This window comes from Flavobacterium sp. DSR2-3-3, assembly GCF_049896585.1.
Lineage (GTDB): Bacteria > Bacteroidota > Bacteroidia > Flavobacteriales > Flavobacteriaceae > Flavobacterium.
The window spans coordinates 1-57,671 of sequence record NZ_JAFCUP010000014.1; the positions used below are offsets into that span (position 1 = coordinate 1).

44 protein-coding genes and 3 pseudogenes (1 of these 47 running past the window's edge) are annotated in these 57,671 nt (G+C 32.9%); 33 read left to right on the top strand and 14 right to left on the bottom strand.

Translation table 11 applies throughout. The features are described from left to right. Positions 1-174: 174 nt before the first annotated feature. The 5 genes and pseudogenes from ACP7AQ_RS14605 to ACP7AQ_RS14625 all read left to right on the top strand — a co-directional run bounded on the left by ACP7AQ_RS14605 (position 175) and on the right by ACP7AQ_RS14625 (position 4,476). Positions 175-771: a hypothetical protein gene (locus tag ACP7AQ_RS14605; RefSeq protein WP_426095978.1), complete on the top strand. Its 597-nt coding sequence runs from the start codon at positions 175-177 to the stop codon at positions 769-771. 233 nt (positions 772-1,004) lie between these two features. After that, complete coding sequence (locus ACP7AQ_RS14610; RefSeq protein WP_426065393.1) at positions 1,005-1,352, top strand: type II toxin-antitoxin system RelE/ParE family toxin; 348 nt, start codon at positions 1,005-1,007, stop codon at positions 1,350-1,352. Continuing rightward, entirely contained in the window at positions 1,342-1,641 is a 300-nt protein-coding gene (locus tag ACP7AQ_RS14615; RefSeq protein WP_426065394.1) for a helix-turn-helix domain-containing protein, read from the top strand. The genes ACP7AQ_RS14610 and ACP7AQ_RS14615 overlap by 11 nt, the downstream gene beginning before the upstream one ends. Positions 1,642-1,870: 229 nt before the next feature. Next, positions 1,871-3,456, top strand: a pseudogene (locus ACP7AQ_RS14620) (IS1182 family transposase). A gap of 87 nt (positions 3,457-3,543) precedes the next feature. After that, entirely contained in the window at positions 3,544-4,476 is a 933-nt protein-coding gene (locus tag ACP7AQ_RS14625) for a DUF2806 domain-containing protein (RefSeq protein ID WP_426095979.1), read from the top strand. Between the two features lie 223 nt (positions 4,477-4,699). On the opposite strand, the pseudogene ACP7AQ_RS14630 reads toward ACP7AQ_RS14625, so the two are convergent. From ACP7AQ_RS14630 to ACP7AQ_RS14650, 5 genes and pseudogenes are all read right to left on the bottom strand, one after another. Then, positions 4,700-5,794, bottom strand: a pseudogene (locus ACP7AQ_RS14630) (IS91 family transposase); the annotation flags it as partial. Between the two features lie 477 nt (positions 5,795-6,271). Continuing rightward, positions 6,272-6,616 (bottom strand): hypothetical protein, encoded by a 345-nt coding sequence (locus tag ACP7AQ_RS14635; protein WP_426092943.1) that lies wholly within the window; start codon positions 6,614-6,616, stop codon positions 6,272-6,274. Positions 6,617-6,862: 246 nt separating this feature from the next. Continuing rightward, positions 6,863-7,279: a fasciclin domain-containing protein gene (locus ACP7AQ_RS14640; RefSeq protein WP_426095980.1), complete on the bottom strand. Its 417-nt coding sequence runs from the start codon at positions 7,277-7,279 to the stop codon at positions 6,863-6,865. A gap of 277 nt (positions 7,280-7,556) precedes the next feature. Beyond that, positions 7,557-7,751: a hypothetical protein gene (locus tag ACP7AQ_RS14645; protein ID WP_426095981.1), complete on the bottom strand. Its 195-nt coding sequence runs from the start codon at positions 7,749-7,751 to the stop codon at positions 7,557-7,559. Between the two features lie 107 nt (positions 7,752-7,858). Further along, positions 7,859-9,163, bottom strand: coding sequence for a S41 family peptidase (locus tag ACP7AQ_RS14650; protein WP_426095982.1), 1,305 nt, complete (start codon positions 9,161-9,163; stop codon positions 7,859-7,861). Between the two features lie 225 nt (positions 9,164-9,388). Between ACP7AQ_RS14650 and ACP7AQ_RS14655 the strand changes: the two genes are divergently transcribed. The 24 genes and pseudogenes from ACP7AQ_RS14655 to ACP7AQ_RS14770 all read left to right on the top strand — a co-directional run bounded on the left by ACP7AQ_RS14655 (position 9,389) and on the right by ACP7AQ_RS14770 (position 40,108). Then, positions 9,389-10,444 (top strand): sensor histidine kinase, encoded by a 1,056-nt coding sequence (locus ACP7AQ_RS14655; RefSeq protein ID WP_426095983.1) that lies wholly within the window; start codon positions 9,389-9,391, stop codon positions 10,442-10,444. Between the two features lies 1 nt (position 10,445). Continuing rightward, positions 10,446-11,156, top strand: coding sequence for a LytR/AlgR family response regulator transcription factor (locus tag ACP7AQ_RS14660; protein ID WP_426095984.1), 711 nt, complete (start codon positions 10,446-10,448; stop codon positions 11,154-11,156). 604 nt (positions 11,157-11,760) lie between these two features. Continuing rightward, on the top strand, positions 11,761-12,276 hold the full coding sequence (locus ACP7AQ_RS14665; protein WP_426095985.1) for a PEGA domain-containing protein: 516 nt from the start codon (positions 11,761-11,763) through the stop codon (positions 12,274-12,276). An 830-nt stretch (positions 12,277-13,106) separates the two neighbouring features. Next, entirely contained in the window at positions 13,107-14,561 is a 1,455-nt protein-coding gene (locus tag ACP7AQ_RS14670) for a serine hydrolase domain-containing protein (protein ID WP_426095986.1), read from the top strand. A gap of 1,044 nt (positions 14,562-15,605) precedes the next feature. Then, a complete protein-coding gene (locus tag ACP7AQ_RS14675) occupies positions 15,606-16,877 on the top strand; it encodes an NRAMP family divalent metal transporter (RefSeq protein WP_426095987.1) in 1,272 nt (423 codons plus the stop codon). Positions 16,878-17,232: 355 nt separating this feature from the next. Further along, on the top strand, positions 17,233-18,108 hold the full coding sequence (locus ACP7AQ_RS14680) for a CorA family divalent cation transporter (RefSeq protein ID WP_426065069.1): 876 nt from the start codon (positions 17,233-17,235) through the stop codon (positions 18,106-18,108). Between the two features lie 606 nt (positions 18,109-18,714). Next, complete coding sequence (locus ACP7AQ_RS14685; RefSeq protein ID WP_426095988.1) at positions 18,715-19,083, top strand: hypothetical protein; 369 nt, start codon at positions 18,715-18,717, stop codon at positions 19,081-19,083. Positions 19,084-19,740: 657 nt separating this feature from the next. Beyond that, positions 19,741-20,058, top strand: a complete 318-nt coding sequence (locus tag ACP7AQ_RS14690; protein ID WP_426095989.1) for a DUF3347 domain-containing protein — start codon at positions 19,741-19,743, stop codon at positions 20,056-20,058. A 136-nt stretch (positions 20,059-20,194) separates the two neighbouring features. Then, a complete protein-coding gene (locus ACP7AQ_RS14695; protein WP_426095990.1) occupies positions 20,195-20,929 on the top strand; it encodes a DUF3347 domain-containing protein in 735 nt (244 codons plus the stop codon). Between the two features lie 86 nt (positions 20,930-21,015). Next, positions 21,016-21,483 carry a heme-binding domain-containing protein gene (locus ACP7AQ_RS14700; protein ID WP_426095991.1) on the top strand — a complete coding sequence of 156 codons (468 nt, stop codon included), beginning with the start codon at positions 21,016-21,018 and terminating at the stop codon, positions 21,481-21,483. An 8-nt stretch (positions 21,484-21,491) separates the two neighbouring features. Further along, positions 21,492-22,790, top strand: coding sequence for an efflux RND transporter permease subunit (locus tag ACP7AQ_RS14705; protein WP_426095992.1), 1,299 nt, complete (start codon positions 21,492-21,494; stop codon positions 22,788-22,790). Next, on the top strand, positions 22,787-24,724 hold the full coding sequence (locus ACP7AQ_RS14710) for an efflux RND transporter permease subunit (protein ID WP_426095993.1): 1,938 nt from the start codon (positions 22,787-22,789) through the stop codon (positions 24,722-24,724). The genes ACP7AQ_RS14705 and ACP7AQ_RS14710 overlap by 4 nt, the downstream gene beginning before the upstream one ends. Then, positions 24,711-25,964, top strand: a complete 1,254-nt coding sequence (locus ACP7AQ_RS14715; protein ID WP_426095994.1) for a TolC family protein — start codon at positions 24,711-24,713, stop codon at positions 25,962-25,964. Before ACP7AQ_RS14710 ends, ACP7AQ_RS14715 begins: the two co-directional genes overlap by 14 nt. Before the next feature lie 2 nt (positions 25,965-25,966). Further along, on the top strand, positions 25,967-27,220 hold the full coding sequence (locus tag ACP7AQ_RS14720) for an efflux RND transporter periplasmic adaptor subunit (protein WP_426095995.1): 1,254 nt from the start codon (positions 25,967-25,969) through the stop codon (positions 27,218-27,220). Continuing rightward, a complete protein-coding gene (locus ACP7AQ_RS14725; RefSeq protein WP_426095996.1) occupies positions 27,217-28,431 on the top strand; it encodes an efflux RND transporter periplasmic adaptor subunit in 1,215 nt (404 codons plus the stop codon). Before ACP7AQ_RS14720 ends, ACP7AQ_RS14725 begins: the two co-directional genes overlap by 4 nt. Before the next feature lie 374 nt (positions 28,432-28,805). Continuing rightward, a complete protein-coding gene (locus tag ACP7AQ_RS14730) occupies positions 28,806-29,141 on the top strand; it encodes a four-helix bundle copper-binding protein (RefSeq protein WP_426095997.1) in 336 nt (111 codons plus the stop codon). A 332-nt stretch (positions 29,142-29,473) separates the two neighbouring features. After that, the gene (locus ACP7AQ_RS14735) at positions 29,474-29,629 is read left to right on the top strand and encodes a hypothetical protein (protein ID WP_426095998.1); all 156 of its coding nucleotides are present in this window, start codon (positions 29,474-29,476) and stop codon (positions 29,627-29,629) included. Between the two features lie 33 nt (positions 29,630-29,662). After that, positions 29,663-29,761 (top strand): annotated as a pseudogene (locus ACP7AQ_RS14740) (heavy metal-binding domain-containing protein); the annotation flags it as partial. 266 nt (positions 29,762-30,027) lie between these two features. Next, a complete protein-coding gene (locus ACP7AQ_RS14745; RefSeq protein WP_426095999.1) occupies positions 30,028-30,126 on the top strand; it encodes a universal stress protein in 99 nt (32 codons plus the stop codon). A 282-nt stretch (positions 30,127-30,408) separates the two neighbouring features. Then, entirely contained in the window at positions 30,409-30,999 is a 591-nt protein-coding gene (locus ACP7AQ_RS14750; RefSeq protein WP_426065086.1) for a membrane or secreted protein, read from the top strand. 1,671 nt (positions 31,000-32,670) lie between these two features. Then, positions 32,671-33,060 (top strand): hypothetical protein, encoded by a 390-nt coding sequence (locus ACP7AQ_RS14755; RefSeq protein ID WP_426065087.1) that lies wholly within the window; start codon positions 32,671-32,673, stop codon positions 33,058-33,060. Between the two features lie 614 nt (positions 33,061-33,674). After that, positions 33,675-38,015 (top strand): CusA/CzcA family heavy metal efflux RND transporter, encoded by a 4,341-nt coding sequence (locus ACP7AQ_RS14760; protein ID WP_426096000.1) that lies wholly within the window; start codon positions 33,675-33,677, stop codon positions 38,013-38,015. A gap of 211 nt (positions 38,016-38,226) precedes the next feature. Next, entirely contained in the window at positions 38,227-39,354 is a 1,128-nt protein-coding gene (locus ACP7AQ_RS14765) for an efflux RND transporter periplasmic adaptor subunit (RefSeq protein WP_426096001.1), read from the top strand. A 94-nt stretch (positions 39,355-39,448) separates the two neighbouring features. Beyond that, a complete protein-coding gene (locus ACP7AQ_RS14770; protein ID WP_426096002.1) occupies positions 39,449-40,108 on the top strand; it encodes a M15 family metallopeptidase in 660 nt (219 codons plus the stop codon). Between the two features lie 3 nt (positions 40,109-40,111). Here the strand turns inward: ACP7AQ_RS14770 and ACP7AQ_RS14775 are convergent, their stop codons facing one another. The 7 genes from ACP7AQ_RS14775 to tsaD all read right to left on the bottom strand — a co-directional run bounded on the left by ACP7AQ_RS14775 (position 40,112) and on the right by tsaD (position 46,895). Beyond that, entirely contained in the window at positions 40,112-40,678 is a 567-nt protein-coding gene (locus ACP7AQ_RS14775) for a hypothetical protein (RefSeq protein WP_426096003.1), read from the bottom strand. 2 nt (positions 40,679-40,680) lie between these two features. Further along, positions 40,681-41,862, bottom strand: a complete 1,182-nt coding sequence (locus tag ACP7AQ_RS14780; RefSeq protein ID WP_426096004.1) for a THUMP-like domain-containing protein — start codon at positions 41,860-41,862, stop codon at positions 40,681-40,683. A 2-nt stretch (positions 41,863-41,864) separates the two neighbouring features. Next, positions 41,865-42,956, bottom strand: coding sequence for an AI-2E family transporter (locus ACP7AQ_RS14785; protein WP_426065096.1), 1,092 nt, complete (start codon positions 42,954-42,956; stop codon positions 41,865-41,867). A gap of 77 nt (positions 42,957-43,033) precedes the next feature. After that, complete coding sequence (locus ACP7AQ_RS14790) at positions 43,034-43,978, bottom strand: zinc metalloprotease (RefSeq protein ID WP_426096005.1); 945 nt, start codon at positions 43,976-43,978, stop codon at positions 43,034-43,036. Between the two features lie 533 nt (positions 43,979-44,511). Further along, on the bottom strand, positions 44,512-45,150 hold the full coding sequence (locus tag ACP7AQ_RS14795) for a DUF4159 domain-containing protein (protein WP_426065098.1): 639 nt from the start codon (positions 45,148-45,150) through the stop codon (positions 44,512-44,514). A gap of 11 nt (positions 45,151-45,161) precedes the next feature. After that, the gene (locus ACP7AQ_RS14800) at positions 45,162-45,869 is read right to left on the bottom strand and encodes a 16S rRNA (uracil(1498)-N(3))-methyltransferase (RefSeq protein ID WP_426096006.1); all 708 of its coding nucleotides are present in this window, start codon (positions 45,867-45,869) and stop codon (positions 45,162-45,164) included. Between the two features lie 3 nt (positions 45,870-45,872). Continuing rightward, entirely contained in the window at positions 45,873-46,895 is a 1,023-nt protein-coding gene (gene tsaD / locus ACP7AQ_RS14805; RefSeq protein WP_426096007.1) for a tRNA (adenosine(37)-N6)-threonylcarbamoyltransferase complex transferase subunit TsaD, read from the bottom strand. A 226-nt stretch (positions 46,896-47,121) separates the two neighbouring features. Here tsaD and ACP7AQ_RS14810 point away from each other — a divergent pair, with 226 nt between their 5' ends. The 4 genes from ACP7AQ_RS14810 (at position 47,122) to ACP7AQ_RS14825 (ending at position 54,963) form a co-directional block, all read left to right on the top strand. Beyond that, on the top strand, positions 47,122-51,528 hold the full coding sequence (locus ACP7AQ_RS14810) for a translocation/assembly module TamB domain-containing protein (RefSeq protein ID WP_426065124.1): 4,407 nt from the start codon (positions 47,122-47,124) through the stop codon (positions 51,526-51,528). Positions 51,529-51,912: 384 nt separating this feature from the next. Then, positions 51,913-52,899, top strand: coding sequence for a 6-phosphofructokinase (pfkA, locus tag ACP7AQ_RS14815; RefSeq protein WP_426092004.1), 987 nt, complete (start codon positions 51,913-51,915; stop codon positions 52,897-52,899). 75 nt (positions 52,900-52,974) lie between these two features. After that, positions 52,975-53,979: a type I glyceraldehyde-3-phosphate dehydrogenase gene (gap, locus tag ACP7AQ_RS14820; protein WP_426096008.1), complete on the top strand. Its 1,005-nt coding sequence runs from the start codon at positions 52,975-52,977 to the stop codon at positions 53,977-53,979. Between the two features lie 132 nt (positions 53,980-54,111). Further along, entirely contained in the window at positions 54,112-54,963 is an 852-nt protein-coding gene (locus ACP7AQ_RS14825; protein ID WP_426065103.1) for an N-acetylglucosamine kinase, read from the top strand. 123 nt (positions 54,964-55,086) lie between these two features. On the opposite strand, the gene ACP7AQ_RS14830 is transcribed toward ACP7AQ_RS14825, so the two are convergent. Further along, a complete protein-coding gene (locus ACP7AQ_RS14830; RefSeq protein ID WP_426096009.1) occupies positions 55,087-55,467 on the bottom strand; it encodes a RidA family protein in 381 nt (126 codons plus the stop codon). A gap of 61 nt (positions 55,468-55,528) precedes the next feature. Next, a protein-coding gene (locus ACP7AQ_RS14835) for a putative LPS assembly protein LptD (RefSeq protein ID WP_426096010.1) crosses the window boundary here: on the bottom strand, positions 55,529-57,671 show its 3' portion. It continues 608 nt past the right edge of the window; only the last 2,143 of its 2,751 coding nucleotides appear in the window; the start codon falls outside the window, past its right edge; its stop codon occupies positions 55,529-55,531.

The following is a 57,671-nucleotide window of genomic DNA, read 5'->3' on the forward strand; positions in this document are numbered from 1 at the left end:
AAAGCTTTTTACGGACTGTTTTATTTTGATAATCCTAAACCGACTTTTCCCAGAAAGAATTTTAATTGTAGTTTAAATCACATATATTTACTCACTGATTAACAAAATACTGTTCGTTTGAAGGTTTTTAGACGAACTGACGTTACCTTCTATTCTAAAAAAAAAAGCAAACGAATGAGAAACTTCTCTTTTATAATTTTAGTATTCGTTTTTGTTGGTTGTCAAAATAGAGAGCAACAAGACAAATTTGCGTTTTCAAAAGAGACTGAAATAAATTCGATCTTAAAAACAATAATTTATAACGATGGTATTCCTCTTTTTAAACAATCAGATTCGATTTCACTTTGTGCCGAACTAAACAAATTAGAAATATTAGTTGCCAAATATCCCAAACTTGGTGACGTAGTTACAATTTCATTGGAGCAAAACAAAGTCAACATACAGAATTTATTGTTTGACAAAAAGCGATTTTTTGCCGAAAAGGATTCCGTTTTTTTATTGTCTCAGAACAAGGTTTTGAAAAGCTTTACTATTGATGGCAATTTATTTGAGAAAGTAAAAATCATCACTCGTAAAGAAATCGATTCAAGTAAAAAGTATTCGACCAGATATTATGAAATTTCAATTCCTATATTTTCTAAAGATAATACCAAAGCATACGTTGAAGTAAATAAACATATAAAATCTTTTGGAAGTGGATATATTGTTTACCTTGAAAAAATTAATGAAAAATGGAGAATAATTTCAAAACGTAGAACTTGGATCACATAAAAAGAACAGCAGGTAACAGCCATTTTGAGCTAGCTGGAATTTAGTGGAATTACCGTTACGCATCACGTTTTCGTTAAGCCGAAAATGGAGCGGTTACGAATTTCCAGCCATCTCAAAGTGGCATAACGTTATGGGATATGGCACTACCGCACAATAAAAATCAACCTTTAATCTAAAAGATAAAAAATCAGAATAAATGTTGTACTTTTGTACAACATTTGTAATTTTAAGGCGTGGAAGAAAAAAGAAAAACTAGAACAATAATATTTTACAAAGATTACTTTGAAGAATTCTTTGTGAAGCAAAGGGAAAAAGTAAGAGCCAAAATAATTTGGACTTTTGACTTGATAGAAGAAGTTGATAAAGTACCTGAAACATATCTTAAACATATTGAAAGCACGGACGGACTTTATGAAATTAGAATTCAACAATCGAGCGATATTTTTAGAATATTTTGCTTTTTTGACAAAGGAAAAATTGTAGTCTTAGTAAATGGTTTTCAAAAGAAAACGCAAAAGACCCCGAAAAAAGAAATTGAAAAGGCACTTAAAATAATGGAGGAATATAAAAATGAAAAATAACAACATAAAAACGCTATCAGAGTTTAAGGATAAACATTATGGCAAAGTAGGAACTACAGAACGTGACCAATTAGATGCGGGTTACGAACAGTTTAAACTTGGTGCTTTGATACACGAAGCACGACTAGAAAAAGGAATGACACAAGAACAACTCGCGATTAAATGCGGTACAACTAAGTCATATATTTCAAGAATTGAAAACAATGTAAAAGAGGTACGTTTATCAACATTGCAAAAAATCGTTGAACTTGGCTTGGGTGGACATTTGGAACTTTCAATAAAACTTTAAAAAGCCACAGCCCATAACAGCTGTTTTGATATAGTGTGTGCTTTAGTAGAATTACCGTTTCGCATCTACTTTCTGCAAAGCCAAAAATTGAAAGGTTACGAACCACACACCATCTCAAAGCGGCGAAACGTCAAACTGTCTAATAACCTCCTTTCTCCCTGTTAAATAAATTGTATTAAAAATCGTTCAAATAATTTGCATAACTCGTTGGTTTTTATTATATTTAAGGATGAAATTCATCAACGGAATTAACAGAAACCAACTCCCGCTTTTTGCTTCATCGATTGATGATGCCATTGCGCAAGACAATGAAATCAGGCTCATTGACCTTTTTGTAGACAGTCTTAAACTTGCTGATTTTGGATTTACTTTCGATTTTGTCGAAAACGGAAGACCCGCTTATCATCCTTCGGATTTGCTAAAACTCTTTATTTACGGGTACCTCAATCGCATGCGTTCCTCCAGAACTTTGGAGAAAGAGTGCAATCGCAACATTGAACTCATTTGGCTTTTGAAAGGTTTGGTTCCTGACCACAACACCATTGCTAATTTTCGTAAAAACAATCCCAAAGCCATTGCGCGCGTTTTTCGGGCAACGGTAAAACTAGCCTCCCATTTTGAACTCATTGGCGGAAGCCTTGTTGCTGGTGATAGTACCAAACTCAGAGCACAAAACTCCAAGAAAAACAATTTTAATCCCAATAAAATAGAGCGTCACATTGCTTATATCGATGCTAGACTCGAAGAATATAACTTGGCTTTAGCTAAAGAAGATGATGATGTTCTGGAAAAACAAATTATTGAAAAGAAGATAAAAAAACACAGTATTCAAAAGCAAAAATACATCGGGTATCAAAACACAATTGATGCTACAGTGGTTACCCAAATTTCGACTTCGGATCCCGACAGTCGCCAAATCATGACTCGAAATAACATCTCGGAAGTGGCCTATACGGTACAAACTACAGTGGATGCGCTGCATAACATTCCAATTGATTTCAAGGTGACTAATGAAAATGATTCCAAAGCCATGGGAGGAATGTTACGCCGAAGCAAAAACATTTTGGGACACAACAATTTTACCGCCATTTATGATAAAGGCTATCATACAGGGAGTGAGTTCGATTATGCTAATAGACTTGGCATTGATGTGTTGGTAGCTATTCCAGGAGTTTCTGCTCACGCACCTGATTTGGCTTTTGATGTAGAACATTTTAAATACAACATAACCACCGATTCCTATACCTGTCCTGCCAATGAAACCCTAACGACCAACGGAAATTGGTACGCCAAAAAGAACGGCAAATCAATAACCCAGATGAAGCATTACAAAACTAGTGCGTGTTTGACTTGTCAACTTTATAAAAAATGTACCAAAAATGTCAAAGGCAGACTCATTGAACGCTCCCAATACGCTGATTTAATTTATCAAAATAAAGTACGAATCGAAAACAATTATGAAATCTACCGCAGACGCCAAGCCATAGTGGAACATCCCTAGCCTGTCCCGCTCTTTGCGGGAGAGTCATTAAAAGACAATGGGATTTTTATTATATCATGACCAAAAAAACCATCAAACGCGCCTCAGCCGATATAGGATTGATTTTCTGTGCCTACAATCTGCGCCGAATTTTTAACCTGATTGACCACAGTCTATTAAAACAATATTTAAAAGTATTGGCTTTATATTTTGGGACTCTAAGAGCAATTTTTAAAGCTTTTTACAGACTGTTTTGTTTTGATACTCCTAAAGTGACTTTTCCCAGAAAGAATTTTAATTGTAGTTTAAATCACATATATTTACTCACTGATTAACTAAAATGAGTTCGTTTGAAGGTTTTTAGACGAACTGACGTTGGCAGAAATTATCCCGCAGAAAAACGAAAATAAACTACAAAATTTATGGCATTAATTACATTTGAAGGAAAACCAATAGAAAAACTTATTGAGGTAATTAGTCAAGGAATTGGCACATTGTACAAACCAAGAGCAATTAGAAAAGAAGCGGATTCCGAAGCGTATAAAATCGGAGTTATTGAAAGAGCTAAATCAAATGCAATTGCCGAGGGTAAAGTAATTGACTTCGAACTTTATGAAAATATACAACAAAGAATTGTATACCAAGAAACAAGAAAACAGATAAACATAGATAATATTGCTCAAATTGCGGGAACTCAATTGAATCAAGAACAAGAAGTTTCAGGAGAAAAAATTGAAAATGATTGGACGACAAGATTTTTTAATATTGCTGAAGATATTTCCGACGAAGAAATGCAAAATCTTTGGGGAAGAATTCTTGCTGGTGAAATTAAAAAACCCAAATCATTTTCTATAAGAACACTAGAACTTTTAAAAAATTTATCTAAAGAGGAAGCAGAAATTTTCGCAAAATTCTCAAGCCTAAAGATTTTTGCAGGTAATACAGATATGGTCTTTAATCAAGATAATGGTAAATTTTTAGAGGATGAATTTGGCATTAAATTCACAGATAGATTATTACTAACTGAACTTGGTTTAATATCAAGTGAAAATAATTTAGAATTTAGTTTCTATGCAACCGATACAAATAAGATCACTAATTTTATAGAATTTGGAAATCAAGGTATATTTATTGAAAGACCCGAAAACACTCCAAAACAAGCAATATCAGTTTTAGTTTTTACTAAAGTAGGTTCAGAATTATCAAAATTAATTGATCAAGAACCAAACATAAATTATATAAGAAAAATATGCTCGAGTTTTGTGTTACCTAATGTCAAAATTGAATATGGAGATTTAGTTAAATTACCGAATGGACAAGCATTATTATTAAATAAAACTGAATTTAACGAGTAAAATAACTTCTGCCAACAGATAAGGCTTCGTTGCGTGCGCAGCACGAACAATGAAGCCGGTGTTGAACGGAACCGATTACATGCCGTCAACACTTATGGAGTTATCGTAAAGTTTTGAGAGAGAATAACAAGAGGCAAGTGAGCCTCTTTTTTTGTGCAGTTAAATCAAGATGGTTTTCTAGTGTTTTCCTTCACTTTTGGGCGTAAATTCCCTTACCCATAATTTAGCTTTTACAAGGAATGGTGTTTTGGCTACCGCCAAGATACCATGCAGGCGGACCTCGCTGGTCAAAAACCGCTATCCGATGTAAATTGCCCGTTTTACAACACGGACATTTAGGCATAAAGGTCTTTTTCTCTGCTTTTTTTAGCACTTTTACTTTAAGTTTCTCTTGTAAAAGCTTTAGCTTTTTTCGTTTCCAAGTGCTACTCAAAAATCCATAACGCCGTATTTTTACAAAACGTTTGGGTAAAATATGCAACGCAAACCGCCTGATAAATTCCTGATGTGTGAGCGTCATTTGTTTTTTAACGCCCGCTACTCGGTAATCCTTGTAATCAAAAGTTACGTTTTCATTGTCAATGCTTTTAATTCGATTGTTACTAATGGCGATTTTATGAGTGTAACGTCCTAAATATTCCACCACTGATTTAGGACTTCCAATAGGTTTCTTAGCAAATACAATCGATGGTTTCTGCCATAATTCCTGCCGGATTTGTTCGTATAGGATAGGTGATTTTACTTTCAGTTTGGCGCAATATTTAGCCCTAAAAACTTTCGACAAGGCCTTGACTGGAAACAAGAATTTACCATCTGCTCTGCTATTTTTCCACTGTCCGTCTTTGTCCACACCACCGCCAGGAACAATGCAATGCAGGTGCGGATGCAAACTCAATTGCTGTCCCCAAGTGTGCAAAACGGCAATCATTCCCATTTGCATTTCCTTGCCTTTGCCAAAACTTTGAAGCGTTTCCCAAGTCGCTTCAAATATGGTGTCATACACTATTTTAGGCTGGTAAATGGCCAAGGAATTGATACTGTCAGGCAAAGTAAATACTAGGTGAATTTAGCGAAGCGGTATCACGAAATCCTTTTAAAAACAATAAAAAAATTGAGTAAAATAAGGTACAGGCAAGAGTTCCGTTGTTCTGGCTTGTATCCAATCTTCTCGTTTGTTACCCTGACACTTCGGGCAATGCCGATTGCGGCACGAGTTGTAGCTTACAGTGAGATTACCACAAATATAGCAAGCATCGATATGACCACCCAACTCGGCTGTTCTGCATTTTTTAATGGTGTAAAGCGTGCGGAGCCGCCACATGACGGGAATAATTATTGAACGTGCTCTGACTTCGACCTAAAATCGAAACTGTACGCTCAAAACGATTTAATAGTTCCTCAAATCCAGAAACTTCACGCTTGGCTTGGTTAATGATTTTGTTATCTCTTAACGCATCAGGATGCTCTTTTTTGTAGTCATGGTATACGAATTTTAATTATATTCGTAAGGTACAAAATCTCGGTAAGTGCTACAGAAGATTTAGTTCAACAGCTATTACAACGGTTTTGGGCAACTTTATTTAATTAATTGCTCAACTTTGAGGGCACCGATCTCACCGTAGGCTTTAACCGAACTAGAGATGTACATCTCTTCTATCAGCGTTCATCAACACTTTTAATGCAATTTAATTTTAAAAAACATATTGTTGATGCCAACTATTTTATGGAATTTTTATTATCGAAAATTAATAAAGCGTTAGAAAATTAATTATTTTTTTCTAACGCTTTATAAATATTACATAAATTTAGCAACCGTTTTTGATCCGGCAGTTAATGCTTTTCCAAGTGCTTTAATTTTGGTTCCTTCGCTACCTTTTGCCATTTCTGCGGCTTTTGTAGTTTCTTCACCAAGCGTTGCCATTAATGCAACTACTTTTTCAAAATTTTTGTCTTCGTATGCTGTTTTTAATTTTTTTAAATCAGATGCAATTGTTTTTAAGTCTTTGTGATCTTCAAGAGTATCAATCCATTTGTTGATTGTTGAAGTCAAACCTGTTCCAGATTTTTTTTCGACATGTGTAGTAATAGTTTCTACAGTTTTGTCAATTTGTTCCGAGTAATCTTTTTCTTTTGATTCCATTTTTTAGAAATTTTTAAAATTATTAATAACGAGTTAGAAAGTTAAGGATTTTTTAATAAATTTATTTATATAATTTAAGTAAATAGTTATAAAACAACTACTTAAACAATTAAATTACAATTATCTATTAATTTTTTGTTAGTGCTAATTATTGTCATTTTGACTTTTACTATTTGTAATTTATAGAAATACAAAAAAACCTCAAGCATTTTTCACGCTTGAGGGCTTTATAAAAATGCTGTAAACTTACATTTTTGGCATTAAAACTTTATCAATCACATGAACAACTCCGTTTGAAGCAGCAACATCGGCCATGGTTACATGCGCCTCACCAATCATTACCTTATCTCCTTTGATAGCCACTTTTAATTTGCCACCTTGCACTGTGGTGAGCTCTTGACCATCTTTTAAATCGGCTGCCATTGTTTCTCCACTAACAACGTGGTAAGTCAAAATACTAGCGAGTTTTTCCTTGTTTTCTGGTTTCAGAAGTGTATCTACATCTTTTTGAATAGCTTCGAAAGCAGTATCTGTGGGTGCAAAAACAGTAAATGGACCAGCACCTTGAAGTGTTTGTACTAAACCTGCTGCCTTCACTGCTGCAGCTAATGTTTTAGCACTTTCAGAAGCGATAGCAACGATGTCTTTTTTTGAATCAGTCATAACAAAATAATTTATTTTTTTCTGCATCTGGCAGCACAGTGATGATATTTTATCAACTATATAAAAGTACTGTTTTTAATTTAAATAACTCTTTATCAACTACTTAAAAAAATACTATTTCAAGAAAAAATACCTTTGTACAATTATTGAACAAGTTTGTAAAATTCACATATTTAATTATGTTACCTATTTTTTTATAAAAATCTAATAAATGACGATTGGTTTTTCAATAAGTTTTTCAGTTTCTTAGTTAAAAATTGAAAACACCTTTTTATTATTATTTTTGATTTTCGCCTAATTCCATAACTTCTTTCAACCACTTTTTTCGTTTGATATCATTAGATGATTTAAAGCCTGAAAAAACCGAAATTTTCACCGGCATTATACCAAAAAATTCTAAAACACCAATTTTCATTGCGTTGTGACCAGCGTTTCTATTTATTAACCAATTATACCATTTTGGTGTGTTCATAGTAACAATTAGCCTTGCGGTTTACCATTTTTAGCAATCCGTATCATACAACCAATTGTTTCTTGTAAACCTGCAATCTTCTTTGTCTCGATTAATTCAGATCATTACTATTTTCGTAACTCCTCAAATATTCCTCCGCTGCTGACAAATAAACGTGCCAGAGGATAATTGCCTTTATCATCTTTTATAAATTCAATTTGAGCGTTGCCGTCCAATACAAAAAGATTTTTTGATATATGAGCCAATTCCGTTATATTATTTAAGAAATTACAGAAAAGTTTATTCCCGTCCCTTGATATAGTAAGTGGGCCGAAAGTTCCGGTAAATTTATCGAACTGATCCAAAGGAAGAGTTCCTGGGTCACTATTTACATACAAGGCATTAATGAGATATTCTAATTTTTGTTTGTCCGTACTATTAGTGGCTACTGACTGGCGCTCTCTGAAAATAAGTTCTTGTGCTTTAATAAGGGCATTTGCAGCCTCGACTTTAAAATCTGGGATGACACCTGTTCCTTCCCAATCAGTTTTAGTAACGGGATTTAATGAACGGGCAAATGGAATGTTAACAATGAAGCCCTGCCCCACAGAAAATGGTTTCGTAGGGTGCGCACCACCGCCGGTAACTTCTCCCACAATAGTTGCTCGTTTGGCCTGCTGCATACCATAGCTAAAATCCTCTGCTCCAGAGAAGGTCTTCTTACTAGTTAAGATATATACTGGCATCGAAAGGGTCAAGCCGTCTGTCTTCACGGGATCTGCATAATAAAAGACAGTATCTCTTTTCGTGCGGTTTATTAAATCATTCATACGGGTCTTTTCTTTAAAAAAGTAGCTTTCCAGTTGGCTAACCATTTCTGGCTCGCCTCCTGTATTTTCTCTTAAATCAATAATGATGGCAGAAGAATTAGCTAAAAATCCCAAAGCAGAAGCTATAATTGGTTTGGCCTCTTTTACATGCTCCACAAAAATATTAAAGGGCAAATAGCCTATATTACCCGGCAACAGTTCTACCTTTTTAAACATAAAATTGTTATCTCTTACAAATTTTGTGAATTGCGTGATTTCTTCCGCAGATGGTCCTGTGTACCCTTGTGTATGCCCTTGCCACTCTGGGTTATAATCAACTACCATATGAGGGTCTTTATGGACGTTAAAAATTTCAGCCTGTAATTGTTTAACAAGTTTTTGCGGGTCATTTGCCGTTGAAGAAAAAACCTTCTTTTTTAATTGTGCTTTTAAAGATTTTGCAATTAGCTGTGCCTTATCAGGAAATACATAATTGTCACTGAGTTTTAAATTTATGGAATCAATAAGCTGACTCAGTTTAATTTCTCTTTTGATGTCCTGGCTATAATTTACAACAGGTAATAAAAGTGCCAGAAAATAAAACAATAATTTCGAATTTTTCATATTTAACATGACTTTAGTAGTTGAGGGAAAATACCCTTATATATGTAAAAGTGAAAATTTTGCTTTAATCCGACAATTCTATTATTTAAATGCCAGCAATAATTATCTATATTATCGAATTTAGTTGACCAATAGAATTAGAATAATAACAGTGGCATGTAAATAAAATTAAGATGATATTTGTTTGCTTTAAGTATCTTTGATTGCAGTAAAATAAAATAAACCATGTTATTAGGCAGTATCGATTTACAGAAAAGAAATAAGATAGAACCGTTATTACACGTACTTGTCTGGATTTCATTATTCTTGTTTATATGGCATACTGCTTATACGATTGGACCTTTTAGAAAACAAGATGGCAGTATTTACTTTCCATTAGTTTGGAGTACTTGTCTCAGTATTATGCTTTTTTACATAAATGCTCTTTTTTTGATTCCCTTATATATTTCTAAAAAACGATATAAGCATTATTTTGTTTATCTGATCCTTTTATATGTTTTTACTGTTTTATTGAATTCCATTTTAGACCAGTTATATAGCATATCACTATTTTCAACAGAAAAAGAATCTATGTGGTCAGATATCGTTATGAACGTACAGAGTAAGACGATAATCCTTTCTTTATCGTGTGGATACGGGCTTACAAAACTGTGGATTCAAAATCAGGAAATTCAGCAACAACTAGTAAAAGATAAACTTTCTACGCAACTAAAATATCTCAAAGCACAGATCAATCCACATTTTTTATTTAACACATTAAATATGGCATACTCTTCAGCCACAAAGAACAATGATGTGGTCACAGCCGATATTATAGAAAAACTTTCAGGTCTCATGCGCTACATGCTGTATGAGAGCAATGATGATAAAGTTTCCCTTGAAAAAGAAATTTGTTATATTGATAATACTGTGAAACTTCAGCTTCAACGACTATCACCAGAACTGGCAAGTCAGGTCAATTATAAAATAAATGGGGAGTGGCAAAACCATAAAATTGCTCCTATGATTCTTATACCATTTATTGAAAACGTGTTTAAACATGGAATAATCTTAAGTCAAAGATCGGATATATATATCTCGATATTTTTAAAAGGCAATATATTAGTATTAGAGACTAAAAATTATAAATTTGAACATTCTGTTCAGGAAAATAACAGCTCTGGAATTGGCTTACCAAATGTACGGGAGAGGCTGCAGCTTCTTTATCCTAATCAACATATACTGGAAATCGATAATTCAGGTTCCTTCTTTAATGTTAGACTTCAAATAAAAATTAATTAAAATGAGATGTATTGCAATCGATGACGAACCATTCGCAATTGACCTTATTGAAAGGTATATAAAGAAGACCCCATTCTTGCAATTTACAGAAGGATTTACCAATCCATTTAATGCCATGTCTTTCTTGATGAACAATCCTGTAGACCTGATTTTTCTTGATATAAACATGCCGGAACTATCAGGGATGGAATTAATAAAATCATTACCGACAACTCCTAAAATAATATTTATTACGGCCTATCCTGAATTTGGCGCTGAGAGTTATGAATATAGCGCTGTAGACTTTCTCTTAAAGCCTGTAAGATATGACCGGTTTCTAAGGGCGGTTAACAAAGCAGCTAGCCTCTCTTCTCCTTCAAACGAAAGTGCATCATTAAACTCCAGTTTAGATCAGTTTGGAGAATCAATTATGGTTAAAAGCGGGACACGGACATTTCAAATAGAATTAACTGACATCTTGTATATTGAGGGAGCGGGTAACTACATCACTTTCTATACTAAAAAAGGTAGAATCATGACGCTTTTGCCCTTAAACGACATTTTAAAACAGCTTTCTACTTCTGCCTTCGCCCGGATCCATAAATCCTATATTATCTCCTTGAAACATATTGGAATCATTGAAAGAGCCCGTGTAATAATTAATGACATACCAATACCAATAGGTATTACATATCGGGAGCAATTTGCAAAAACTATAAGAAACAAAAAATAGGAGAAAAAATAGGGTAGGTTGACGGTAATCATATTACTACAAGGGAAGACATTCCGATAGCGCGGATTTGCAATCCGTGCCCACAATGATATGCACTTTATTAAAAGAAAATATTAGATGTGATTGCTTCGTTGATCGCAATGACCACGAAGTGCTCAGTTATTATTTTAAGCAACAATAACAGACTAGTAATCCTTGCACTGATTTTACATTGACAAATAAAATCTGCAATTTGAAAATTTCAAACAGTTACAGTAAGATATAATATAATTGATTATTCTTACGGGCACGGATTGCAAATCCGCACCAGCTGATGTTGGATTAATTTTTTCAGCCTACAACCTGCGTCGAATTTTCAACCTGATTAACCAAAATCTATTACAAAAATATCTAGAAGTATCGGCTTTGTATTTTGAGGGTTTAAAACCCTTTTTTAACGCTTTTTACGGATTGTTTTGTTTTAAGAATGAAGAATACTTTTTTCCAAAAAGAGTTTCAATTGTAGTTTAAATCAGATATATTTACTTACTGATTAACTAAAATGAGTTCGTTTAAAGGTTTTTAGACGAACTGACGTTATGCAACATTTAAAAACAGAACAAATATGAAAAAACAGACAATGATGACGAAAACGATTTTACTTTTATTAGCGGGCTCAGTTTTACTAACAAGTTGTGCAAGCACGACAATGATTCAGTCAAACCCGAGTGGTGCGCAAGTTTATCTAAATGGTGAACCCGCAGGAACAACACCTTATACCCACCGAGACACAAAGATAGTTGGCAGTACGACAACTGTTAAATTGGAAAAGGAAGGTTATGACCCTTTAAACACATCTTTTTCAAGAGATGAAGAAGTCGATGTAGGTGCAATTATTGGTGGAATTTTTGTTTTAGTTCCATTTCTGTGGACAATGAAGTATAAGCCGACCCATACTTATGAATTGACACCGAGTTCAGGTAGCGAACAGTCAATAATTAAAACAACTCCACAACAAAATCAGACCAAATCAAAGTTTGACAGACTCAGAGAGTTAAAACACTTACTTGATGAAAAGGTAATTACTCAACAAGAATACGCAAAAGAAAAGAAAAAAATACTAGAAGAAGACGAAAAATAAACGTTGCATAAAAGCTAAGGTTTCGTTGCGTGCGCAGCACCAACAATGAAACCCGGGTTGAACGGAACCGATTGTACGTCAGTTGACACTATGAAGTTTTCGTAAAATTGTGAGAGAGGATTATGAGAGGATTTGGTCGTCTTTTTTTTTGAGAAGTATTTTGGGCTTGGTGTCGTTTTTCCCTTCACTTTTAAATGCAAGTTCCCTTACCCATAAAATTAGTCTTCTATGGAAATTGCGTTTTAGCTAACGCCAAAAAACTTAAAGAAGGACCACGTTGGTCAAAAACCGCTGTTCGGTGTAAATCGCAAACTCTTGACAAAATGCACTAAAAATGTCAAAGGCAGACTTATTGAACGCTCCCAAAACGCATATTTGATTTATCAAAATAAAGTTAAAATCGAAAACAATTACGAAGTCTACCGCAGATTACAAGCCGTAGTGCAACATCTTGAGCCTGTCCCGCTTTTCGCGGGAGAGTAATAAAACGCCAATGGGATTTTTATTATCTCATGAAAAAGAAAACCATTAAACATGGCTCAACTGATATTGGCTTAATTTTTTCAGCCTACAACCTGCGTCGAATATTTAATTTAATACACCAAAATCTATTAAAACAAAATCTAAAAGTTTTGGCTTTGTGTTTTGGGGTTTTAATACCAGTTTATAAAGCTTTTTACGGTTTGTTTTATTTTAAAAATGAAGAATGCTTTTTTTTAAAAAGATTTTTAATCATATATTTACTAAGTGATTAACTAAAATAAGTTTGTTATGAGGTTTTTAGACGAACTGATTTTATGCGGCATATTAGAACGAAAACCTGAAAAATTATGAAATTTAAAATGCTTTTAGTAGCAACTTTTCTAACCGTTTCAACTATTTCGTTTGGCCAATCCATTAAAAGAATTGACGGAAGTACCATCACTATTGAAAGTTTAAATGCAAAAATTGAGTACTTAATAAAAGTTGCCAATGTTTCAGGTGTTGCAGTGGCCCTTTTTAATGACAATAAGATCATTTTTACTAAAACATATGGACTTGCGAATGTTCAAAAAAACATCCCTTTTGAAAAATCGTCGGTAATGTACGGTGCATCCTTTGCGAAAACTGTATTTGCTTATATAGTTATGCAATACGTCCAACAGAAAGTTATTGACCTTGACAAACCACTTGTGGAATATCTGAACAAACCATTACCCGAAATCAAAATAAATGGTTTTAGACGTGGTTATGACGACCTAAAAGATGATAAACGTTACGAAAAAATAACAGCCCGAATGTGTCTGACGCATACAACAGGCTTTCCTAATTGGCGCTGGTTTGAAGCAGATAAAAAACTTAAAATTAAATCTGACCCAGGTACTCGTTACTCTTATTCAGGCGAAGGAATTTACTTATTGCAATTTGTGATTGAACAACTTACAGGAAAAGATTATGAAACTATTTCACAAGAAATAGTTTTTAAACCTTTGGGAATGACAAACACAAGTCAAGTTTGGCAAACTCGTTTTGACGAAAATATTTGTTACGGACACAATGCCAAAGGCGAACCTTACGAACTTAACAAATGGAAAGAAGCAAATGCTGGCGGTTCTATGAGTACAACTTTTGAAGATTTTACAGTTTTCTACACACATTTTATAAATGGTAAAGGACTTTCCAAAAAAAGTTTCAAGGAAATGACAAGCCAGCAAGTAAGAATAAGATCAAGAAGCCAATTTGGGCCACTTGCCAAAATCGATAGTACCGACAATGACAGTATTCAGTTGGGATATGGTTTTGGCGTAGGAACATTTATAACACCTTGGAGCAGAGCATTTTTTAAAGAAGGACACGATGATGGTTGGGGACATTATTCAATTTGTTTCCCAGATAAAAAAATTGCGGTAGTCATTATGACCAACAATGACAACGGGGAAAGTATTTTTAAAGAATTTTTAGAATATTCAATTGGTGATAAATTTACGCCTTGGCATTGGGAAAATTATATTCCATACAATTATATTCCACCACCAGTGACAAATATCTATGTTGTTACAAGCCAAGAATTAGATAAATATTTGGGTGTTTATAGCAGTAGTCAACTGCCTATTAAAATTACTATCACAAAGAACAACTTAAATCTAATTGCACAAGCAACCGAACAAAATGCATTCACTTTACAAGCAACAGAAAAAGATAAGTTTGTTTATATAGAGGAAGGAATAATTTTAGATTTCAATCCAATTGAAAAGACAATGATTTTAAAACAAAATGGGCAAACATTTAACTTTACGATAGAATAAAAACTAGGCATGACGGTTAAAGTTTCGTTGCGTGCGCAGTACAAAGAATGAAGCCCGTGTTGAACGCAAGGGAGTACCTGCCGTCATAATTGCGGAGTTATCGTAGAGATTTTAGAGGTGTTTTCAAGAGGATTTTGTTCTTCTTTTTTTTTGGATTAATTTTAACCTTAGTTTTTTTATGTTTTTCTTCACTTTTGAGCATATCTGCCCTTAACCGTAAAATTAGTTTTCACAGGAAATGGCGTTTTAGCTACCGCCAAGATACCAGGCAGGCGGATCGCAGTAATCAAAAACTGCTATTCGGTGTATATTGCAAACTCTTCAAAAAATGCACTAAGAATGCCAAAAACAGTCTTATTGAACGCTCCCAATACTCCCATTTGATTTATCAATACTAAATTAGAATCGAAAACAATTACGAAATCTACCGCAGAAAGCAAGCCATAGTAGAACATCCCTACAATGTTACAAAACGGCAAAGGAACTTTTATTATATCATAACTAATAAAACCATCAAAAATGCCTCAACTGCTGCTGGCTTGATTTTTTCAGCCTGCAACCTGCGTCTAATTTTAATTTAATAGACCAAAATCTATTAAAACAATATCTAAAAGTATTGGCTTTGTATTTTGTGGTTCCAACAACAGTTTTTAATGCTTTTTACGATTGTTTTGTTTTAAGAATGAAGAATGCTTTTTTCCAAAAAGAATTTCAGATGTAGTTTAACTCATTTATATTTACTTACGGATTAATTAAAATGAGTTCGTTTGAAGGTTTTAAGACGGACTGACGTTAAGAGTAACCACTGAGAAGTGCTGCTAATATTAAGCTCACGACAAATAGACGAACACTTCAAAACAAAAATGAAACCTAAAAGATTCACTATCCTAACATTTTTGATTTGTATCTTCTGTCTAGCGACAAACCTACATAGGTTTTTTTATCTAGACATTTATTCCGAACTTCACTTACGAGTAAATATTATGACTGCTGTTCTCCTTATCTTGATTGTGCTTTTGCCAATCATGCAACAACGACTAAAAAATGAAAAAAAAGAAAACAATTTCTTCTAAAATACTTAGTAGTTGGAAAAAACTAGGTCCAGGTCTTGTAACAGGAGCAAGTGACGATGACCCGTCTGGAATTGCAACCTATTCTCAAGCAGGTGCTGCCTATGGACTTTCAACACTGTGGACTGCAATTATCGCTTTTCCTTTAATGGCCGCTATTCAACAAATGTGTGCTCGAATTGGATTAGTAACCTGCCAAGGTTTGACCGGAACATTAAAAAAACACTATCCAAGACCTATTTTGTATCTGATGTTGTTGTTTAGTTTTCCTGCTATTGTAATGAATATTGGTGCTGATATTGCAGGTATGGGTGCTGTAGGTAATCTATTACTTCCATCTATTGATGCTAATTATTTCAGTGTTCTTTTCACGATTATTCTTTTAGGCTTAATTGTTTATTTACCATATCAAAAAATTGCGGCAGTTTTAAAGTATTTGTGCATCGTTATGCTGGTGTATTTTATTGTTCCGTTTTTATACAAACAGGATTTTAGCGAAATTCTTAAAGCCACATTTATACCAACCATAAAGTTTGACAAGGATTTTATCGCCATTATAGTTGGAATACTAGGCACAACAATTTCACCTTATCTTTTTTTTTGGCAAGCATCGGTGGAGGTTGAAGAAATGAAAAATAAAAGGAAGCATTTAATTGTAAACAAAAAGTTAATTCATAACATGAACCAAGATGTAGATTTTGGAATGACAGTTTCTGCTTTTGTTATGTATTTTATCATTCTTACTACTGGCACCGTTTTGTTTAAAGGAGGCATCCATCAAATTGACACTGTGGAACAAGCTGCAACGGCATTAAAACCTTTGGCCGGTAATCTGGCCTATCTTCTTTTTGCTGTTGGTGTAATCGGAACAGGACTTATCGCAATTCCAGCACTGAGTGGTTCGATTTCTTACATAATCACTGAAACATTCGACTGGGAACAAGGACTTGACAAAAAATTTCATGAAGCAAAAGCATTTTATGTCATCATAGCTATTTCACTAATACTTGGGTTATCTTTAAACTATGTAGGCATTACACCAATTGAGTCGCTGATTTATACAGCCATTCTCTATGGATTAACTGCTCCTGTCCTAATTGCTATAATCTTACACATTTCAAATAACAAAAAAATAATGGGTAAAAACGTGAACGGAAGATTAGCAAACATACTTGGTTTTGCAGCATTAATTATTATGACAGTAGCTGCCGTAACTTTAATCTATTTGCAATTTTCAGGCAAGTAAAACTTTTAACACAGTGAATGTTGGTAATGCACAAGGTAACGAAATCAGGTTCATCAATTTTTTACGAACATTGTAAAACTCCTTGCTTTGCTTCATTATCAATCTTGTTGACTACAAAAGACTGGCTAATCATCTTTTGGATTTTTTAAGTCCTTTTTTAAACTTTTTTCTTAGATAAATCATTAAGTAGCTTTGTCCAAAAAAAGAATTTTAATTGTAGTTTCAATCACATATATTTACACAGTGACAAACCTAATTGAGTTCCTCTGAAGATTTGTGGATAAACTGACGTTAGCTGCAAGTCTTACTATCACTTACTATAATGAAAATAACAGAAAGATAAATGCAGCATAATATGCAAAACATAAAGGAATTTACAACATTTGCGTGGATAGATTTTTGCCAACCCGATAGAGCAACTCTTGATAAAATTGCGGAGCAGTACAATTTAGATATTTTTCAAATTATTGACAGTTTGGAACACGGACATTTACCAAAGTTTGAAAAACAACCCAACTATAATTTTTTGATTTTACGAGCATTTACTTCAACTATTGAACATGGCGCAACAACGATAAACGACCTGTCTAATAAGATTGCATTTTTTTACAATGACAACAAAATTATTTCAGTACACCGAAGTCCGTTTGAATTTTTAGAGCGTATCGACATAGAATTTTCAAAAACTGAAGACCTTTTAATTTATTTAATTCTTAAAATGGTAGAAAGCTACCAATCACCACTCAATGAATTAGACAAAAAAATTGAGGAATTTGAAAAAACTATTTTTTTAAAAGACTATTCAAAAGTTTCTCTTGAAGATTTGTATTTCTTAAAAACTCAAACAAGAATAACCAAAAAACTATTGCAACTATTTCAAAATGTGATCAATCAAATTGAAGTAAGCGAATTTAACAAAACAGCTTTACAAGACATTAAAGACACTTTGTTGAACTTAATATTAAATTATGACGAAGTATTAGAAAACGCAAACAATTTATTAAATAGTTATCACTCGGTAAATTCTCAAAAAAGTAATGACGTTATGAAATTGCTGACTATATTTTCTGCATTTTTTTTACCGTTAACATTTGTAGCAGGAATTTACGGAATGAACTTTGAAAATATGCCAGAGCTCAGATGGCAATTTGGATATTTTATGACACTTAGTATAATGGCGATTATCGCAATCATTATATATTTTTGGTTCAAACGAAAGAGGATAATTTAATAGAAAAAGGAGAGTACCCAGCAAAGGTTTTGTAGCGTGCGGAGCACTAAGTAGTGGTTAAAAGCCTATGATTGGTCAGGTTTTTGTCGATGAATTTGTTTTTGGTGTCAAAGAAGATCTTAAGCATGGAAGGAGTAATGATTCAAAAAAAAAGAAATTGATAATCGCCATTGAAACCAATGATACTGGCGGATTTAAAATGATATATTTTGACCAGCTTGAAGATTATTCGTGTAAAGAAATATGCAAAATATTGCTAAACATATTTCCAAATCTGCATTAATAAAAACAGACAAATGGACTGGATATAATCCGTTAACAAAAGAGTTTGATTTGAAACAGATAAAAATTAGAAAATCAAATGACTTTGGAGGTTTACACGGATTTCGAACCATTACTCCAATAAAAATAAAGCATTTTAAAAGTTGTTTTTTACAAGTAACAAAGATTAAAGTAGTTAGTCTTTGTATTTTTTCTTCCCTAATAATACTTTTAGGTACAATTTAAATCAAAACAAAATAGCAGTAATAATTTTTTTTAACAAGTCTTTGGCGAGTATAAAGATTATTTATCTAACTTTGTTTAATATTTAGATTTTTGATATAAATGAAAAAGTTTCACATTTTATTGATAGTAGTACTTGGCTTCTTCCTGATGCCAACGTTAACTCTTGCGTGTGAAAATAATTCATCGAAACATTCTTCTTCAAAAGAGACTTCCTCAAAAATGGATAAAGATGATTGTTGTAAAAACGATAGTCATTCAAAAACTAAAAACCACAAAGGTTGTGAAGAAAAATGCAGTCATTCTAAATGTGGTTGTGCTTCTTCTTCCAACACATCTTTTTCTATTAATGAATTGAATTTTAATAAAAATATTTTTAATTTTTTATCAGAAAAACAAAATTTTTACAATTACGAAACCACCATTTCTTCTGGTTTCAATTCTTTATGGCTTATACCAAAAATAAGCTAAATTCCAATTTTGATATCCATAATTGTGTCAAATAAAAATCAATTATTGCTACAAAATCATTTACTATCTCCGTTAATTTCATTTTTAATAAGGTGGCTAAGTCGCGCTTCGTTTTGTTGTTGATTACCTTATCCAATTTAAAATCTTTTTACAATGAAATCACTAAAAAAAGCAGTAATAGCGATAACTTTATTGGTGTCATTTCCGGTGTTTAATGCGCAATTCAAAAACGATAAAACCTAATCCGTAAAAATATTTGGGAATTTCGCGATGTGCGAAACGACCATACAAAAGAACGAAGTCTCAAAAAAATCGCAAATATTGATTGGAATAAAGAGACCAAAATGGATACGCTTACTATTGTTATTAAAAAACCAATCAAGACGAAATATTGAAATGTATTGTATTTGCGGGTTGTAAGAATGATAAATTTCCTGATCCAGATGCTGTATATTTAAAACTGCCGGAATTTTGTTAGTACGATCACGAAGAGAAAATGGTTGAGGAAATGGAAACAAAAACTGAAGCGAATAAAATGGAAGTAACCGACCGCGCTAAAATGAACGTCAAACAAGCAATAAACCAATTAAGTCCAGTTTTCGACAATTATTTCTTAAAAAAAAGGCCTCGGTAAAAACAGACGGAAAAACCGCTTCTGTGAAGGCAAAGGAATTTTTAACAACTATAACTTTTGTAAAAATGGAAACATTAAAAATGGATTTCCATTTGGTTTGGATAAAAATTTTTAAAGATTTAACTGCTGATGCAAAAAATATTAGTGAAATACAGGATATCAAAAAGCAAAGCGAACTTTTTAAATCATTATCTAAAAATACGTATGAGCTGACAAAATTTTCAAAATTTACTGAACCGGTTTATTATCAATATTGCCCGATGCAAGATGCTAATTGGTTAAGCAAAGAAAATACAATTAAAAAAAACATACTATGGTTCCCAAATGTTGAGTTGTGGTAAAACAGTAGAAACAATCAAATTAAAACTTTAAAAAATGAAGAATATATTTTTTACTGCACCAAAAAAAACAACTGGTATTGTAATAAAAATGTAAACTTTACAATATCTAAAAATAACAATTTAAAAAAATAATAAAATGAAAAATCTAATCCTTTCAGCCATAGCGATGGTATTTGTAGTAGCTTCTTGCAACCAAAAAAATAAAGAAGCTGTGACAACTGATTCACAAAAAACAGAAAGTACTTCACAATTGTATTCTTGTTCCATGCACCAAGAAGTAACAGGAAAAAAAGGTGAAAAATGCTCAAAATGTGGCATGGAATTAACCGAACCAGTTGCACAAAATGAAGCAGCTCATGATCATACTGATGGTAGTCATAGTCACGATGATGCGATAGCTGTTAAAGTAAATACTGAAGCTACATCGGTTACCCAAACAACATTTTCTACAAATGAAATAATTTCTGATTATTTAAAACTAAAAAACGCACTCACAAAAGACGATACAAATAAAGCAGCCGATGCGGGTAAAGCATTATACTCAACTTTTAATAAAGTCAATACCAATTCAATAGATCCAAAATTGAAAACAGAATATATTGATATTGCTGATGATGCTAAAGAACATGCTGAACACATTGGTGATAATGGCGGAAAAATTGACCACCAAAGAGAACATTTTGCAATGTTGAGTAAAGATGTAAATGATTTGATAAAAATATTTGGAGCAAAACAAAAACTATTTCAAGACTTTTGTCCTATGTATAATGAAGGAAAAGGGGCGATTTGGATAAGTGAAAGCAAAGAAATAAAAAATCCTTACTACGGTTCGAAAATGCTCACTTGTGGTTCTATCAAAAAACAATTATAAAATGAAATCGCCATGATTCCAAAATCATAAATTAGAATGAACAATGGCTATACCATATTCCATTAAAAAACAAATATTATCTTCATATGAAAAAAATCATCAAGAAAATACTCGTAATTGGGTTTGTAATTTTTTTGTTGATGCAGTTATATCAACCTGCCCGTAATGAAAGTTACGAGCAGGAATTAACTTCAAATTTTACAAAAATGTACGATGTTCCTAAAAATGTTGAAACTATCTTAAGGACATCTTGCTACGATTGTCACAGTAACAATACCAATTATCCATTATATTCTTACATTCAGCCCGCACGGTTTTTTATGGAAGAACACATTAAAGATGGTAAGAAAGATTTGAACTTTAATGAGTTTGGTAGGTATTCCAAGCGAAAACAAGAAAACAAACTAGAAGCTATCATCAAACAAATAAAATCCGATGAAATGCCTTTGGCATCTTACACATTAATTCATAAAAATGCCATTTTGACGCCAACACAAAAAGAGGAAATAATCAATTGGATTATAAAAACGAAAGATAGTCTTTCAGTAGAATAATAAATATTATGGTAGAAAAATTAATCTCATTTTCACTAAAAAACAGATTTGTAGTCTTACTCGTCTCAGCTTGCTTACTCGCTTGGGGTATTTATAACGTACAACAAAACCCTATTGATGCCATTCCTGATTTATCAGAGAATCAAGTTATTGTATTTACCGAATGGATGGGAAGAAGTCCACAGGTCATCGAGGATCAAGTTACTTATCCATTGGTCTCCAACTTACAAGGAATTCCAAAAATCAAAAATATTCGTGCCTCCTCTATGTTTGGGATGAGTTTCGTATACATCATCTTTGAAGATGATGTCGATATATATTGGGCAAGAACTCGAGTGTTGGAAAGATTAAATTATGCCCAACGATTGTTGCCTCAAAACGTAGTGCCTACATTAGGACCAGATGGAACTGGAGTGGGACATATTTTTTGGTATCATTTAGAAACTAACGGTATGGACTTGGGAGAACAAAGAGCCTTGCAAGATTGGTACGTAAAATTTGCATTACAAACTGTTCCCGGAGTAGCTGAAGTAGCGTCATTTGGGGGTTTTGAAAAACAGTACCAATTAGTGTTAGATCCACTGAAAATGCAGTACTACAATGTGAGCATGATGGAAGTGATGAATGCGGTGAAAGCTAACAACAATGATGTTGGTGGTCGAAAATTTGAGATGAGTAACATGTCTTACATAGTGAGAGGTTTGGGTTACATAAAAAACATAAAAGATGTGGAGGACATTGCTGTTAAAAATTATAATTCCGTTCCTGTAAAAGTAAAAGACATTGGTTCGATACAGATGGGTGGCAATTTGCGCTTGGGAATTTTTGACGAAAATGGAACAGGTGAAGTTGTAGGAGGAATTGTAGTCATGCGTTATGGTGAAAATGCAGATGAAGTGATAAAAGCGGTTAAATTAAAAATGAAAGAGGTTGAAAAAGGATTGCCTGAAGGTGTTTCTTTTAAAACGTCTTATGACCGAAGTGAATTGATTGAAAAAGCTATCGCATCGGTTAAAGGAACTTTAATAGAAGAAATGATTGTCGTTTCAATTGTTATACTACTTTTTCTTTTTCATTGGCGAAGTGCTTTAATTATCTTAATACAATTGCCTATATCGGTGGCTATTGGCTTTATTTTGCTCGAAGCCTTTGGAATATCATCTAATATAATGTCATTAACTGGGATTGCATTAGCTATTGGTGTTGTCGTCGATGACGGAATTGTAATGGTGGAAAATGCCTATAGGACAATTTCGGAGAAACAGGAAGAAATGGAGAGCAATCAGAATAATTCGGAAATAAAATGATAGATAAAATAAAAAATATATTCAAGAAAGAACACGACCCCTTATCTTCTGAAGAAAAGTTACAACTTATAGAAAAATCTTCAAAATTAGTTGGTCCAGGTGTCTTTTATTCAACACTTATTGTGATCGCTTCCTTTTTACCTGTATTTCTTCTCACGGGTATGGAGGGTAAATTGTTCAGCCCATTGGCTTATACAAAATCATTTATACTTATAGTCGATGCTTTTTTGGCCATTACCCTAACTCCAGTTCTAATTAGTTTTCTGCTTAAAGGCAAACTTCGTCCAGAAAACAAAAATCCAATTAACAAAAAACTGGAGAGTATTTACACGCCAATTTTGATTTTTTGCTTAAAATGGAGGAAAACAGTATTAGGTATTAATATAATTGCGCTGCTGATTGGCGTTTTAATGTTTACCCGTTTAGGGACCGAATTTATGCCGCCTTTAGATGAAGGTTCCGTGCTTTTTATGCCTGTAACGTTGCCAGATGTATCCAATTCTGAGGTTAAAAGAATTTTACAAGTGCAGGACAAATTGATAAAATCGATACCCGAAGTGGCTCATGTTTTAGGTAAAGCCGGACGCGCCAACACAGCAACCGATAACAGTCCCATAAGCATGATTGAAACGATTGTTTTGCTAAAACCGCAACACGAATGGAGAGAAGACAAAAACAAAGCTGATATTGTTAATGAAATAAATAATAAACTTCAAATTCCAGGAGTTACGAATGGTTTTACACAGCCCATCATTAACCGGATTAATATGCTAGCTACTGGTATTAGAACCGATGTAGGAATAAAGATTTACGGAGCAAGTTTAGACACTATTAATGTTTTATCTCAAAAAATCAAAAAAGCCCTTGAAGGTACTTCTGGCGTAAAAGATTTATATGCGGAACCGATTACTGGCGGAAAGTACATCGATATCGAAGCGAAAAGAGAGGCTATCGGCAGATACGGACTTACAATAGATGATATAAATAACGTAGTAGAAGCTTCTATTGGTGGCATGAAACTTACTACAACCATTGAAGGACGACAACGATTCTCTGTAAATGCCAGATATGCTCAAGAATACAGAAATAGTATTGAGGCATTAAAAAAACTCCAAGTGCAAACAATGGAGTTTGGTCCCATTCCATTGGAAGCAGTTGCCGACGTAAAAATAAGCGATGGTCCTCCAATGATAAATAGCGAAAATGCAATGCTACGAGGCAGTGTGCTGTTTAATGTACGAGATCGTGATCTAGGAAGTACAGTAAAAGAAGCACAAGAAAAATTGAATGCAATGATCACTAAAATGCCAAAAGGTTATTATGTGGAGTGGAGCGGACAGTGGGAAAACCAAATCAGAGCCAATAAAACATTACGTCTGATTTTACCTGTAGTTGTCATCATTATTTTTCTTATCCTGTACTTTACCTATCGTTCCATGAAAGAAGCACTAATTACAATGATAACCGTACCGTTTGCTTTAATTGGTGGGATTTTTATGGTCTATTTTTATGGAATAAATTTATCAGTAGCCGTTGCAGTTGGTTTTATAGCATTGTTTGGAATGGCAATCGAAACCGCAATGTTAATGACTATTTATTTGAATGAAGCAATGAATAAAATGGTAGAAAAACACGGGAACAGTTCCGCAACAATTACAGAAGCAATTTTGAAACAGTACATTATTGACGGTTCAGCCAAAAGATTGCGACCAAAATTGATGACCGTTTCCGTTTCGTTATTTGGATTAATCCCTATTCTTTGGGCAACAGGAACCGGTGCCGATGTGATGCTGCCAATTACGGTTCCACTCATTGGGGGTACAATTACCTCAACAATTTATGTATTATTAGTAACCCCTATAGTTTTTGAGATGGTGAAACTCCGAGAATTAAAAACAAAAGGTAAAATAGAACTTATAGATGTTAAAGAATAAATATTATATCGCAATAAGCTGTTTGATTTTAAGTACTGCTAATATGGTGGCGCAAACACTTTCGTTGGATGCTGTTTTGACGAATATCAGAACAAATAATCCACAACTAAAAATGTATGATGCTGATATTCAAAGTATGGATGCTGCTGCAAAAGGCGCCAAAAGTTGGATGGCACCACAAGTGGAAACGGGTTTTTTTATGGCGCCTTACAATACCAAAATGTGGAAAGCAAGTGAAATGTCTCCGGGCATGGGATCTTACATGGTGGGTGTTACACAAATGATCCCGAATGCCAGAAAACTTAAGTCTGATTTCAATTACATGAACGCCATGTCATCTGTTGAAAAAGAAAATAAAGAGTATACAATTAATCAATTAAAGGCACTGGCAAAAACAAATTATTACCAATGGCTGGTTTTAAATAAAAAAATAAAAATAGCGGATGATAATTTATTGCTCTTAGGATATATGATAAAAAGTATGGAAATACGCTATCAGTATAATATGGATAAATTGCCAACTTATTACAAAGCAAAATCGCAATACGGTGCATTAGAAAGTATGATTGTAATGTTACAAAACGATATTTCCCAGAAGCGAATTATGCTGAATACATTGATGGCTAGAGATAAAAACACTTCGTTTGAAATAGATGAAACCTATAAATTAAATGATTTTGATGCCATAAAAGCAGATACAATTTCACTTTCTCAAAACCGAAGTGATGTTAAAGCTATTGAAAAAACAATGGTATTAAATCAATTAAAAATTGAAACCGAGAAAGCAAAATTATTACCGGAATTTGGTGTTAAATACGACCATATGTTTGCCTTTGGAGAACAACCAAAACAATTCACTTTGATGGGAATGATTACTATTCCGATGCCTTGGTCAACAAAAATGAATGAAGCCAATATCAACAGTTTTAAAATCAAGAATGAAGGTCTTAACTGGCAAAAGCAAATGATTTTGAATGAAGCAGCAGGAATGATTTCGGGAATGAATACCGAACTGATAAACCTAAAAAAACAATATGAAATTGCTGAAAAAAATATCATTCCTGCCTTAAAACGAAATTATGATACGGCAATATTGTCGTGGCAGAATAATACGGGAGATCTGTTTGTAGTTTTGGATGCTTGGGAAGCATTAAATATGGCCCAAATTGATCTTCTGGATAAATTACAAAATATTTTAAGCACACAAGTAGAAATCGAAAAACAACTAGAAATCAAATAATTATGAATAAATATTTAAAATATGGTTTAATTTTAATCGTAATTTCTAGTGTAGTATTTGTTGTCTATTTCTTTGCAATAAAATCAGACAGTCATTCGGAATTGGAACATCAAAACGAGGTTTATACTTGTTCGATGCACCCTCAAATCATTAGAGATAAACCGGGAAACTGTCCTATTTGCGGAATGACTTTGGTAAAAAAAATAACAGAAATCCAGGCTAGGGAAGACAATTCTATTGATAATTTTTTAAAACCTACTGATAATTTTATCGTCGGGGATTATCAAACTACAACAGCCAAAGACACGACATTAAGCAGCGAGATAAACTTACCCGGAATAGTGTCATACGATCCAAACTCCTCCATAAATATTGCTGCTCGAATCAGTGGAAGAATAGAAAAAATGTATGTCAATTACAAGTACCAAAAAGTAGCTAGAGGACAGAAGTTATTTGATTTATACAGCCCTGAATTATTAACAGAACAGCAAAATTTTATTTATTTAATTTCCAATGATTCCGATAATACCTCAATTATTAAAGCCTCAAAGCAAAAATTATTGCTTTTCGGAATGACCGTAAGTCAGATAAATTCATTGTTTTCTTCCAAAAAAGTAAATCCTCGAGTTTCAATTTACAGTCCAGCCTCTGGAATTGTTCAAGGAACAGAAAAAATGGATAATACAAGCAATTCGTCGATGCAAAGTGCAAGTAACAATACCGAAATATTAAACATAAAGGAAGGTAATTACATAAAAAAAGGAGAAGTTGTTTTTAAATTAGTAAATACCGATAAAGTATGGGGCATCTTTAATGTTAGCCAAGGGTACAATAGTCTAATTAAAATCAATCAGTCTATCAAAATTACGACAGAATTTGATAAAAATGAATTCATCGATGCACAAATAAATTTTATTGAAACTCAATTTAATCCAGCAGATAAATCCAATAGAATTAGGGTATACTTCAACAACAATAAACTAAAATTTCCCATAGGTCTGCGATTGCAAGGCATTATAAAAACGAATCCCACAAAAGCCGTTTGGTTGCAAAAACAAGCATTGGTTAGTATTGGCAGCAAGAAAATCGTTTTTATAAAAATGAACAATGGCTTTAAAGCGACCGCAATAAAAGCAGGAATTGAAATAGATGATTTTATTCAAATTATAAGTGGAATTTCCGTTGAAGATACCCTCGCTAAAAACGCACAATATTTAATTGATAGCGAAAGCTTTATTAAAACCGAAAAATTATGAAAACGATAAAAATAATAGGCATGCTATCACTACTACTTACCGTATTTACAGCTTGCAATACCAAAAAAAAAGAAGACCATAGCGCACATAAAAGTAAAGAAACTACTTTTTACACTTGCTCTATGGATCCTCAAGTAAAGGAAGATAAACCAGGGAAATGTCCCATTTGCCATATGGATTTAACTCCTATAAACAGTGACGACACAGCTGCAAATGAGATAAGCTTGAGTAAACAGCAACTGCAATTGGGGAACATCACCACGCAAACTATTGCAACAACTCAAAGCAGTTTAGAGCAAAATTATACAGGAGTTTTAACAATGAATCAAGAGAAAATTAATACCATTTCTGCCAGAGCAATGGGGCGAATTGAAAAATTATACTTCAAAACAGTGGGAGATTATGTTGCTAAAAACGAACCAGTATATCAATTGTACAGTGAAGATATTGCTATTGCTAAACAAGATTACTTCACAGCATACAAACAACTTACCATGCCGGGTGATTTTGGAAAAAATGCACGTACGATGCTTATTGCTGCCAAACAAAAACTATTATTCTTTGGTTTATCCAATGCCCAAATTGAGACTATAAAATCGAGTAAAGAAATTTCTCCGTACACTGTTTTTTATAGTAATAGCAGTGGAACTATTTCAGAGATAATAGCAACAGAAGGCAGTTATGCAATGGAGGGCGCTAGTATAATTAAATTGGCAAATTTAAATAGTCTTTGGCTCGAAACACAGGTGAATATAAATTATGCAAAAAGCATGCAACTTGGACAAAACGCCACAGTTTCATTTACTGATTTTCCTGAGAAAACAATAAGAGCAAAAATCTCGTTCATCAATCCTGAAATAAATCCAGATACCAGACTGCTTTTAATTCGAATGGAAATACCCAATCAAAATTTGCTGTTAAAACCCGGAATGCAGGCAATTGCAAGATTGACACAATCCAATATAAGAGGCGTATTTATACCCAGTGATGCTGTCATAAGAGAAGAAAATGCTTCGTACATCTGGATTGAAAAAAGACCAGGAGTATTTGAAAGCCTTATGGTTGAAACTGGATTGGAAATTAATGGGATGATTGAAATTAAATCAGAAATGGATCCAACCAAAAAAGTGGTGATTACCGGGGCGTACGCCATAAATAGTGAATACAAATTTCGTAAAGGAAGTGACCCTATGGCGGGAATGGAAATGTAACATTAGCTGAATTCCATATCACAAAAAATAACGTAACAACTGTTTCAGTACTAGAGGTAATGACTCAAAAAGTACTTAATACAATCGTAGTATGCAAAAAACCGAATGGAATCACTACACACTATGGTAGTGATAGGGATATTCGTTTTGGGGCCACGTTATATTATTAAAAAACTCAAATTTTAAATCTAAATAACGAATATTTGTTCTAAAAGACAAGTGTCTTTTTTTTAAACCACGATTTTAAAAAAAAAAGTTACACGTTTAATAATGTGTTAATTATATAATTATTTTTAGAATTTCACAATATTTTTTCAAGTTAAAAAGCTACCTTTAAATAGCGAAAATTAATTTGCGATTTAAAAGTAAAAAAGATGAGTCATCAAAAATTTAAAGAGTGTATCGATGCATGTTCAGAATGTGCAGTAGAATGTTCGCATTGCGAAAGTGAATGCTTAAATGAGCAAGACGTAAAAATGCTAGCGCGTTGCATAAAACTAGATCATGATTGTGCAGCTATTTGTTTATTTGCAATGCAGGCTATGGCAAGTGGTAGTGAATTTGCGGAAAAAATCTGCAAATTATGCGCCGAAATTTGTACTGCTTGCGCCGACGAATGTGAAAAACATGCACACATGGAGCATTGCAAAAATTGTGCGGAAGCTTGTAGAAAATGTGCTGTTGAATGCGGTAACATGAGTAAAATGTAAGTATTCAAATCTCCTCGATTAAGTTTCGTTTAGAGGAATTATTTAAGAGTTTTCAAACAATAAAATTACATACTCCGAAAACAGTATATAAAAGCATATTAATTATTTATTTAGTTCTTGCCAATCCAAAATTGAGGTTAATCAAATTCTTTGAAAGTCAGATAATAAAAAGTCGACTATGAATACTATTGCAAACGATTGCGATACGTCTAACGATGTGATGCAACCAATGATGAACAGTAATAAAGAAAAAAGAATGATGACAAATCATTAAAATACCATGAAAATGAGGAAGCATAATCCAGGTATGATATAAGGAATTGATAACCGAAATGGCGGTAGGATCTAAAACAAATAGTACGACGATGACTAAAATGCGTAAATCGATTATGAATCATCCTGAAATGATTGATGAGATGACAGATAAAAAAATTCAATCACGCAAAATGATTGGAATCAACAAACATATTAATGTGTTGAAAGAATAAAAATATAAACAACATTATAGTAAAAAAATGGAAACTCAAAAAACGTATACCTGCCCGATGCACCCAGAAGTTACATCGGACAAACCCGGAAAATGTTCCAAATGCGGAATGAATTTAGTGGAGGAAAAAGAATAGAAATTCTGTAAGCAATTCGACGCTTCAAAATATAGTAAAACAGAGATTAATGAAATTGCCAACAAACCATTTTCACCCAAAGCCGGAGTGGGTATTGTTTCTGTTTATGGCAGAGTGTTAAAAAAAAATATTCGTAGGCAAATGGGAGTTCCACGTAAATAATATGCTGAAGTTGATCGCAACGCTTTTAGAGTCAGAGAGAAAATTACTAAAAATGCAGCTAAATTTTTGCGTAATAAAAATCCAGTTTTAATTTGAATATAATGGTTATTGATGGCTCTCCAAAAAGTGCAATACTCAAAGCAGCTGAAAGGTTTGATATTGATTTGATTATCGTTGGTTCTCGAGGTTTTGAGCCGTAACAGGCTTTCTGCTTAGCTTGGTTTTCCAAACGGGGGCATTACATGCACAGTTTTCTATGGAGATTTTACGTAAATAATATGAAACAGCGACAACATTAAAAGTAAGGAATTAAATTCCTTAAATAGAAAATTAAATTCGTTTCAGTCTATCCTTTTTTTATTGAACAATATTGACTGATAAAAGAAAGTGATTATATTTTTTTTAAAAATTCAACAATGTTTTTTTGCTGTAAAATGCAGACCTACATATAGTTAAAATGTTTAACAAATAAATTTAATATCATGAAAACAGTACAAAAAGTTGCATTAACGATTGGTTTTATTGGTCTTTTATATTCCTGCCAGTCAACCAACCAGGTTCTCTCAAAATCAGATAAGAGAATGGAAATTATGAATGAGATTGCTAATAATGAAAGTATGTCAAAAGAGATGATGGGGGTACTTATGAATAGCAAAAGCGGGATGATGATGATGCAGGAGAAGGAAAAGGAAATGATGAAAGATAGTCATGCGAAAATGATGGGAATGATGAAGGAAAATCCGGAAATGATGAAAAGTATGATGTCAGAGATGATGATGAAGAATCCGGAGATGATTAAAGAAAATCATGCTAAAATGATGGTAATGGTGAAAGAAAATCCAGAAATGATGAAAAGTATGATGTCAGAAATGATGCAAGGGATGAAAGATAATCCAGAAATGATGAAAAGTATGATGTCAAATTTGGTAGAATCATCACAAGGAGATGACGCGATGATGTCTGAAATGTGCAAGGAAATGATGGGAAATGAGAAAATGATGAAAATGATGGACAAAATGAAAAAAGAAAAAATGGACATGAATAAAATGAAAAGAATGGATAAAAAACAGTAAAAGGAAAAAGATCAGCACATCATTAATAATTTATTTAACCTTAATACTATAGAATTATGTTGGAAAACGGCAACGGAGAAATGCACATGGGTGAATACTCTTTCATGGGAATGCACATGTTTTGGTGGGTTTTTATACTAATTATTCTTATAGTATTCTTTGTAGGAACAAACAATTTTAGAAAAAGAAAATGATTAATGCGAAATTTAGGATTATAGAGACGAGAATAGTAGTAGCATTAGCATTTATACTCGCTTTAATTTGCCATGGTTATGCAGAAAATAGAAATGAAAGGAGAATTTTCAAAAAAACGGATATTCGACAGACACAGTCTGTAACCAACACTTGTTAAATGCATCCTGAAATTCATGTCACTAAACCGGAAAAATGTCCCAAAAGCGCTATGAATCTCATTTATGAGAAAGCAAAATTGGTTAATAAATCCGTTCAAAACATGTTTACAATTGCTTTTCTGAATTGAAACATTCTCCATTACTTTTTAAAGCCTTTCGATTATCATCATTTGAATTGTTCTGCTCGTGGTATTCCATCATTTTATCTGAATTTTTAAGAGAATTTACATTCGTATAGAAAAGGATTTCTTTTTAGCTCACAGTGTTTTCCATAGCTTTTATTGCAGTTCCTTTCACGCCTTTTTTATGAGTTGTATTCGTCCTTGATTTGAATAAAATGACGAATGTTGAGGTTCAGTAAAATTTGCTGGCTCAGATTGCAATGTTGCTACTCGTGGACTATCAACTTTACCGTTACTACTGTGATAAATTACGCATTATATTGTAAATGTGTTTTTACCATAAGCAAGTTGTTTCTCTGTACAGCTATATAATGGCTGACTGTATTTTTCTCCCAATTCCTATTGTAACAATTTACGAGTTCCATCCATTAATTGTAAATGCTCGCTATTTTCTTATTCCTTTTGTTACGAATGGTTCTATTCAACCTGTTTATGTTTTTTTTTCTAAATTCCCATAGGAAGTATGTATCAGCATGGACATCATTACGGTAATGATTGCAAACTTGATTTTGGTAGTTACAAAGTGTTTACACTCAGTGTGATTGAAGAGCTCACAATATTATTTTGATTTTTTCTTAATTGTCGTTTAGGTTTTTACATTGAACCAAATACATATACTCAAAAATTCATATCACTAAAACCCTTCCAGTTAATTAATAAATCACTCTAATTTAATAATTTAGTGTGAATTTACGGTCTGTTTAAAGACGCAACCATCAATTTTTAATTTTTTTATTTCCTTAAAAAAGATACATCATGCTACAGGAATGATTTATGTCATCAAACCAGTACAGTTTTATCACTTTTTCATTCCCTCCATTTAACCATCACCATTCCTATTAATATTTCACCGATCTTTAAAAAAAAGCAAGCCAAATTATCTAGTATTGGCAGCTTCGGATTACATTTTAAAGAAAAAATATTCTTATTCATAATCGATTAAAATTTGCTTAATATGAAATAACGAAGTATAATATATATATGTTCATTCTTCGACAGAAAATAGTATAATCTAAAAGTCAGCAAAATTGCTTCGCTAGCATCAAAAATAGCTCACAGTTTCGGCATATTAGGATTCCCGCAATATTTATTTTACAAATTATAGGCAATCAATAAAATTTATTACTTTTACAATCTTGAAAAAAATAATTGCCATATTATTCCTTTTTGTTTTTTTGTGTGCTAACACAGAGATGGGACAATTATTGAAATTACCCAACTTATTACAACACTTTTCAGATCATCAAAAAGATTACAGTAGCCAGAATATTTCATTACTTGATTTCATAGCTATTCATTACAATGATACGCAACATCATTCTGATCAGGAAGAAGACAATCATCAAAACTTACCTTTTAAGACAATTAACCAATCAGTTAATAATGTCCTTGCTTTTGAAACCATAATCGAGTTTTCATTTCGCAAACCAAATACTATTTCTGTAAATAGTACTGTTCCGTTTCGTCCAGAATTTTACAATTCCGATGTTTTTTTATGCATCTGGCTTCCTCCCAAATTGAGTTAAATTAATTTTAAATGATTGGTTAACAATACTTTAAATATTTTTTATTGAGTATTGAAAAGTACTTTGCTTTATACCTTTGGTAAATGTTTCTTTACGTCAATTTCATTGTAAAATAAGAATCGTTTTTACGAGTTAATATGTCAATCGTTTTTTAGTCATATAAACTATTAATTAACTTTTTAGGAAAGTCAAAGACATACTCAATTATTTTTAACACTACAACATAAAAAAGCAAAACAATTGAATCAATCGCAAAAGACATATTTTTGTTAATTGTATTAACACCAATTTCGCACACTCAAGTAACTATTACTAATATCAAAACGCCACACGTTAGAATAATATAAAATTACGGCAACTACAAAATTGTAATGGTCGCAAGAGAAAACAATATTAGTTTTTAGGTACTGAATATAAAAGGAAAAACGATTACAAATAAAAAACTAACGGCTCGGTTATTTTTGAATTTTTTTATAAAACAAAAGCAACAAATCCAGTTTTTTTAAACACGGTTCGTTTTTCAAAAATAATAAAAAGGGAACCATCACAATTACAATAAAATTAAAAGGCCAGTATTCAAAATAAGTAGTGAACATTCATCAATATAACAAATTATGCTAGATAAAATTATTGAGTTTTCAATCAAAAACAAACTCATTATTGGACTATTTATTTTTGCGCTCATCGGATATGGGAGTTATCAATTTACCAAATTACCAATTGATGCCGTTCCTGATATTACAGATAATCAAGTTCAGGTAATTACTTCAGCACCATCACTGGGTGCGACCGATATTGAACGACTGATTACTTTTCCAATAGAACAAGCCAACAGTAATATTCCCGGACTGAAAGAAATTCGTAGTTTTTCTCGTTTTGGTTTATCAGTGGTTACCATTGTTTTTAACGATGCAACCGATGTGTACTGGGCAAGACAGCAAGTAACAGAACGATTAAGTGCTGTTAAAGACCAAATTCCTAACGGTATTGGAAATCCAGTTCTTGCACCGGTGACAACAGGACTAGGTGAAATTTATCAATATGCTGTACGAACGAAGCCCGGTTTCGAAAAAAAATACGATATAACCGAGTTAAGAACCATTCAGGATTGGATTGTGCGCCGGCAGTTATTGAGCGTTGAAGGCGTGGCGGAAGTGAGCAGTTTTGGTGGGAAATTGAAACAATTTGAAATAGCGATTGATCCCAATAAATTGCAATCCTATAATATCACTATTACAGATGTTTTTACGGCTTTAGAAAAAAACAATCAAAATACAGGTGGTGCTTATATTGAAAAAGGGCCTAAAGTTTTATACATCCGCAGTGAAGGATTAATTAACACTATCGAAAATATAAAAGAGATTTCCATTAAAAACACTAGTAACGGAAGCCCCTTATTCATTCGTGATGTCGCTGATGTTCGTATTGGTAGTGCTATTCGTTACGGGGCAATGACTTTTAATAAAAAAGGTGTGCAATCGGGTGAAGTTTCGGGTGCAGTAGTAATGATGTTAAAAGGAGCCAATAGTAATGTGGTTATTAAAAACATTAAGGATCGTATTACACAAATCGAAAAAACATTACCCGAAGGCGTCATTCTGGAACCTTTTCTAGACCGCACTAAAATGGTGAATAATTCTATTTCGACGGTCGAAAAAAATTTATTAGAAGGTGCATTAATCGTTCTCTTTGTTCTTATTTTCTTTTTAGGAAACATACGAGCAGGATTAATTGTGGCGTCAGTTATTCCTTTGGCTATGTTGATAGCAGTTATATTGATGAACATATTTGGGGTGAGCGGTAATCTTATGAGTTTAGGAGCATTAGATTTTGGATTGATTGTGGATGGTGCCGTTATTATTGTTGAAGCGTGTTTGTTTAGTTTGCACAGCAGGAAAACTGCTCAAATTTCACAACAAGAAATGGACAAAACCGTATTAAAAACGGCAATAAAAATGCGTAATGTATCCGTTTTTGGAGAGTTGATTATATTGATCGTGTATATTCCCATTTTTACGTTGCGCGGTATCGAAGGAAAAATGTTTTTACCAATGGCACAAACCATTGCATTTGCTCTGTTTGGTGCATTTATTTTGTCGCTGACTTATGTTCCGATGATGACTGCTTTATTTTTAGACAAAAAAATATCGCATAAAAAAACTTTTTCAGATCGAATGATGGAGAAATTAGAAAATTTCTATCAACCACTTCTAAATAAAGCATTGGGGATCCCAAAAACAATTATTGCTGTAACATTAGGATTATTTGTTTTAGCACTAATTACACTTTCGTTTATGGGTGGCGAATTTATGCCTTCGTTAGAAGAAGGTGATTTTGCTGTAGAAACAAGGGTTTTGCCGGGAAGTAATTTGCAAACTTCAATGACTGCCATTTCACAAGGTGCAAAAATACTAATAGAAAAATTTCCCGAAGTAGAGAAAATTGTAGGCAAAACAGGAAGTAGCGAAGTGCCAACTGACCCTATGCCCATTGATGCAAGCGATATGATGATCATTTTAAAGAACAAAAGCGAATGGACTTCTGCCACAACTTTTGATGAACTATCAGAAAAAATGGCAAAGGAATTGGAAGCTGTTCCTGGGGTTTCCTTCGGTTTTCAATATCCGGTTCAAATGCGTTTTAATGAATTGATGACTGGTGCAAGGCAAGATGTAGTCTGTAAAATATTTGGAGAAAACTTAGATACATTGGCTTTATACGCCAATAAATTAGGTAAAATTGTAAATACAGTTGAAGGAACTTCCGACCTTTATGTAGAAACCGTTACCGGAATGCCACAAGTAGTAATTGACTACAACAGAGCTTCCATTGCACAATATGGTTTAAATATTGAAGATATTAATCGAATTGTAAATACCGCATTTGCAGGACAAAGCACAGGAGTTGTTTACGAGGGCGAAAAACGATTTGATTTAGTAGTTCGTTTAATAGGCGACAAACGGCAGGATTTGGCAGATGTTCAAAATTTATTAATACCAACGTCCACGGGTTCGCAAATTCCTTTATCTCAATTGGCAAAAGTTGAAATTACTGAAGGCCCAAATCAGATACAAAGAGAAGATGCCAAACGTAGAATTGTAGTTGGTTTTAATGTTCGGGGACGTGATGTGCAAAGTATTGTAAAAGAACTGCAAGGTAAAGTTGAAACTCAAATTAAATTTCCTGCGGGTTACTATGCAACTTATGGAGGTGCTTTTGAAAATTTAAACGAAGCCAAAAACCGTTTGATGATTGCGGTTCCGGTTTCATTACTATTAATATTTATTTTGCTTTATTTTGCATTCAATTCCGTAAGACAAGGGCTGTTGATTTATTCGGCAATTCCACTTTCGGCAATTGGTGGTATTTTCTTTTTAGCGATGCGGGGAATGCCGTTTAGCATCAGTGCCGGAGTTGGTTTTATAGCCTTATTTGGTGTAGCGGTTCTGAATGGTCTGGTGTTGATTGCAGAATTCAATAGCATTCGAAAATCTGGAGAAACTGATTTAAAAGCAATTGTTTTACAAGGAACTAGAATACGATTACGTCCTGTTCTAATGACTGCATTTGTAGCATCATTAGGTTTTTTACCGATGGCATTAAGCAATGGTTCTGGTGCAGAAGTGCAAAAACCTTTGGCAACTGTCGTAATTGGAGGTCTGTTGGTTGCGACGTTCTTAACTTTATTTGTTTTACCAATTTTATATATCATGTTTGAAAAAGGAATTAAATTACAACCAAAAAAGATAAAATCAATTACAACAATCATAGTTGTGGGATTGTTTTTTTCTTTTCAAAATGCGGCTTCTCAGGAAAAAATTTCAATTGAGAAAGCGATTGAAACGGCTCTTTCAAATAATATCAAAATTAAAAACGAAAAACTAAATTCAGAATACTTGCAAAAAATGACCAAAACAGGCTATGATATTTCCAACACGGGAATTATTGGCGAATACGGTCAGTTTAACAGCAATGCAAATGATATGAAAATTGGTATTTCGCAAAACATAAAATTTCCAACCGTTTACAAAAGGCAACAACAACTTTTAATAGAAGAAGCTAAAAAAGGGCAATGGAACGAAGCTTTGCAAAGAAAGGAACTGACCAGACAGGTAACCGTCGTGTTTTACGAAATGATGTATCTAAGAGAGAAGGAAAAGTTGTTGCTAAAAAGCGATAGTATATTTTCGGAATTTTTAAGGATCTCAGCGCTTCGTTTTGACAAAGGCGAAAGCAACATATTAGAAAAAGCAACCGCTGAAAACCAATCCGGACAAATAAAAATTCAGCTTTTGGGATTACAAAGTGATTATAAAATAGTGCAATCGCAATTCAAGTATCTGCTTAATTCTGACAAAGACTTTATCCCAGTCTCAGAAAAATTCAAAATGTATTTTACCGAAAATTTAGATAAAAATGCCATTGGCAATCAACCCACTATAAAAATATTTGAACAAGAAGTAAATAGCAGCAAAGCGGAAGTTTCACTTGAAAAATCTAAAAAATTACCTGAATTAATCGGTGGTGTTTATTGGCAAACTTTCAAAACAAATGCGGAGTTTCAAGAAAGTTATAATGGTGTTTACGGACAATTTGGAGTGGCATTTCCGCTATTCAATACAGCGATAAATAATAGGAAAAAGGCTTTAGAGATAAACACTCAAATAGCTGAAAACAAGTTAAATAATGAAAAACTTAAATTTCAAAATCATTATCAGGAATTAGTCCAGGAATATAAAAAACACAAAGAAACTATCGCTTATTATGAAAGTCAGGCGTTGAAAAATGCGGATTTGGTAACTAAAGCTGCTAATGATAAATTTTTCAATGGTGATATTAATTATCTGGAATGGGTAATGCTTATTAATCAAAGCACAGAGATTCAAAGAGATTACATTGAAGCGGTTAAAAAATTGAATGTAAGCGTTGTTGAACTTAATTATCTTTCTAATTAATGATGAATTTAAAACAAATATTGACTGAACCTTTGATAGTTTTAGAAAATAAAACCTTTGCTAAGTTGCATATGGTGCAAACCATCAGTGTGGGAAAAGTGTATGGTTCAAACTTTGCATTTTCGCGTTATTATTTTTAAGCCAAATATTAATTTTCAAGATATATATAATGAAATGTCAAATTTACAAACACCAAAATAAAAATACTATCATGATTAAAAATACAATCTTTACAATACTGGCAATAGTATGCGTTTTTGCATGTGGAGAAAAGAAAACGGAAAGCGAAACGGAAGCCACTCCAACTATCGAAAACACAACAACTCTTACTGATGCACAAATAAAAAATGCAGGTATTGTAACAGGGAAAATGGAGCAAAAAGAAGTTTCATCTACCTTAAAATTAAATGGTAAAATAGATGTTCCGCCCCAAAATTTAGTCTCCATAAGTGTGCCGATGGGAGGTTATTTAAAATATACCAAACTTTTAGAGGGAATGTATGTAATCAAAGGACAGGTTTTGTGTGTTGTAGAAGACCAACAATACATTCAACTGCAGGAAGATTACCTTTTGGCGAAAGCGAAAATAGGGTACGCAAAAGCCGAATTTGAAAGACAAAGAGAACTTAACCAAAGCAAAGCCAGCAGTGACAAAGTGTATCAACAAGCACAATCAGAATACAACTCACTATCGGTAATGGTGCAATCGTATGGAGAGAAATTAAAATTTGCAGGCATAAATCCAAATAATGTTTCTACAAAGAACATTTCAAAAAGTATCAATATTTATTCGCCAATAAGCGGTTATGTATCGAAAGTAAATGTGAATATTGGCAAATATGTAAACCCCAGTGATGTGTTATTTGAGATTGTTAATCCATCTGATATTCATTTGGCATTGACCGTTTTTGAAAAAGACATCGATAAACTGGCTATTGGCCAATCGGTGATCGCTTACACCAATACCAATCCGGAGAAAAAATATTATTGCAAAATTATTCTAATCGGTAAAGATTTTTCCGAAAACAGAAGCACTGAAATGCATTGCCATTTTACAAACTTCGACAAAGCGCTTTTACCTGGAATGTATATGAATGCTGAAATTGAATTAAAAAGTCAGCAGTCAAATGTATTGCCATCTGATGCTATTGTGAATTATGAAAACAAGAATTTTGTTTTTATAGCCAAGAAAAACAGACAATTTGAAATGAAAGAAGTTACAATAGGAATTACAGAAAATGAATTTACTGAAATTATTTCAGAAGATTTGAATGAGGCTACTGTTGTGATTAAAGGTTCATATTCACTCTTAATGAAAATGAAAAATGTAGAAGAATAAAAATGCTGGATTCCAGTTACAAATGCAACTTTTTGATTAAACATATAATTTGAAATCCCTTTTATTATTCTATTTTTATTAAAAAATAACAGTTATGACTTCTTATTTTAAATCTCTTGTATTACTTTGTTTTCTTTTTTGTGTTTTTTCCTGTAAAGCACAAATCATCATTTCTGATGGACAAGAAAAAAGTGCTCCAATTATCAATGATACTGCATTTGTAAATTTAAAAGAGTACAGCGAAGATTTTGTCTATGATATGAAGTATGCCACAAATGATAATTTTTTAAAAGCAAAAGTGTACGATTGCGCCGAATGTTTTTTACGTTTAAAAACCGTAAAAGCACTCTTGGAAGCCAATATGAAATTCATCAAAAATGGTTATAAAATCAAAATTTTTGATTGTTATCGCCCTTTGGATATTCAAAAAAAAATGTGGAAAATAGTCTCTAACCCAAAATATGTTGCCAATCCGGCCAAAGCTTCCATTCACAATAGAGGCGGAGCGGTGGATATTACGCTAGTTAACAGTAAGGAAAAAGAATTGCCGATGGGAACAGATTTCGATTTTTTTGGAATAGAAGCAAGTCACAATTATCCAAATGTTTCAGCAGCAGTAAAACAAAACAGATTATTATTGAAAACCATTATGACTAGCAGTGGATTTAATTCTTTCGATTCAGAATGGTGGCATTACAATTTAAAATCCGGTTTGAATGATAAGGTTTCAAATGTTAAATGGGATTGCAAATAGTTTTTATTCAATACATTTTAAGTTGTCAATGAAATAGTTTTCGGGAAAGTAAATTTCGCTTGTTAATTCAGATTTGAACTCTTTTTTGAAGACGTAATCTTCTGTATCAGTCAAATATTTAATTCGCATCATGAATACGGGCGAGTTTTTTAATTCTTCAAAACTGTCCTTCATAAACATAAAAATTCCGGAATTAACTCTATTATCAAATCCTTTTTCATCGCGTATCATGGTGCCGCAATTTTCTTGATCGATATGAATTAGCGTAATTATTTTTCCATTGTTTAACTGTAAAAATAATTTAGAATTTTTATCAAAACAATTGGCTTTCAAAAAGCCTTTACTTTTATTAATACTCTGAACGGTCAATGTTGGTAAGCCGTCTGTTAATGCCAAAGAATAAAAAATATAACTCGAATTCCCCGCAAAATTCTTCTCGCTAATCATGTATTCTTTGGTTGATTTATAAGTCCCGATAGAATCATTTACATTAGCGCTGTAATCACATGGTTTTTGAGCGAATAAATTAAAGCTGACAAGAAAGAAAGTCACTGCAATCAGATGTTTCATTTTTATGATATTTTGGTGCAAATTATAACAATTTTATGATTATTTACGTCGGTTGTGAAAAAACAATATACATTTCCACCGTCTTTTATTTTCCATTTTTTTCGAATAATTTCAACACTGTCCGGGAAATTTCGGGTGGTTATGTTCGCTTGTGTTTTTTCTAAAAAAGTTTTCATTTCCGATTTATTATAAGCAAATGTATTCTGAATTTCAAAAATGCGTCCTGGGAACGGTATAAGATCTTTGCAAGTGTATAAGTGGGAATGTTTGTGTAGTTTATTTAAGTTAAAAAAAAGACCTACTTCATCAAATCCACCTGATTTCATGATGGAGTTATTGGGCTCGTAAAGGTATTTTTGAGGTAAACTAAAGTTTGGTAATGTAGAATTATCATTTAAAATAAAATGAAATGTTTCCATTTTATCTTTTAAAATATTAACGGTTTTGATGTTTACATTTCCAAAATAATCTTTCTGCAATTCCCAAACTAATTCTTTTACTTCATTTTCTAAAGCTACGATGTGAATAGTTGTGACGTGTTTCAATTCGGATAAACCCGCGGTAAGATCAAGAAGTGGTGCAGTTTTTAAAAGAACGGCATCTGAGTTTTTAAAATAAAAATCAAGATTTTCAGGAACATTTGGTAAACAATCCTTCAGCATGAATACTTTTCCTTTGGCATCATTTCGTCTGGAAGGATCAATATAAATCCAATCCCATTTTGTATTTAGTGTATTTAAAGTATCCAAACTATCTCCTGAATAACAAGTAATATTTGTAACATTTAATTGTTCAAAATTATGTTTTACAAGATTAGAAAGTATCGGATTAATTTCGCAATGGGCAACTTTTTTTATTTTTTTTGCAAAATAATAATCGTCTACTCCAAAACCTCCCGTTAAATCGATTAAAGATTCACCGGAAATTATGGAAGCTTTGTACGAAGCTGTTTTTTCGGATGATGTTTGTTCTATCGAAATTTTACTTGGATAAATAATATTTTTAGTGGCAAACCAATTGGGCAATTTATCTTTTGCTTTTGTTTTAGCTTCTAATTGATTCAAAACATAAATCCAATCCAAATCTTGAAAGGGATTTTTTCGAAGTGCTAACTTTGATACACTTTTTCCAATGTTGTCATTGATAAAAGCCTGTATTTTGGCATTTAAAATCCTTGAATCCAAAATTAAATATCTTTAGTTAATAGCATGATAATTTTGTTTTCCGGGAAGAATTCTTTACCCATAACTTTTATTATTGTGTACAGCGGCACTGCCACTATCATTCCTAATATTCCAAAAAGGAAACCTGCAATTAGGATTACAAGAAATATTTCCAGCGGATGTGAGCTTACGCTTTGAGAAAAAATAAATGGCTGGGATAAATTGTTATCGATAATTTGAACGATCCAAAAACCAATTAAAACATAAATGGTGGTCGGCAAAATTATAGATTGGAAATCACTCCCTAAATTGCTCAACATTGTTAGAATTGCCGCTAAAAAAGACGCTATAAGTGGGCCAATGTATGGGATAATGTTTAGTACTGCACATAAAAATGCTATAACAAGTGCATTTGGAACTCCAAAAATGAATAATACAATTAGGTACAATAGAAATACAATGAATAATTGAAGTAATAATCCAATGAAATAACGCGATAACAAGCGGTTTATTTTTCCCAAAGAATGTAATATTTGTTCTTCATGGCTGTTTGGGATTAGTTTTTTTACTCCTAAAATGAACATTAGTCGGTCTTTTAAAAAGAAAAAAGTAATAAATAGTACGGATCCTAATCCTATGCCCAAACTACTAATTGTGCCTAAAATTGTATTTAAGAAGTTAGGGATGAAATTAAAATTTATTTTAGAGGTAATGTTAGCTTCTTTTAAAACCTGTGCAGAATCAATTTGGTGATTGTCTAAAAACACAGTGATTTGATTGATTAACCGGATTATGTTTTTTTCAATTTCTGCAGTGTTAAGAAGTGACAGGTTTTGTCCTTGAGATAAAATCAAAGGAACAAACATCATTATAAACCCGAATATGATTAGTATAAAAATAAGCAAAGTCGCTATTGTTGCGAAAATATGATTAAACTTCAATCGCTTCTTAAAAAAGTCTAAAATAGGATTTCCGATCAATGTTAGTATAAATGCTACAACCAGGTATATCAATACGGATTGAATTTGATAAAAAAAGAACAAGATTAAACCACATAAAGTTAGTGTCAATAATGCTCTAAGAATCCCATTTGAAATGGTTTTTGAAGTAATCATGTTTCTATTTTAGATTGTAAATATAAAAAAACTCGCTAACAAGTAGCGAGTTTTAAATTCTAAAAAACTAAAAAAAATTATATTCCGAAACTCGCTCTTGCTCCACCTGAAACAAATAAAGCAGCCATTCTTGATTTTTGACCGTTAGAGAACATGTACATTCCTGCATCATCAGTGTAATCCATATAGTTCATTGTCATTTCAACTGGAGTACCAGTACAAGTGCTGTAATGAGGATAAGCTGGAATACCGTAGTTAGATGTGTTGTGTGTAGGTGTATCAGAAACTAAATCGCTTCCACAAGTTGCATCACCCCAAATGTGACGTAAGTTCATCCAGTGACCTACTTCGTGAGTAGCTGTTCTTCCTAAATTAAATGGTGCAGCTGCTGTACCTCCACTTCCAAAAGCATTGTTATCCATTACTACTCCATCAGTAGCAGATGCTCCTCCAGGAAATTGTGCGTAGCCAAGAATACCGCCACCAAGATTACAAGACCACATGTTTAAAACAGTTGTTGGTGTAGTTGGAGCAATTCCTTGTGCTGATTTTTTCATCGCATCATTTGTTGTCCATGAAGTTGTAGTTGTTGATCTTCTCACTACATTTTGCAATACAAATGTAATTCCAACATTTGCTTTTACTCCTGAAAATGCTGCAGGAACTGAATTATAATCAGAATTTAAAGCATTGAAATCTTTATTCAATACGTCAATTTGAGATTGGATTTGAGACAAAGAAATGTTTTCCGCAGCAGTTCTGTACAATACATTTACTACAACTGGAATTTCTACTTTACCATTTACTAAACGAGCAGATAACATTGCTTTTTCAGTAAAAGCTTCAATTTTATTCATCCTTAAAGCTAATGAAGGATCAGCTTTCATTTGAGCAGTAAGAACTTCTTGAGATGCACAACCACGTTGTGACACTGCACTTGCTTCTGGAGTAGCTTCTGTCGCATCGTTTTGACAAGAGAAAAGCATTAAAAATGCTGCAGCAGATAAAAAAATTTTTTTCATAATGAATTTGTTATAAATTAATAGATTTGGTTAATTATTTCACAATTTTATAACAAATTTTTTATAAAAAAAAGTATTGCTTAATTTTTTTTTAAAAAAAAATGTAATCCACAGATTTTACGGGTTTCCGTAAAATTGTAAAAATTTATTTCAAAGTATTTTCTGATAATTTATTTTGTTTTAAATTTTAAAAAGTTTTATTCATTAGTTTTAATTAAAGAAATTAAGATACTTTTTGTGATATTGGTTTACAAAACGTTATTTTTTTTAAAAACAAATTAATTTATCACTTACTATAGCTTAGAAGTAAATCGTACAAATTATACCCGTTGTCATTGACTAATAAATATAATTTATATAGGTAAATTCCGGAAATTGTGTAAATTAATTATTACGTGAAGAGTTTTTTTAAATTTTATTTTAAAAAAAAATAGCGGTAATGTTTTTTAAAGAATATGAATTGTGAAGTTTAAAAATGAAGATGAAATCCAAAAAAAACAATATAATTTTGAAAAGAATTTGAAAAAAAACGGCTAGTTATTAAAAATATAATTTATAATATTAGCACCCATTTTTAGTGCTTTTTCACGAATTTCAATTGGATCATTGTTGACTTCTTGATCCTCCCAACCGTCACCTAAATCGCATTCGTACGTGTAAAGCAAAACTAATTTGTTTTCTATAAAAATTCCGAAAGCTTGTGGTCGTTTTCCATCATGCTCATGTATTTTGGGTAAGCCATTTGGAAAAGAATACGGTTTTTGAAAAATAGCATGACTGGCAGGAATTTCTACTAAGTTATTGTTTGGGAATATTTTTTTTATTTCTTTTTTTATGTATTGATCCATACCATAATTGTCGTCGATATGGAGAAATCCGCCGCCAAGTAAATAGTTTTTAAGATTACTTACTTCCGCATCATTAAAAACAACATTTCCATGTCCTGTCATGTGAACGTAAGGGTATGAAAATAAATCAGGACTTCCCGGTTCAACAGTTGCTGGCTTGGTTTTTATTCGGGTGTTGATATGAGCATTACAATATTTTATTAAGTTTGGCAGTGATGTCGGATTTGCATACCAGTCGCCACCGCCACTGTATTTCACCAATGCAATCTCTTGTGAAAACAAGGGTGTTGAAAGAATAAACAGAAGATAAAATAGTAGCCTCATAATTGAATTAGTTATTCCTCATTGACAAATACCACACTATGACAGGCAACTATTGCAGCAGTTTCTGTACGTAATCTTGTGTTCCCCAATGAAACTGCTGTAAAATTATTTTCTAGAGCCAATGCAATTTCTTTTTCGGAAAAATCTCCTTCAGGACCTATTAAAATTGTAATATCTTCGTTTGGTTTCAAAATTGACTTGAGTGTTCTTTTATTCGTTTCTTCACAATGAGCAATCAATTTAACGCCTTCATTTTTAAGTTTTATAAATTCTTTAAAGGTAGTGGCCGGATTCAATTTAGGAAGATATAATTCATTGGATTGCTTCATGGCGGTCAATAGAATTTTATCAAAACGTTCGTTATTAATAACTTTTCGTTCCGAGTGATCACAGATAATTGGTGTGATTTCATGTACACCTATTTCGGTTGCTTTCTCTAAAAACCATTCGTAACGGTCATTCATTTTAGTTGGCGCAACAGCCAAATGCAACTTGAATTTTGATGGAATTGCTTTTTCAAATGAAATAATTTTAACCGTGCATTTACTGTCGGAGGCCAAAGTAATTTCAGTTTTAAATAAAAAGCCTAAACCATTGGTAACATATAATAGGTCGGTATCTTTTTTGCGCAATACTTTGATGATATGTTTACTTTCTTCTTTATCAAAAGAAAAAACTTCAGTGAATTCCGTAATAGTTGGATTGTAAAATAATTGCATAATTTATAGTTGTATTCTTGCTTTAGAAACTACAGCGGAAGTTTCAAATGTTTGTGTTAAAAATTTTTGATAACCCACAATCCCAATCATTGCAGCATTATCAGTTGTATATTCAAATTTTGGGATAAAGGTTTTCCAACCGTATTTGCTCTCCGTTTCTTTTAATGTACTTCTAATTCCAGAATTGGCGGAAACGCCACCGCCAATGGCAATTTGTTTTATTCCCGTTTCTTTTACAGCTAATTTTAACTTGTCCATTAAAATTTCAATAATTGTATGTTGAATTGAGGCGCAAATATCATTTAGGTTTTCTTCAACGAAACTTGGATTTTCTAATTTTTTCTTTTGAATAAAATATAAAATAGCTGTTTTTAGGCCCGAAAAACTAAAATCCAAACCGGGAACTTTAGGTTTTGTAAATGCAAATGCGTTTGGATTTCCCAGTTGCGCATATTTATCAATCAAAGGGCCTCCGGGATAAGGAAGACCTAAAATTTTTGCGCTTTTATCAAATGCTTCTCCAACCGCATCATCAGTAGTTTCGCCAATCACCGTCATGTCAAAAAAGTTGTCCACTTTAATAATTTGAGTATGTCCGCCACTTATGGTCAGCGCCAAAAAGGGAAAACAAGGCTTTTCAAAACCATCTTCATCGATAAAATGAGCTAAAACATGGGCTTGCATGTGATTTACGGCGATTAGTGGAATTTGTAGCGCAACAGCCATTGATTTAGCAAAAGAACTTCCCACCAAAAGCGAACCCATAAGTCCTGGACCTTGTGTGAATGCAATTGCGGAGAGTTGTTCTTTTTGTATATTTGCCTTACGCAACGCTGCATCGACTACGGGAACTATATTTTGTTGGTGCGCACGAGAGGCGAGTTCCGGAACCACTCCGCCATATTGACTATGAATGAGCTGGTTTGCTACAACATTTGACAGCACTTTGTCGTTTTGTAGAACGGCAGCAGCAGTATCGTCACAGGAACTTTCGATAGCAAGAATAAAAACCTCAGGATTTTGCATAAAAAGGCACAAATTTTGAATTACATTTGACGGGTCAATTATAGAAAATTTTTTTTGTCAAAAGCCAAAATTAAAGAATTTTTATCAAAAGCACCCCGTTTCCAGTGGCAAAATCAAATTTTAGAACATTAAACATTAAATAGGTATCAAAAAAGTTATAAAAATAGCGCTGCGCTTGCTACTGGGACTAATCCTGCTTTTGTTGGTACTTGCTATTGCGCTTACCATGCCAGTTGTTCAGACGAAGATTGCACACTACTTCATGAACAGCATCAATAAAGATTTTGGAACTAATATTGCTATTGACGGAGTTGCCGTTTCCGTTTTTGGAGGCGTGAAATTTAAGAAAGTCTTGATTCGTGATCATCACCAAGACACTTTAATTTATTCGGAGAGAATTGCTACCACAATTTTAGAAAGTACAAAATTACTTGATGGCGATTTGATTTTTGATGGTTTAGATTTGCATGGATTGCTTTTAGATTTAAAAACGTATAAAAACGAAAAAGAATCTAACCTTGATAAATTCATAAAAGCTTTTGAAACCGGCAAAACTTCCAGTAGAAAATTCTTGTTGAAAGCAAATAATTTGAAAATTTACAATGGACGTTTTATTGTAACGGACCAAAATCGTGAAAATCCAAAAGACTTAGATTTCACGAAACTGAATGCCTCAGTAACTGATTTTTTGATATATGGTCCGGACGTGACTACCAATATAAATAAAATGTCTTTTCTTGACTTTCGCGGATTATATGTTAAAAATTTGAAATCAAAATTCACCTATTCAAAGAAAAATATAAAGCTTGAAAATCTTGATTTATTGACCAAGGAATCAACGCTGGTTGGAACTGTTTTGTTGAATTATAAAATAGAAGATTTTTCTAATTTTACCGATAAAGTGCTGTTTGATATCCAATTGAATTCGGCTTCTGTAGCATCAAATGATATACGTTATTTTTATAAAGAAATTGGTAAAAACCAACATTTTTATACTAAGGCAAGTATTAAAGGTACATTAAATGACTTGAAATTTAAAAACTTGGAGTTAGTTGATGAACGCAAAACACAAATTAAAGGTGATATTAATTTTAAGAATTTGTTTGCTAAGAAAGGTCAGAAATTCTCGATGTACGCTAAGTTTGATAAGTTAACGTCCAGTTACGAAGATTTGGTAGTTATTCTGCCGAATATTTTGGGAACTAAATTACCTACTTCATTAAAAAAATTAGGAAGATTTTCAGCATCGGGAACTGCGACTGTTTCAACCACTGCCGTAGAAGCTGATTTTTCTATGATTACTGCTCTTGGAAGAGTCACTTCAAATTTAGAGATACAAAACATTAATGAAATTGATAAGGCTTCTTATTTAGGAAATGTAATTCTAGAAAATTTTGACATTGCGACTTTATTAGATCAAAAAGAATTGGGCAGGGTAAGTTTGAATATTGATGTGGACGGAAAAGGTTTTAAACAAAAATATTTAGACACAGCTATTAAAGGAGACATAAGTCAAATAGAGTATAAGAGTTATAATTACACCAATATTGTTGTCGACGGTACGCTTAAAAGTCCTTATTACAAAGGTCAAATTTCTGTAAATGATCCCAATTTGAGTATGATTTTTGACGGTTTATTGGATTTAAGCAAGAAAGACAGTCGTTACGATTTTCATATTAATGTTGAAAATGCCGATTTGAATAAATTGAAACTGATAAAAGATTCCGTTTCCGTATTTAAAGGTGATGTTGTGGTTCAGGCTTCAGGAAATAATATTGAGAATTTTCAAGGAAATGTTTATATCAATAAAACGTCTTATCAAAATGCGAAAGACACTTATAAATTTGATGATTTTGCCATAAATTCAACTTTTGATAATAACAGAATTCGAACGATAACTGTAAATTCCCCAGATATTGTTCAGGGTGAAATTGTGGGCAAATATGAATTTAATCAATTGGAGAATTTGGTAAAGAATTCTCTGGGAAGTCTTTACACCAATTTCAAACCGAGTAAGGTTAAAAAAGGACAGTTTTTGAAATTTAATTTTTCTATTTACAATAAAATTATTGAAATATTTTATCCGGAAATTTCAATCGGTGCCAATACTATAGTCAAAGGAAATATTAACTCCGATAATCAGGAGTTTAAACTCAACTTTAATTCTCCGCAAATCGTGGCTTCCAGCAATACATTTGACAATATCAGAGTTTCGGTTGACAATAAAAACCCACTTTATAATGCTTTTATAGAATTGGATAGCATTAAAACAAAATACTATAAAATACGTGACTTTAGTTTGATTAATGTTACAATGAAAGATACTTTATTCTTTCGATCAGAATTTAAAGGAGGTCCAACCGCACAGGATTATTTTAATCTGAATTTATACCATACTATAAATAAGGATAATAACAACGTGGTAGGAATTAGTAAATCGGAGGTGAAATTCAAGGATTATCTTTGGTTTTTAAATGAAAACGAAACACCGAACAACCAGATTGTTTTTGATAAATCATTTAAGAATTTTGATATTGATAATATCATTTTATCGCATGAAGATCAGTCGATTTCGTTAGATGGAATTTTTAAGGACACAACCATTAAGGATATAAAGCTGAGTTTTAAGGATGTCGATTTAAATCAAATTACGCCTGCCAATAACAAGTTTGTCGTACATGGAAATATAAATGGAGAAGTCAATTTCAAACAAAATAAGGACGTTTATCAACCTACAGCTTCAATAATAATTGATAAGCTTAACGTGAATAAAACCGATTTGGGGACTTTGAATTTTGATATTGAAGGAGATGAAAGCCTGAGAAAGTTTACTATAAACTCGGATTTAGAAAATGAAAATCTCGAATCATTTAATGCTGACGGAAGTTTTGAAATTGTTAACAAAGAAACTATTCTTGATTTGAAACTTAAATTTGACAAATTTAATATCGCCACATTAAACTCGCTTGGTGGAGAAGTATTGTCTAATATTAGAGGGTCTATTTCAGGCAATTCCACCATTGAGGGTAATCTTAAAAAACCAAATATTAACGGGCGACTTTATTTAGACAATGCAGGAATTACCATTCCGTATCTAAATGTTGATTATGAATTAAGTGACAACACTATTATTGATTTAACAGATGAGAAATTTCTATTCAGAAACAATACGTTGACGGATACAAAGTACAGAACAATAGGAAACTTAAACGGTAGTATTGAACACAATAATTTTACGGATTGGAAATTAGATTTAGCAATTAGTTCAAAAAGATTACTAGCGTTAGATACTAAAGATCGTGAAGATGCAGCCTATTATGGCACTGCATTTATTGATGGTAGAGCAACAATCAAAGGTCCAACTAATTCCTTGTTCATAAAAGTAGAGGCTAAATCTGAAAAAGGAACTGCTATTAAAATACCAATTAATAATGCCGAGAGTGTGAGTGATAATATTTTTATTCATTTTGTCACAGCGCAGGAAAAATATAACGTAAAGAATGGTATTGTTGAAAATTCAAGGAATTATAACGGATTGGAATTAGAATTTGATTTTGATATAACGCCGGATGCCGAAGTGGAGGTAATTTTGGATCGAAATACTGGTCACGGAATGAAAGGTAAAGGGTTTGGATCGTTATTGTTTAAAATCAACACTTTAGGACGATTTAATATGTGGGGGGATTTTCAGGCGTACGAAGGAACTTATAACTTCAAATACGGCGGACTTATTGATAAGAAATTTGAGGTTAAAAAAGGAGGTTCAATCACATGGGAAGGTAACCCTATGAAAGCGCAGCTCAACCTGGAAGCCATATACAAAACATCGGCAAATCCAGCCGTTTTATTAGATAATTCTTCTTTTAATACAAAAGTCCCAGTTGAAGTTGTGATAGGACTTCGAGGCGATTTAACTAGTCCGGAACCTGATTTTAATATTGAATTCCCAACCGTCAGTAATGTACTAAAATCGGAAATTCAATATAAATTAAATGATAAAGATGTTCGTCAAACGCAGGCATTATATTTGCTCTCTTCCGGTGGATTTTTAAGTCCGGAAGGCGTTAGTCAGTCTGATTTTTCAGGAAGTTTATTTGAAACTGCTTCGAGTATTTTAGGTGGAATTATTCAATCAGATGATGAAAAATTTAAAGTAGGACTTAATTTTATTGGTGCTGATAGAAGAATAGGAAAGGAAACTGATGGACGATTTATTGCCACAATTTCGTCAAAAATTAATGAAAGAGTGACTATTAATGGTAAGTTGGGAGTTCCTTTTGGAGGAATAAATGAATCGGCTATTGTGGGCGATGTTGAAGTTTTATATCGAGTGAACGAGGACGGAACACTTAATTTGCGCCTTTTTAACAAAGAAAATGACATTAATTACGTTGGTCAAGGAATTGGATATACGCAAGGTTTAGGGGTTTCCTACGAAGTTGATTTTGAAACTTTTAAAGAGTTTGTCAATAAGATTTTCAAAAATCTTAAATTTGATGATGTTCCCGCTCGTGTTTCTGAAGATCAAGATTCGAATTTATCTCCGGCGTATATTAATTTTTCTAAATCAAAAAAAACAAAGACTGAAAAAATCAAAAAAAATCAGGAAGGATTACCTCCTGAAGAAAACTAGTTACAATACTTATTGTAATTTAGTCTCTATAATTTTATTTACCTGAAGGCTTTTAGAAAAACGTTTATTTAGAAAAAAGCTTTGGAATAAATTTTATTCCAAAGCTTTTTTTATTGTGTTGTTTCCTTTTGTTCCTTACCTGATTTAGTATCTAGAAATAATACAGTGAATGCACTTTTTTAACAATTAAAAAACAACCAAATTGTTAATTGTTAAATAAAAGTTGCTTATTTTTTAATTTTGTTAAATAAAACTCAATTTATTTTTGTTTTCCAAAAACTTATCAACGAAAACGTTTGAATTCATATAGTTATACTAATTTATTAAAAACACAGTCTTGAAAGTGGTTAATGTTTGCTAATTTTACACTTTAATACTTAAATAATGCCAAAAACAATAAAAAAAGTTGGTGTTCTGACTTCGGGAGGAGACTCACCGGGAATGAACGCAGCAATTCGATCAGTTGTTCGTACTTGTGCTTATCATAACATAGAATGTATAGGAATTTACAGAGGGTATCAAGGAATGATTGAAGGTGACTTTAAAGAAATGGGACCTCGAAGTGTAAACAACATTGTAAATAAGGGAGGGACGATTTTAAAATCGGCTCGATCTTTAGAGTTTAAAACTCCAGAAGGAAGAAAAAAAGCATACGAGAACCTTACTAAAGCAGGAATTGATGCTCTAGTGGTAATAGGAGGCGACGGAACTTTTACAGGTGGTTTGTTATTCAATACTGAATTTAATTTTCCAGTAATGGGAATCCCGGGAACCATAGACAATGATATTTTTGGAACAAGTCATACTTTAGGGTATGATACCGCATTAAACACTGTAGTGGATGTAATTGATAAAATACGAGATACTGCCAGTTCGCACAACCGATTGTTCTTTGTAGAGGTGATGGGTAGAGATGCCGGTCATATTGCATTGAATGCAGGCATTGGAGCAGGAGCAGAGGAAATCCTAATTCCCGAAGAAAATTTAGGTTTAGACCGATTATTAGAATCTTTACAAAAAAGTAAGGCTTCTGGGAAATCATCCAGCATAGTAGTCATAGCGGAAGGCGATAAAATAGGTAAAAATGTATTCGAATTAAAAGATTATGTAGAAGCCAATTTGCCTGAATATGACGTGCGAGTTTCGGTTTTAGGGCATATGCAACGTGGCGGTTCACCTTCGTGTTTTGATCGAGTTTTAGCCAGTAGATTAGGTGTGAAAGCCGTTGAGTCGTTGATAGAAGGAAAATCAAATTATATGGTTGGATTGCAAAATGATAAAGTAGCGTTAACGCCTTTGGAACAAGCAATCAAAGGAAAAACGGAAATTGACAGAGAATTATTAAGAGTTTCAGACATTATGTCTACATAAATGGTTAAAGTTTATTGTGAGGAAATTAGACTTTATATTGAGTTAATATAAAATAAACAAAAAAATTAAAGTAAAATGTCAAAAGTAAAATTAGGAATAAACGGATTTGGTAGAATTGGAAGAATTGTTTTCAGAGAATCTATCAACAGAGATAACGTAGAAGTAGTAGCGATCAATGATTTATTAGATGTAGATCACTTGGCATACTTATTAAAATATGATTCAGTTCACGGACGTTTCAACGGAACCGTAGAAGTAAAAGAAGGACAACTTTTTGTAAACGGAAGAAATATCCGTATTACAGCTGAAAGAAATCCAGCAGATTTAAAATGGAATGAAGTTGATGTTGATGTAGTCGCAGAATGTACTGGTTTCTTTACAACAATCGAAACTGCAAATGAACACATCAAAGGTGGTGCTAAAAAAGTAATTATTTCTGCTCCTTCTGCTGATGCGCCAATGTTTGTAATGGGAGTAAACCATGTAACAGCAAAAGCATCGGATATTGTAGTTTCTAATGCTTCTTGTACAACAAACTGTTTAGCTCCTTTGGCAAAAGTTATTCACGATAATTTTGAAATTGTTGAAGCTTTAATGACTACGGTTCACGCAACAACTTCAACGCAAATGACTACAGATGGTCCTTCTAAAAAGGATTGGAGAGGTGGACGTGCAGCAAACTTAAATATTATTCCATCGTCAACTGGTGCCGCAAAAGCAGTAGGAAAAGTGATACCGTCATTGAACGGAAAATTAACGGGTATGTCAATGCGTGTTCCTACAGCTGACGTTTCTGTAGTAGATTTAACTGTAAAAGTAGCAAAAGAAACTTCTTACGAAGAAATCATGGCAGTTTTGAAAAATGCTTCTGAAACTACAATGAAAGGAATTTTAGGATATACTGAAGATTTAGTTGTATCTCAAGACTTTATTTCTGATTCAAGAACTTCTATTGTTGATGTTCATGCCGGAATTGGTTTGAACTCTACTTTTTTCAAAATCATCTCTTGGTATGATAATGAATATGGTTATTCTAGCAAATTGATTGATTTATCTGTACACATTGCAGGTTTAAAATAATTCTATATATTTACAAATCCCGTTATCTTTGTTTTAACGGGATTTTATTTTTTGTTACTTTTTTCAAATAGATGTTTTCTGTTAAACTCCATTTAAATTTAGTTAACTCCGAAACCAAAAAACCAAAAGAAAATGAGATTAATAGTTGATAGTGGTTCTACAAAAGCTGATTGGATATCAATAGATGACAATGGCAAAGTATTATTCACGACGCAAACTTTAGGGTTGAATCCCGAAGTTCTTGAAGCAGATGAAATTATTGAACGTCTAAATGATCGTTTTGATATTTTACAAAATAAAAAAAATGCAACCCATTTGTTCTTTTATGGTGCCGGTTGTGGTACTGATAAAATGAAAATTACACTTTCACAAGTTTTTCAAACCTATTTTCCCAACGCTATTATTGACGTAAAAGAAGATACGTATGCAGCAGTTTATGCAACAACTCCAAAAGGGGAGAAAGCAATCGTATCTATTTTAGGGACAGGATCAAACTGTAGCTATTTTGATGGTAAAGAGTTGCACCAAAAAGTACAATCTTTAGGTTATATTGCCATGGATGATTGTAGTGGAAATGTTTTTGGAAAAGAATTAATCAGAAAGTATTATTTTAATAAAATGCCAAAAGAACTGGCAGTTCAATTTGAAAAACAATACGATTTAGATCCGGATGCTATTAAAAGTAAATTGTATAAAGAACCAAATCCAAATGCTTATTTGGCAACTTTTGCCAAGTTTTTGATTCAACATAAAGAAACAGAGTTTTGCAGAAAAATTATTTTTAAAGGAATGAAATCTTTTGTAAAAAATTATATCAAACAATACGAAAATTGTAAAGAAGTTCCTGTACATTTTGTAGGTTCCATTGCTTTTTATTTAAAAGAAGAACTACAAGAAACATTTGATAAATACGAATTACAATTAGGGAATGTTTTAAGAAGACCTATTGACGGTTTAATTGCTTATCATATTGCCAATAAATAGTTTTTCAAAGTTACTTTAAATTAAAAATCACTACCAGTTTACTTTGAGCAAGTAATTAGTAGTGATTTTTTTTATGGAAAAAAGTAGCTTATACTTTTAAATTGTAGTGACGAATATTGTTTGCTAAAGAATTGCAATCATAGAAATTTCGACATTTACGTTTTTAGGCAAGCAAGCCACTTGAACAGTTTCTCGCGCTGGAGCAATTGCTTCATTAAAATAAGAACCGTAAACAGTGTTTATTTTGGCAAAATCATTCATGTCCATTATAAAGATTGTTGTTTTTACCACATTATCAAATGTCATTTCAGCTGCTTCAAGTACCGCTTTCATGTTTTGCATCACTTGTTCTGTTTCGGTTTCGATGGTAGCTGTAACTAATTCTCCCGTTGCTGGATTAATAGCAATCTGTCCCGAAGTATAAAGCGTATTTCCACAAAGAACCGCTTGATTGTATGGTCCTATTGGTGCCGGAGCATTTTCTGTAAAAATTATTTTTTTCATAAATGGAGTTTTTTTTCGAACTAAAAAGGTAGTAAATTATTATTTAATAGTGGAATTAGAATTATCGGTTAATGGTGCTTCTTTTGTCCCATTTGATGTCGCTCAGTACACCAGATTTTATTCCAATGAAGAAACCCCAGTTGGCATTGGTACCAAAAGGAGACCAGTTAAAATCCATTCTCCAGCTTAACAAATCTCTTTCAAAACGAAGCTGTGTGAAAGTTACACCTTTTTGAACAAAATCGTAACCGGTAGAAACTCCCGCTTTCCATTTTGGAGTTATGTCTGCATTAGCTGATATCATAATGGAATTGCCTATTATTTTATTTTCTCTATTGTTGTTCCCGTACGTTAATGAATAAGCAAAAGTCATATCCCACGGTAATTTTGAGTTGAAAAACTCGGAAATTTTATCTTCGCCTTCAGTCTCTTCTTCATCTTCAAACTGGCTTCTTCTGCTGTCGCCTAAGTCAGTATTTGTGCCAAATAAATCATCTTCACGACCACCATTTCGTTGACTTTGAACATTTTTATCTTTTTTATTGTCATCTTTTCCTTGGCTCGAAATAGAATAATTTAACGTCATATTAGAACTGGTCATTCTAAAAAGACTTCCGCCATTATTAATATTAAAAACATTAATTCGGTTTCCGGAATTGTCAATCGCGTACGGATCTAAGGTAGCTCCAAAATTGACATTCATTTTATTATTCAATAATGTTGTCCCACCGCTAAGTCTGATAGGAGAAAACCCAAGAGTAGTGATACCGTCCGCATCCAGATTATAGGAAGTGGAAAGGTTTAAATTATTAAGCAACATGATTTTTTTAGGCTCTACTTTAGTACTGTCCTTATCGGTTACTTTGGCTTCAAAAGTATTACTCAAATCAAAGCCTAACGTATTGGAATTATTTAAACCCGGAGCACCAAAAATTCCATTTTCAAATCGGGAATATTGTTTAATCATCGATCCGCTGGCATCAGCTGAGTACGTATCATAATATTTCTCGAAACTAGGCGTATATCCATAGGATACAGAAGGCCTCATGACGTGTCTTATTGATTTTATTTTTTTATCATCACCAAAATTAAAAGTTCCATAAATCGTTGTTCCTACGCTAGAGGAAAAGGAGTAGGTTCTGAAAGCGTCAAATCCGTTAACGGTTTTATCAACTACTTTGCTTTGGTCAACATCATAACTTCTTTCGATTGTTTTCGTGTACCAAATTTCCTCATAATTCATAGATGATGACGCACTGAAATATTTAAATATTTTAAAATTGGTACTTAATGGAATGCTATGTTGGAAACCAACTTTTGCATCTCTGAACATTTGCGGTTTGAAAAATAAAGAATCAGAGGTGACAATGCTGTTTCTTCCGTTTAAATTATATTGTAGGTTGATGTTCTTGAAAAATCCTTTTTTAACCCCGTCTTTCCCAACAAATGGGTAAATCCGGTCAACGCTCAATTGTAAAGTTGGCAAAGTCATGTTGATTTCCTCAGTTTGTGTATTTTGTGAGTGAGTTGCCGTCAGCGACATTCTTACTTGCGGCACGGATGTGAATGTTTTAGAATACGAAACCGATGAGCTTAATGTGTTATTAAGATTTGAACCAATATTCACCTGATTGATGGATTGCCGGAAATATTTACTGCTTCCAAGATTGACAGATGCAGAAAAACTGGAATTTGGATTTGATTTAGAGTCCTTGGAATGAGACCATTGGATGTTATAAATATTTTGTTTTAAATAATCCGGATAGCCTCTTTCGCTGGTAATTAAATTTTCAAATCGAACGTTAAGATTTCCTCTGTACGAATATCGTTTAGCATAACTGGATTCAAAACGCAATCCATAACTTCCATTGGTGTAATAATCGCCCAAAACGGTTAAATCATAATTATCGCTCAACGCAAAATAGTAACCTAAATTTTGAAGTGAAAATCCTCTGTTGTTGGAATCGTTATAGCTGGGTAATATTAAACCGGAGATGCTGGTTTCTTTACTCATTGGAAAAAAAGCAAAAGGCAGGGCTATCGGAGTTGGCACGTTAGCGATAACCATATTAGTTAATCCGGTCACTACTTTTTTACCAGGAATAAATTTTACTTTGTTAGTCTGAAAATAATATTCAGGATTATCTACGTCTTTTGAAGTAGTAAAACGAGCTCCTTTTAAGAAATAAACGGAATCATTTTCT

What these genes read in the sequence shown, in the direction of transcription:
- ACP7AQ_RS14670 (WP_426095986.1), top strand. Translation starts at nt 13,107, where the DNA reads ATGAAATTTAAAATGCTTTTAGTAGCAACTTTTCTAACCGTTTCAACT.
- ACP7AQ_RS14830 (WP_426096009.1), bottom strand. Translation starts at nt 55,467, where the DNA reads ATGAAAAAAATAATTTTTACAGAAAATGCTCCGGCACCAATAGGACCA.
- ACP7AQ_RS14705 (WP_426095992.1), top strand. Translation starts at nt 21,492, where the DNA reads ATGGTAGAAAAATTAATCTCATTTTCACTAAAAAACAGATTTGTAGTC.
- ACP7AQ_RS14635 (WP_426092943.1), bottom strand. Translation starts at nt 6,616, where the DNA reads ATGGAATCAAAAGAAAAAGATTACTCGGAACAAATTGACAAAACTGTA.
- ACP7AQ_RS14825 (WP_426065103.1), top strand. Translation starts at nt 54,112, where the DNA reads ATGAGATTAATAGTTGATAGTGGTTCTACAAAAGCTGATTGGATATCA.
- ACP7AQ_RS14745 (WP_426095999.1), top strand. Translation starts at nt 30,028, where the DNA reads ATGGTTATTGATGGCTCTCCAAAAAGTGCAATACTCAAAGCAGCTGAA.
- ACP7AQ_RS14655 (WP_426095983.1), top strand. Translation starts at nt 9,389, where the DNA reads ATGTTATTAGGCAGTATCGATTTACAGAAAAGAAATAAGATAGAACCG.
- ACP7AQ_RS14770 (WP_426096002.1), top strand. Translation starts at nt 39,449, where the DNA reads ATGACTTCTTATTTTAAATCTCTTGTATTACTTTGTTTTCTTTTTTGT.
- tsaD (WP_426096007.1), bottom strand. Translation starts at nt 46,895, where the DNA reads ATGCAAAATCCTGAGGTTTTTATTCTTGCTATCGAAAGTTCCTGTGAC.
- ACP7AQ_RS14625 (WP_426095979.1), top strand. Translation starts at nt 3,544, where the DNA reads ATGGCATTAATTACATTTGAAGGAAAACCAATAGAAAAACTTATTGAG.
- ACP7AQ_RS14715 (WP_426095994.1), top strand. Translation starts at nt 24,711, where the DNA reads ATGTTAAAGAATAAATATTATATCGCAATAAGCTGTTTGATTTTAAGT.
- ACP7AQ_RS14750 (WP_426065086.1), top strand. Translation starts at nt 30,409, where the DNA reads ATGAAAACAGTACAAAAAGTTGCATTAACGATTGGTTTTATTGGTCTT.
- ACP7AQ_RS14665 (WP_426095985.1), top strand. Translation starts at nt 11,761, where the DNA reads ATGAAAAAACAGACAATGATGACGAAAACGATTTTACTTTTATTAGCG.
- ACP7AQ_RS14760 (WP_426096000.1), top strand. Translation starts at nt 33,675, where the DNA reads ATGCTAGATAAAATTATTGAGTTTTCAATCAAAAACAAACTCATTATT.
- gap (WP_426096008.1), top strand. Translation starts at nt 52,975, where the DNA reads ATGTCAAAAGTAAAATTAGGAATAAACGGATTTGGTAGAATTGGAAGA.
- pfkA (WP_426092004.1), top strand. Translation starts at nt 51,913, where the DNA reads ATGCCAAAAACAATAAAAAAAGTTGGTGTTCTGACTTCGGGAGGAGAC.
- ACP7AQ_RS14695 (WP_426095990.1), top strand. Translation starts at nt 20,195, where the DNA reads ATGAAAAATCTAATCCTTTCAGCCATAGCGATGGTATTTGTAGTAGCT.
- ACP7AQ_RS14795 (WP_426065098.1), bottom strand. Translation starts at nt 45,150, where the DNA reads ATGAGGCTACTATTTTATCTTCTGTTTATTCTTTCAACACCCTTGTTT.
- ACP7AQ_RS14640 (WP_426095980.1), bottom strand. Translation starts at nt 7,279, where the DNA reads ATGACTGATTCAAAAAAAGACATCGTTGCTATCGCTTCTGAAAGTGCT.
- ACP7AQ_RS14765 (WP_426096001.1), top strand. Translation starts at nt 38,227, where the DNA reads ATGATTAAAAATACAATCTTTACAATACTGGCAATAGTATGCGTTTTT.
- ACP7AQ_RS14650 (WP_426095982.1), bottom strand. Translation starts at nt 9,163, where the DNA reads ATGAAAAATTCGAAATTATTGTTTTATTTTCTGGCACTTTTATTACCT.
- ACP7AQ_RS14710 (WP_426095993.1), top strand. Translation starts at nt 22,787, where the DNA reads ATGATAGATAAAATAAAAAATATATTCAAGAAAGAACACGACCCCTTA.
- ACP7AQ_RS14800 (WP_426096006.1), bottom strand. Translation starts at nt 45,869, where the DNA reads ATGCAATTATTTTACAATCCAACTATTACGGAATTCACTGAAGTTTTT.
- ACP7AQ_RS14735 (WP_426095998.1), top strand. Translation starts at nt 29,474, where the DNA reads ATGGCGGTAGGATCTAAAACAAATAGTACGACGATGACTAAAATGCGT.
- ACP7AQ_RS14685 (WP_426095988.1), top strand. Translation starts at nt 18,715, where the DNA reads ATGAAAAAGTTTCACATTTTATTGATAGTAGTACTTGGCTTCTTCCTG.
- ACP7AQ_RS14720 (WP_426095995.1), top strand. Translation starts at nt 25,967, where the DNA reads ATGAATAAATATTTAAAATATGGTTTAATTTTAATCGTAATTTCTAGT.
- ACP7AQ_RS14700 (WP_426095991.1), top strand. Translation starts at nt 21,016, where the DNA reads ATGAAAAAAATCATCAAGAAAATACTCGTAATTGGGTTTGTAATTTTT.
- ACP7AQ_RS14790 (WP_426096005.1), bottom strand. Translation starts at nt 43,978, where the DNA reads ATGAAAAAAATTTTTTTATCTGCTGCAGCATTTTTAATGCTTTTCTCT.
- ACP7AQ_RS14605 (WP_426095978.1), top strand. Translation starts at nt 175, where the DNA reads ATGAGAAACTTCTCTTTTATAATTTTAGTATTCGTTTTTGTTGGTTGT.
- ACP7AQ_RS14660 (WP_426095984.1), top strand. Translation starts at nt 10,446, where the DNA reads ATGAGATGTATTGCAATCGATGACGAACCATTCGCAATTGACCTTATT.
- ACP7AQ_RS14725 (WP_426095996.1), top strand. Translation starts at nt 27,217, where the DNA reads ATGAAAACGATAAAAATAATAGGCATGCTATCACTACTACTTACCGTA.
- ACP7AQ_RS14785 (WP_426065096.1), bottom strand. Translation starts at nt 42,956, where the DNA reads ATGATTACTTCAAAAACCATTTCAAATGGGATTCTTAGAGCATTATTG.
- ACP7AQ_RS14730 (WP_426095997.1), top strand. Translation starts at nt 28,806, where the DNA reads ATGAGTCATCAAAAATTTAAAGAGTGTATCGATGCATGTTCAGAATGT.
- ACP7AQ_RS14810 (WP_426065124.1), top strand. Translation starts at nt 47,122, where the DNA reads ATGCCAGTTGTTCAGACGAAGATTGCACACTACTTCATGAACAGCATC.
- ACP7AQ_RS14680 (WP_426065069.1), top strand. Translation starts at nt 17,233, where the DNA reads ATGCAAAACATAAAGGAATTTACAACATTTGCGTGGATAGATTTTTGC.
- ACP7AQ_RS14675 (WP_426095987.1), top strand. Translation starts at nt 15,606, where the DNA reads ATGAAAAAAAAGAAAACAATTTCTTCTAAAATACTTAGTAGTTGGAAA.
- ACP7AQ_RS14645 (WP_426095981.1), bottom strand. Translation starts at nt 7,751, where the DNA reads ATGAACACACCAAAATGGTATAATTGGTTAATAAATAGAAACGCTGGT.
- ACP7AQ_RS14775 (WP_426096003.1), bottom strand. Translation starts at nt 40,678, where the DNA reads ATGAAACATCTGATTGCAGTGACTTTCTTTCTTGTCAGCTTTAATTTA.
- ACP7AQ_RS14615 (WP_426065394.1), top strand. Translation starts at nt 1,342, where the DNA reads ATGAAAAATAACAACATAAAAACGCTATCAGAGTTTAAGGATAAACAT.